Origin of the sequence: Serratia sp. 14-2641 (assembly GCF_001692375.1) — a bacterium.
Classification (GTDB): Bacteria; Pseudomonadota; Gammaproteobacteria; order Enterobacterales; family Enterobacteriaceae; genus Chania; species Chania fonticola_C.
The window spans coordinates 115,344-172,710 of the sequence record NZ_LXKR01000055.1; the positions used below are offsets into that span (position 1 = coordinate 115,344).

56 protein-coding genes and 1 pseudogene (1 of these 57 running past the window's edge) are annotated in these 57,367 nt (G+C 53.5%); 37 read left to right on the forward strand and 20 right to left on the reverse strand.

What is annotated here, in order from left to right; all coding sequences use genetic code 11:
• Window positions 1-321, forward strand: partial view of a molecular chaperone gene (locus A6U95_RS19190; RefSeq protein ID WP_065685626.1) — the 3' portion only. Its footprint begins 258 nt before the window's first position; 321 of the gene's 579 nt are visible here — the last part of the coding sequence; its start codon lies beyond the left edge, outside the window; it ends in the stop codon at window positions 319-321.
• Window positions 322-358: 37 nt separating this feature from the next.
• On the opposite strand, the gene A6U95_RS19195 is transcribed toward A6U95_RS19190, so the two are convergent.
• From A6U95_RS19195 to mdtH, 4 genes are all read right to left on the reverse strand, one after another.
• A complete protein-coding gene (locus tag A6U95_RS19195; RefSeq protein ID WP_024530478.1) occupies window positions 359-922 on the reverse strand; it encodes a lipoprotein in 564 nt (187 codons plus the stop codon).
• Between the two features lie 144 nt (window positions 923-1,066).
• Window positions 1,067-2,707, reverse strand: coding sequence for an AarF/UbiB family protein (locus A6U95_RS19200; protein ID WP_065685627.1), 1,641 nt, complete (start codon window positions 2,705-2,707; stop codon window positions 1,067-1,069).
• Window positions 2,708-2,738: 31 nt separating this feature from the next.
• Window positions 2,739-3,386: a glutaredoxin 2 gene (gene grxB, locus A6U95_RS19205; protein ID WP_065685628.1), complete on the reverse strand. Its 648-nt coding sequence runs from the start codon at window positions 3,384-3,386 to the stop codon at window positions 2,739-2,741.
• Window positions 3,387-3,537: 151 nt separating this feature from the next.
• Window positions 3,538-4,743, reverse strand: a complete 1,206-nt coding sequence (gene mdtH / locus A6U95_RS19210; RefSeq protein ID WP_065685629.1) for a multidrug efflux MFS transporter MdtH — start codon at window positions 4,741-4,743, stop codon at window positions 3,538-3,540.
• 334 nt (window positions 4,744-5,077) lie between these two features.
• On the opposite strand from mdtH, the gene rimJ reads away from it, so the two are divergent.
• The 4 genes from rimJ to murJ all read left to right on the forward strand — a co-directional run bounded on the left by rimJ (window position 5,078) and on the right by murJ (window position 8,882).
• Window positions 5,078-5,662 (forward strand): ribosomal protein S5-alanine N-acetyltransferase, encoded by a 585-nt coding sequence (gene rimJ / locus A6U95_RS19215; RefSeq protein ID WP_021181129.1) that lies wholly within the window; start codon window positions 5,078-5,080, stop codon window positions 5,660-5,662.
• Window positions 5,663-5,672: 10 nt separating this feature from the next.
• Window positions 5,673-6,317, forward strand: a complete 645-nt coding sequence (locus A6U95_RS19220) for a YceH family protein (protein ID WP_065685630.1) — start codon at window positions 5,673-5,675, stop codon at window positions 6,315-6,317.
• Window positions 6,310-7,227 (forward strand): Gfo/Idh/MocA family oxidoreductase, encoded by a 918-nt coding sequence (locus A6U95_RS19225; protein ID WP_065685631.1) that lies wholly within the window; start codon window positions 6,310-6,312, stop codon window positions 7,225-7,227. The genes A6U95_RS19220 and A6U95_RS19225 overlap by 8 nt, the downstream gene beginning before the upstream one ends.
• A gap of 119 nt (window positions 7,228-7,346) precedes the next feature.
• Window positions 7,347-8,882 (forward strand): murein biosynthesis integral membrane protein MurJ, encoded by a 1,536-nt coding sequence (gene murJ / locus A6U95_RS19230; protein WP_065685842.1) that lies wholly within the window; start codon window positions 7,347-7,349, stop codon window positions 8,880-8,882.
• 211 nt (window positions 8,883-9,093) lie between these two features.
• Here the strand turns inward: murJ and A6U95_RS19235 are convergent.
• Window positions 9,094-9,840, reverse strand: a pseudogene (locus A6U95_RS19235) (transposase); the annotation flags it as partial.
• Window positions 9,841-10,421: 581 nt separating this feature from the next.
• On the opposite strand from A6U95_RS19235, the gene A6U95_RS19240 reads away from it, so the two are divergent.
• The 4 genes from A6U95_RS19240 to A6U95_RS30775 all read left to right on the forward strand — a co-directional run bounded on the left by A6U95_RS19240 (window position 10,422) and on the right by A6U95_RS30775 (window position 12,185).
• Window positions 10,422-10,745, forward strand: a complete 324-nt coding sequence (locus A6U95_RS19240) for a glycosyltransferase (protein ID WP_065685632.1) — start codon at window positions 10,422-10,424, stop codon at window positions 10,743-10,745.
• A 404-nt stretch (window positions 10,746-11,149) separates the two neighbouring features.
• Window positions 11,150-11,587 carry a hypothetical protein gene (locus A6U95_RS19245; protein ID WP_139102414.1) on the forward strand — a complete coding sequence of 146 codons (438 nt, stop codon included), beginning with the start codon at window positions 11,150-11,152 and terminating at the stop codon, window positions 11,585-11,587.
• Entirely contained in the window at window positions 11,577-11,885 is a 309-nt protein-coding gene (locus A6U95_RS19250; RefSeq protein WP_241810694.1) for a hypothetical protein, read from the forward strand. The genes A6U95_RS19245 and A6U95_RS19250 overlap by 11 nt, the downstream gene beginning before the upstream one ends.
• A gap of 45 nt (window positions 11,886-11,930) precedes the next feature.
• A complete protein-coding gene (locus tag A6U95_RS30775) occupies window positions 11,931-12,185 on the forward strand; it encodes a hypothetical protein (protein WP_139102415.1) in 255 nt (84 codons plus the stop codon).
• 503 nt (window positions 12,186-12,688) lie between these two features.
• Here the strand turns inward: A6U95_RS30775 and argS are convergent.
• A complete protein-coding gene (argS, locus tag A6U95_RS19255) occupies window positions 12,689-14,419 on the reverse strand; it encodes an arginine--tRNA ligase (RefSeq protein ID WP_065685634.1) in 1,731 nt (576 codons plus the stop codon).
• A gap of 859 nt (window positions 14,420-15,278) precedes the next feature.
• Between argS and A6U95_RS19260 the strand changes: the two genes are divergently transcribed.
• Window positions 15,279-15,848 (forward strand): VOC family protein, encoded by a 570-nt coding sequence (locus A6U95_RS19260; RefSeq protein WP_065685635.1) that lies wholly within the window; start codon window positions 15,279-15,281, stop codon window positions 15,846-15,848.
• Window positions 15,849-16,082: 234 nt separating this feature from the next.
• Window positions 16,083-16,829, forward strand: a complete 747-nt coding sequence (cutC, locus tag A6U95_RS19265; protein ID WP_065685636.1) for a copper homeostasis protein CutC — start codon at window positions 16,083-16,085, stop codon at window positions 16,827-16,829.
• A 252-nt stretch (window positions 16,830-17,081) separates the two neighbouring features.
• On the opposite strand, the gene A6U95_RS31735 is transcribed toward cutC, so the two are convergent.
• Entirely contained in the window at window positions 17,082-17,216 is a 135-nt protein-coding gene (locus A6U95_RS31735) for a hypothetical protein (RefSeq protein WP_256388596.1), read from the reverse strand.
• 382 nt (window positions 17,217-17,598) lie between these two features.
• On the opposite strand from A6U95_RS31735, the gene A6U95_RS19270 reads away from it, so the two are divergent.
• Window positions 17,599-18,096, forward strand: coding sequence for a hypothetical protein (locus tag A6U95_RS19270; RefSeq protein WP_065685637.1), 498 nt, complete (start codon window positions 17,599-17,601; stop codon window positions 18,094-18,096).
• Window positions 18,097-18,154: 58 nt separating this feature from the next.
• Here the strand turns inward: A6U95_RS19270 and cmoB are convergent, their stop codons facing one another.
• The 5 genes from cmoB to A6U95_RS19295 all read right to left on the reverse strand — a co-directional run bounded on the left by cmoB (window position 18,155) and on the right by A6U95_RS19295 (window position 21,924).
• Window positions 18,155-19,126, reverse strand: coding sequence for a tRNA 5-methoxyuridine(34)/uridine 5-oxyacetic acid(34) synthase CmoB (gene cmoB, locus A6U95_RS19275; RefSeq protein ID WP_065685638.1), 972 nt, complete (start codon window positions 19,124-19,126; stop codon window positions 18,155-18,157).
• On the reverse strand, window positions 19,123-19,866 hold the full coding sequence (gene cmoA, locus A6U95_RS19280) for a carboxy-S-adenosyl-L-methionine synthase CmoA (protein ID WP_065685639.1): 744 nt from the start codon (window positions 19,864-19,866) through the stop codon (window positions 19,123-19,125). Before cmoA ends, cmoB begins: the two co-directional genes overlap by 4 nt.
• 95 nt (window positions 19,867-19,961) lie before the next feature.
• Complete coding sequence (locus tag A6U95_RS19285; protein ID WP_024528726.1) at window positions 19,962-20,357, reverse strand: MAPEG family protein; 396 nt, start codon at window positions 20,355-20,357, stop codon at window positions 19,962-19,964.
• 101 nt (window positions 20,358-20,458) lie between these two features.
• Window positions 20,459-21,274 (reverse strand): DUF72 domain-containing protein, encoded by an 816-nt coding sequence (locus A6U95_RS19290; RefSeq protein WP_173410159.1) that lies wholly within the window; start codon window positions 21,272-21,274, stop codon window positions 20,459-20,461.
• Between the two features lie 77 nt (window positions 21,275-21,351).
• Entirely contained in the window at window positions 21,352-21,924 is a 573-nt protein-coding gene (locus A6U95_RS19295; RefSeq protein ID WP_065685641.1) for a hydrolase, read from the reverse strand.
• Between the two features lie 240 nt (window positions 21,925-22,164).
• Here A6U95_RS19295 and A6U95_RS29985 point away from each other — a divergent pair, with 240 nt between their 5' ends.
• The 7 genes from A6U95_RS29985 (at window position 22,165) to ruvB (ending at window position 27,823) form a co-directional block, all read left to right on the forward strand.
• Window positions 22,165-22,356 carry a zinc ribbon domain-containing protein gene (locus A6U95_RS29985; RefSeq protein WP_071683691.1) on the forward strand — a complete coding sequence of 64 codons (192 nt, stop codon included), beginning with the start codon at window positions 22,165-22,167 and terminating at the stop codon, window positions 22,354-22,356.
• A gap of 82 nt (window positions 22,357-22,438) precedes the next feature.
• Entirely contained in the window at window positions 22,439-24,223 is a 1,785-nt protein-coding gene (gene aspS, locus A6U95_RS19300; RefSeq protein ID WP_024528729.1) for an aspartate--tRNA ligase, read from the forward strand.
• Window positions 24,223-24,669 carry a dihydroneopterin triphosphate diphosphatase gene (nudB, locus tag A6U95_RS19305; RefSeq protein ID WP_065685642.1) on the forward strand — a complete coding sequence of 149 codons (447 nt, stop codon included), beginning with the start codon at window positions 24,223-24,225 and terminating at the stop codon, window positions 24,667-24,669. Before aspS ends, nudB begins: the two co-directional genes overlap by 1 nt.
• A gap of 21 nt (window positions 24,670-24,690) precedes the next feature.
• Window positions 24,691-25,434 carry a YebC/PmpR family DNA-binding transcriptional regulator gene (locus A6U95_RS19310; RefSeq protein WP_021181145.1) on the forward strand — a complete coding sequence of 248 codons (744 nt, stop codon included), beginning with the start codon at window positions 24,691-24,693 and terminating at the stop codon, window positions 25,432-25,434.
• Between the two features lie 67 nt (window positions 25,435-25,501).
• Window positions 25,502-26,023, forward strand: coding sequence for a crossover junction endodeoxyribonuclease RuvC (gene ruvC / locus A6U95_RS19315; RefSeq protein WP_021181146.1), 522 nt, complete (start codon window positions 25,502-25,504; stop codon window positions 26,021-26,023).
• Between the two features lie 159 nt (window positions 26,024-26,182).
• Window positions 26,183-26,797 carry a Holliday junction branch migration protein RuvA gene (gene ruvA / locus A6U95_RS19320; RefSeq protein ID WP_021806658.1) on the forward strand — a complete coding sequence of 205 codons (615 nt, stop codon included), beginning with the start codon at window positions 26,183-26,185 and terminating at the stop codon, window positions 26,795-26,797.
• 18 nt (window positions 26,798-26,815) lie between these two features.
• Window positions 26,816-27,823, forward strand: coding sequence for a Holliday junction branch migration DNA helicase RuvB (ruvB, locus tag A6U95_RS19325; protein WP_024486543.1), 1,008 nt, complete (start codon window positions 26,816-26,818; stop codon window positions 27,821-27,823).
• Window positions 27,824-27,865: 42 nt separating this feature from the next.
• On the opposite strand, the gene znuB is transcribed toward ruvB, so the two are convergent.
• Both znuB and znuC read right to left on the reverse strand, forming a co-directional pair.
• Entirely contained in the window at window positions 27,866-28,651 is a 786-nt protein-coding gene (gene znuB, locus A6U95_RS19330; RefSeq protein WP_065685643.1) for a zinc ABC transporter permease subunit ZnuB, read from the reverse strand.
• Complete coding sequence (gene znuC / locus A6U95_RS19335) at window positions 28,648-29,406, reverse strand: zinc ABC transporter ATP-binding protein ZnuC (RefSeq protein WP_024528731.1); 759 nt, start codon at window positions 29,404-29,406, stop codon at window positions 28,648-28,650. Before znuC ends, znuB begins: the two co-directional genes overlap by 4 nt.
• A gap of 78 nt (window positions 29,407-29,484) precedes the next feature.
• Between znuC and znuA the strand changes: the two genes are divergently transcribed.
• The 3 genes from znuA to lpxM all read left to right on the forward strand — a co-directional run bounded on the left by znuA (window position 29,485) and on the right by lpxM (window position 32,929).
• Complete coding sequence (gene znuA / locus A6U95_RS19340) at window positions 29,485-30,426, forward strand: zinc ABC transporter substrate-binding protein ZnuA (RefSeq protein ID WP_065685843.1); 942 nt, start codon at window positions 29,485-29,487, stop codon at window positions 30,424-30,426.
• A 21-nt stretch (window positions 30,427-30,447) separates the two neighbouring features.
• Window positions 30,448-31,770, forward strand: coding sequence for a murein DD-endopeptidase MepM (gene mepM / locus A6U95_RS19345; protein ID WP_024528733.1), 1,323 nt, complete (start codon window positions 30,448-30,450; stop codon window positions 31,768-31,770).
• 190 nt (window positions 31,771-31,960) lie between these two features.
• Window positions 31,961-32,929 carry a lauroyl-Kdo(2)-lipid IV(A) myristoyltransferase gene (lpxM, locus tag A6U95_RS19350; protein WP_039996032.1) on the forward strand — a complete coding sequence of 323 codons (969 nt, stop codon included), beginning with the start codon at window positions 31,961-31,963 and terminating at the stop codon, window positions 32,927-32,929.
• Between the two features lie 328 nt (window positions 32,930-33,257).
• Here lpxM and A6U95_RS19355 read toward each other — a convergent pair whose 3' ends face one another.
• From A6U95_RS19355 to A6U95_RS19375, 5 genes are all read right to left on the reverse strand, one after another.
• Window positions 33,258-34,139, reverse strand: coding sequence for a leucine-rich repeat domain-containing protein (locus tag A6U95_RS19355; protein WP_065685644.1), 882 nt, complete (start codon window positions 34,137-34,139; stop codon window positions 33,258-33,260).
• A gap of 124 nt (window positions 34,140-34,263) precedes the next feature.
• The gene (locus A6U95_RS19360) at window positions 34,264-35,835 is read right to left on the reverse strand and encodes a YadA-like family protein (protein ID WP_065685645.1); all 1,572 of its coding nucleotides are present in this window, start codon (window positions 35,833-35,835) and stop codon (window positions 34,264-34,266) included.
• Between the two features lie 438 nt (window positions 35,836-36,273).
• Window positions 36,274-37,125 (reverse strand): hypothetical protein, encoded by an 852-nt coding sequence (locus A6U95_RS19365; RefSeq protein ID WP_065685646.1) that lies wholly within the window; start codon window positions 37,123-37,125, stop codon window positions 36,274-36,276.
• A 258-nt stretch (window positions 37,126-37,383) separates the two neighbouring features.
• On the reverse strand, window positions 37,384-38,826 hold the full coding sequence (gene pyk / locus A6U95_RS19370; protein ID WP_021181157.1) for a pyruvate kinase: 1,443 nt from the start codon (window positions 38,824-38,826) through the stop codon (window positions 37,384-37,386).
• 190 nt (window positions 38,827-39,016) lie between these two features.
• The gene (locus A6U95_RS19375) at window positions 39,017-39,883 is read right to left on the reverse strand and encodes a MurR/RpiR family transcriptional regulator (RefSeq protein ID WP_037376120.1); all 867 of its coding nucleotides are present in this window, start codon (window positions 39,881-39,883) and stop codon (window positions 39,017-39,019) included.
• Window positions 39,884-40,275: 392 nt separating this feature from the next.
• Between A6U95_RS19375 and zwf the strand changes: the two genes are divergently transcribed.
• The 11 genes from zwf to mdtI all read left to right on the forward strand — a co-directional run bounded on the left by zwf (window position 40,276) and on the right by mdtI (window position 51,465).
• The gene (zwf, locus tag A6U95_RS19380; protein WP_065685647.1) at window positions 40,276-41,751 is read left to right on the forward strand and encodes a glucose-6-phosphate dehydrogenase; all 1,476 of its coding nucleotides are present in this window, start codon (window positions 40,276-40,278) and stop codon (window positions 41,749-41,751) included.
• A 281-nt stretch (window positions 41,752-42,032) separates the two neighbouring features.
• Window positions 42,033-42,674: a bifunctional 4-hydroxy-2-oxoglutarate aldolase/2-dehydro-3-deoxy-phosphogluconate aldolase gene (locus A6U95_RS19385; RefSeq protein ID WP_021181159.1), complete on the forward strand. Its 642-nt coding sequence runs from the start codon at window positions 42,033-42,035 to the stop codon at window positions 42,672-42,674.
• Between the two features lie 192 nt (window positions 42,675-42,866).
• Window positions 42,867-45,677: a sigma-54-dependent transcriptional regulator gene (locus A6U95_RS19390; RefSeq protein WP_065685648.1), complete on the forward strand. Its 2,811-nt coding sequence runs from the start codon at window positions 42,867-42,869 to the stop codon at window positions 45,675-45,677.
• Window positions 45,678-45,810: 133 nt separating this feature from the next.
• Window positions 45,811-46,230 (forward strand): PTS fructose transporter subunit IIA, encoded by a 420-nt coding sequence (locus A6U95_RS19395; RefSeq protein ID WP_037413462.1) that lies wholly within the window; start codon window positions 45,811-45,813, stop codon window positions 46,228-46,230.
• Between the two features lie 5 nt (window positions 46,231-46,235).
• Window positions 46,236-46,721: a PTS system mannose/fructose/N-acetylgalactosamine-transporter subunit IIB gene (locus A6U95_RS19400; protein WP_065685649.1), complete on the forward strand. Its 486-nt coding sequence runs from the start codon at window positions 46,236-46,238 to the stop codon at window positions 46,719-46,721.
• Window positions 46,722-46,753: 32 nt separating this feature from the next.
• Complete coding sequence (locus tag A6U95_RS19405) at window positions 46,754-47,500, forward strand: PTS sugar transporter subunit IIC (protein ID WP_021806649.1); 747 nt, start codon at window positions 46,754-46,756, stop codon at window positions 47,498-47,500.
• Window positions 47,500-48,360, forward strand: coding sequence for a PTS system mannose/fructose/sorbose family transporter subunit IID (locus A6U95_RS19410; protein WP_161629439.1), 861 nt, complete (start codon window positions 47,500-47,502; stop codon window positions 48,358-48,360). The genes A6U95_RS19405 and A6U95_RS19410 overlap by 1 nt, the downstream gene beginning before the upstream one ends.
• Before the next feature lie 10 nt (window positions 48,361-48,370).
• Complete coding sequence (locus A6U95_RS19415) at window positions 48,371-49,495, forward strand: DgaE family pyridoxal phosphate-dependent ammonia lyase (protein WP_065685650.1); 1,125 nt, start codon at window positions 48,371-48,373, stop codon at window positions 49,493-49,495.
• Window positions 49,482-50,228: a KDGP aldolase gene (locus A6U95_RS19420; protein ID WP_065685651.1), complete on the forward strand. Its 747-nt coding sequence runs from the start codon at window positions 49,482-49,484 to the stop codon at window positions 50,226-50,228. The genes A6U95_RS19415 and A6U95_RS19420 overlap by 14 nt, the downstream gene beginning before the upstream one ends.
• 552 nt (window positions 50,229-50,780) lie before the next feature.
• Complete coding sequence (gene mdtJ / locus A6U95_RS19430; protein ID WP_024528744.1) at window positions 50,781-51,149, forward strand: multidrug/spermidine efflux SMR transporter subunit MdtJ; 369 nt, start codon at window positions 50,781-50,783, stop codon at window positions 51,147-51,149.
• On the forward strand, window positions 51,136-51,465 hold the full coding sequence (mdtI, locus tag A6U95_RS19435) for a multidrug/spermidine efflux SMR transporter subunit MdtI (protein WP_021181166.1): 330 nt from the start codon (window positions 51,136-51,138) through the stop codon (window positions 51,463-51,465). The genes mdtJ and mdtI overlap by 14 nt, the downstream gene beginning before the upstream one ends.
• A 63-nt stretch (window positions 51,466-51,528) precedes the next feature.
• Here the strand turns inward: mdtI and A6U95_RS19440 are convergent, their stop codons facing one another.
• Entirely contained in the window at window positions 51,529-51,873 is a 345-nt protein-coding gene (locus A6U95_RS19440) for a RidA family protein (RefSeq protein WP_021181167.1), read from the reverse strand.
• Window positions 51,874-52,006: 133 nt separating this feature from the next.
• Between A6U95_RS19440 and A6U95_RS19445 the strand changes: the two genes are divergently transcribed.
• From A6U95_RS19445 to fadD, 4 genes are all read left to right on the forward strand, one after another.
• The gene (locus tag A6U95_RS19445; protein WP_065685653.1) at window positions 52,007-53,908 is read left to right on the forward strand and encodes an ATP-dependent DNA helicase; all 1,902 of its coding nucleotides are present in this window, start codon (window positions 52,007-52,009) and stop codon (window positions 53,906-53,908) included.
• A 72-nt stretch (window positions 53,909-53,980) separates the two neighbouring features.
• On the forward strand, window positions 53,981-54,682 hold the full coding sequence (tsaB, locus tag A6U95_RS19450) for a tRNA (adenosine(37)-N6)-threonylcarbamoyltransferase complex dimerization subunit type 1 TsaB (protein WP_065685844.1): 702 nt from the start codon (window positions 53,981-53,983) through the stop codon (window positions 54,680-54,682).
• A 105-nt stretch (window positions 54,683-54,787) separates the two neighbouring features.
• Entirely contained in the window at window positions 54,788-55,378 is a 591-nt protein-coding gene (locus A6U95_RS19455; RefSeq protein ID WP_065685845.1) for a Slp family lipoprotein, read from the forward strand.
• A 230-nt stretch (window positions 55,379-55,608) separates the two neighbouring features.
• Window positions 55,609-57,297, forward strand: a complete 1,689-nt coding sequence (gene fadD, locus A6U95_RS19460) for a long-chain-fatty-acid--CoA ligase FadD (protein WP_065685654.1) — start codon at window positions 55,609-55,611, stop codon at window positions 57,295-57,297.
• Window positions 57,298-57,367 lie beyond the last annotated feature (70 nt).

A 57,367-nucleotide genomic window follows, 5' to 3' on the forward strand; every position in this document is an offset into this window, starting at 1 on the left:
AGCGAAGCGGACGTGCGGGTATTTCTCCAGCAGCGTGGGATGCCATTAGGCGAGGCGCCAGCCGATCATTTCGGTTCGCTGCTGCTGGCCGCCTCCTGGCTGGAAGATCAGTCGCAGGAAGATGAAGTCCAGGCGCAAATCACGCTGTTTAACGAGTTCTTGCTGCCTTGGTGTGGCCGCTTCCTGGGTAAGGTTGAAGCACACGCCACCAGCGGTTTTTACCGTACTCTGGCAGAGATCGCTCGCCATGCCATCGCAGCTATGTGTGATGAGCTAGCAGAGTATGAGCAAGGTGAAGAAGCGCAGGACGAAGAAGAGTAAATGTGAGAGGGCGCAGCTTAGACTGCGCCCAAAAGAATTAATCGGTGAACGGGATCACCAACTGACCGGGCTTCACTTCCAACCCTTTAGCCAGCTTGAGTGCCATGGCTTCCGTTTTGCTCTTATCCGCGTCGAGAACATACACTGGCTTCTGATCGAAATACGATTTCAACGACTGATTCAGGTAAGGCGATAGAGCCTTCATCACCGTATCCATCTTCTCCGGCTGCACCTGGTAATCGACCAACTCCATGTCTTTGAGGAAGATCGCTCCTTTCTCGCGGTCGTAGACCGGTTGCGCCTTCAACGTTAGCTGCAAATCGGCGGCCTGTGGGCCGAGGATCGAAGTGATATTGACCTTGGCATTGCCGGAAAGCGTTACCTTATTAGGTTCTGTACGACCAATCTGGCTCTGCAACTGGGTTAACACGATATTGGCATCAACCAACCCTGGAACGCCGATCTGCTTTTGGTAGTCGTTATGTTTTTGCAGGTAATTATTCACTTCCTGCTCGCTGACGCTGTATTGGGTAAGCTGGTTACAACCGATAAGCGTACCGGCAACGACCAGGGCGGCCACGCCCATCAGGATCTTCTTCATTCAAACCTCGTAAAACGAAAATGCGGTAGACTTTGATTGTTGCAAACCAAAGGTGACCGCCAGCAAAGAAAAATTTCAGCTCGCAGGATAACAGATGACGCGGCGCAAAGGGTTTTTTACCTAGTCGGATAAGGCTGAAATTACCTATCGCCGCAGCCGCCATACCAACAGCACCACGCCTCCCAGACAGGTTAGCCCGCCGAGCGCGGGGAATAGAGGAATGCCCCAAAGCTGGCTGGTGGAGCGCATCAGATAAGGAGCCAGGCCCAGTGCGAATGCCGCCGTGACGATCGCAATGGCCAGCGTGACCGCTGCGCGTTCCAGAGCCTTGCTCAGCTGGTTGAGGTTCTTGACGTTGATTTCGGCATCGATCTTGCCTTGCTTTAACCGGCGCATCAGCAAGCGAATGGCCTGCGGCAGTTCCTCTCCGGCATCCAGCGCCTCACCACCCAGCAATATAGCACGACGGCGCAGCGCTTCGGGTGTATAGCGCTGGAGCATCACCTGGCGCAGCATCGGTTTCAGGGTGGCAACGATATCAAAGGCGGGGTCCAGGCGGTGTAAAACGCCATCTGCGGTGATCAGCGCCTTGAACAACAGCACCAGATCGGGTGGTAATGGCAGTTGATGCTCACGGGCCATCACTAACAGGTCGGTGAGTGCCTTGCCTAGCGTCAGAGTACTCGAGGCCTGCTTATCGAGAAAGTTTTGCGCCGCCTGTTCCAGATCGGTCAGATCCAGCTCCTGGCTGTCAGACCAGGCGATCAGCGTATTGACGATGCCGTCGCTCTGGCGCTCCGCGATGGCCTGCAGCAACAGCAGAAGCTGGTTACGTCGCCGTTCCGACAGTTGGCCAACCATGCCAAAATCGATAAACCCTACGTGGTTGTCGCCCAAGGCCATCACGTTACCGGGATGAGGATCGGCGTGATAAAGCCGATGTTCCAGCACCATGGTCATAAAGGCCTGCGCGCCACGCTGTGCGAGCAACGGGCCGTCGAATCCGGCAGCGGCTAATTGCTGCGGATTTTCTGGTGCGATGCCGGGCAGATATTGTTGTACCAGCAGGCGTTTTGACGAGTGCTGCCAATAAATTTTCGGGATCACCACTTCGGGCTGTTTGGCAAAGTGTTCCGCAACCCGATCGCAATTATTACCTTCATGCGTCAGATCCAGCTCGTGATTGAGCGCGGTGGCTAGCGTTTGTACCATCTGGTGCGGGCGATAACGCGCCAGCGCCGGGCTTTGTTGCTCCACGGTTTCGGCCAGATAGGCCAACAGGCGTAGATCGGCATGAATGGTTTTGGCTAATCCAGGGCGTAACACTTTCACTACCACCTGCTCGCCACTGTGCAGGCGGGCGCGGTAGATTTGCGCCATGGAGGCGGCGGCTAGCGGGATCGGATCGAATTGGGCAAATACCTGCTGAGGGTCACCGCCCAGATCGGCGGTGATCTGCGCGGCCAGCTTTTCCCAGGGTAGGGTTGTCGCCTGGCTATGCAGGCGCTCCAACTCGTCGGTCCAGCGCTGCTCCAGCAGGTCGGTGCGGGTGGCCAGGATCTGGCCGAATTTAACGAAGGTTGGCCCCAGGGCTTCCAGGGCCGCGCGCAGGCGTTCTGGCAATGTCTGATTATCGACCTCCACGCCGCCGCTGCTCAGGCCGCCCAGCATCTTGCCTAACCCTAGCAGCCTGATGACATCCTGCAAACCGTAGCGGATCAGTACGGATGAGATTTCTTGCAGCCTGGCGCGGTCACGAGCGGTGACAAAAAACATTTTTAGCATCTGCGCGTGACTCCTTTATCGCCGGTGTGGATCATTGCTCCATATCGAACAGCAACGGAATATCAACGCGCTGCGCCATGCGGTTGCGGTAAGCCTCCACGTTATCCGGCAGGGCGACACCGGCCACGATCGATAGCGAGCGCAACAGCGGGAACAGATGGATATCATCTTCACTGAGAGTGCCGTTGACCGCTTCCGATGACTGGATCAGCGGGGAAAGCGTGGCCAGATCTTCTTCCAACTGGGCGATCAGATCAGCGCTGTCGGCCAGTAGCACGGCAAAATCACCGCTGGCCGCCTGTTTTTTGTCGCTGAAATAGCGGCGTGCGTTGTCAGTGGCGAACTCTTCGAAATCGGCATTGGCAAAGCGCGGTAACAGCAGTTTGTTGACGTAGGTGGCAGTGTGTTGCAACCACGTGGCGATGGCCGGATTGGTTTTCCCCGTCAGTAGCGGTTTTCCGTCCAGGTTATCGACGTAATGCACGATATCCATGCTTTCGGGCAGATAGCTACCGTCGTCTTTTTGCAGGATTGGCGCCATTTTCTTGCCGATCATGCTGATGGGGGTGATTTCGTCATCGCTTAGCAGGGTCACCAAACGCACCGGTAAATCCTTGAGGCCGAATATCATGCGGGCCTTTACGCAGAATGGGCAATGATCGTAAATAAACAGTTTCATGCATGCTCCTGTTGTCGGGTGTAGCAGCCAGTTTTAGTGGGATGATGCGCCATCATAAGCCTTTCTGCGCCAATTTTTGTACTATCAGGATAGCAACTTTGGCAGATTAGGTCGCCAGAGACTGGGCGCAAGGGATGCGCCCGGGCAAAAATCAGCCACCACGGAGGATCGCGGGGGCTGCGGTACGCGGATTAAATTGCCAGTACAAGGCCAACAGCGTGATAAAGCCTACCAGCCCCAGCAGGAACCAGGGCAACTCTGGCATGCCCATCGCATTGCCGGTGTCATACATCCAGCCACCGCCGGTGTAACCCAATGCGCCACCGAGTGCCAACCCCAGGCGGCTAAAGCCCATATAGCTGCCGCGTGCCCGAGAGTCGGCCAGCGAGGCACTCAGGGTTTCACGCGCCGGTTCGGCGATGATCGATCCCAGGTAGAAGCAGCAGATCAGAGTAAACACCGCTTGCAGGCTGGTGGCAAAGCCGACGGGCAGCAGGCTGAGGGTCATCAGCAACAAGCCGGCCATCAGGCGTTGTTCCAACCGGAAGTGTTTTTCGCTCCAGCGTGCCAGCGGGTATAGCAATGAAAGCGATAGTGCAGCTTCTATGGCGTACATCCATTTGACCGCCGACGGCGAACCAGCGATCTCGTTGACCATGATTGGCAGCATCAACATCACCTGCACCGATAGCATGTAATAGCCGGTTAACGTCAACACATAGGTCAGGAAGCGGCGATCGCGCAGCACGCGCATCATGCCTTCTTTCATCGGTGCCCGTATGGTAGAGATCCGGTAATTAGGTAACAGCCAGGCGTTCCAACCGGCGGCCAACACGAAAATACCCGCGCCCACCCAGCAGACGAAATGGAAGTCGTACTGCAGCAGCCAACTGCCGATTAACGCACCGATCACGGCACCGGCGCTGTCTTGCATCATCAGCAGCGAATAAAAACGGCTGCGTTCATGTGGACGGGTCAGTTTGATCACCAGCGCGGTACGGGGCGGATCGAACAGGGTGCCGCCAAGGGCGGACAGCGCGCAGGAAAACCACAGTATCCAGGGTTGATCGGCCATCGCCATGGTGGCAAAGCCCGCCGCACGCAGCAGCATGCCGGTGACGATCATCGGTTTGGCGCCAAAACGGTCGGCAATCGCTCCACCAAAAATCCCCAATCCTTGCTGAATGAGCTGGCGTAATCCCAGTGCCAGGCCCACGACCACGGCCGCCCAGCCAAGTTGATCGACAAAGCGAATAGAAATAAGTGGGAAGACGACGAAAAAGCCTAAAACCACCAACAGGTTATCGAACAATAAAAAATACTTACCCAAGCTCCGAGCTTGCGATACCAGAGACATGCTTCACCACGAGCAGTTAAAAGGAGAGAAAGACTACCCGGTTATTCTCTACCCAATACGTAATGTCTGATAGGGGGGTGATAGATAATATTTTTTAATCGTCAATACGTTACCTGAGTGGCAAAACTACACTTAAAAATGGGCAAAACAGCTAACTGGCTATTTACTGAGCGCTCAGGGGCTTACCTGCCGGGCGGGCTACGGTTATATTACCGGGGGAATACGCGGTTTTACGCCGACAGTCTGCCATGAGTCATGTGAGATAATGCCTGACCCTGTAGATGTTGACCCAATCAATACTTCTTATCGAACCGTTCTGACCGCGGGGGAAATGATGTTTGGCTATCGCTCTGCATCACCGAAAATACGTCTTACCACCGATCGGCTGGTTGTCCGTTTAGTTCACGAACGCGATGCCTACCGCCTGGCCGAATACTATGCCGAAAACAGGGCGTTCCTGAAGCCTTGGGAACCGGTGCGCGATGATAGCCACTGTTACCCCTCTGGCTGGCAAGCCCGCCTGGGTATGATCACGGAAATGCAAAAGCAGGGCAGTGCCTACTATTTTATCCTGCTCGATCCGGAAGAACTCCATGTGTGCGGCGTCGCCAACTTCAGCAATGTGCTGCGCGGCTCGTTCCATGCCTGCTTCCTGGGATATTCCCTGGGTGAAAAGTGGCAAGGGCAGGGGCTGATGTACGAAGCGTTGCAAACGGCCATCCGCTATATGCAGCGTCAACAGCGGATGCATCGCATTATGGCCAACTATATGCCGCATAACCAGCGCAGCGGTGCGTTGCTGACCCGGCTCGGCTTTGAACGCGAAGGCTATGCCAAGGATTACCTGCTGATCGACGGACAGTGGCAGGATCATGTGTTGACCGCATTGACCAATAAAGAGTGGCAACCGCCACGCTGAGGCCGTAACAATGAAATATGAATTAAATGCCAAAGAAGCCCGAGTGATCGGTTGCATGATGGAAAAGCAGGTGACCACGCCTGACCAATATCCCCTTTCCCTCAATGCCATTACGCTGGCCTGTAATCAAAAAACCAACCGTGAGCCGGTGATGGACCTGTCGGAAAGCGAAGTCCAGCAGCAGCTTGATTTGCTGCTGAGAAGGCACTTCCTGCGTACCTTAAGTGGTTTTGGTAATCGGGTCGTGAAGTATGAGCAGCGTTTTTGCAACTCCGAGTTCGGCCAACTGAAACTGTCACCGGCCGAAGTGGCGGTGATTGCGACCCTGCTATTACGTGGCGCACAGACGCCGGGTGAACTGCGTACTCGCACCAACCGGATGCATGAATTCAACGACGTCAGCGAAGTGGAGGAGGTGTTGCAACAGTTGTCGACCCGTGAGGATGGGCCGTTCGTGGTACGTTTGCCGCGTGAGCCAGGCAAGCGTGAGAGCCGCTTTATGCACCTGTTCAGCGGCCAGATTGATGCGGCTCCGGTTGAAGCCGAGGAGGCCAATGCGGGTGAATTGACTGAACGCGTAGTGCGTCTGGAGGCCGAAGTCGCTGAATTGAAACAACAGGTGCAGCAGCTGCTGGCGCGGGGTTCACATGAGTAAACTTCGTATCGGGGTCGTGGGTTTAGGTGGCATCGCGCAAAAGGCTTACCTGCCAATTCTTTCTCAAGCGGTGGACTGGCAGCTTCTAGGCGGCTTTTCACCTAATCAGCAAAAAGCCCAGCCGGTATGCGATAGCTATCGTATGCCTTATTTCTCTCGTCTTGATAGCCTGGCACAACAGTGTGATGCAGTGTTCGTGCACAGCAGCACGGCTAGCCATTTTCAGGTAGTGGGTGAGCTGTTGGCGCAGGGCGTACACGTCTACGTGGATAAACCACTGGCGGAAACGTTGGAACAGGGCGAGCAACTGATCGAACTGGCCGCAAAGCAGGGTGTGGCACTGATGGTGGGCTTCAACCGCCGTTTTGCGCCGCTGTATCGCCAGTTGAAACAGCAAATGCAGCTACCGGCCTCGATCCGTATGGATAAACACCGCGCCGATAGCGTAGGACCAAAGGATCTACGTTTTACCCTGCTGGATGACTATCTGCACGTGGTGGATACCGCGCTGTGGTTGGGAGGCGGGAACGCCAGCTTGCAGAGTGGCAAGTTGCGAGCAAACGAAGCGGGCGAGATGCTTTACGCGGAACACCACTTTGCCTGCGGTGACACCATCGTTACGACCAGCATGCACCGGCGTGCTGGCAGCCAACGGGAGAGCGTGCAGGCAGTTACCAACGGTGCGGTCTATCAACTGAACGATATGCGCCAATGGCTGCGGGAAGACCCGCAAGGCGTGCTCGAGAAACCCGCCCCAGGCTGGCAAACCACGCTGGAACAACGCGGTTTTGCCGGTGCGGTGCACCATTTTATTCAGTCCATCAGCAACCAGACCGCGCCGGAAACTGCCGGAGAACAGGCCATTTACGCCCAGCGATTGATCGAGAAAATGCTGCGCGATGCCAGTTAACCCCATGTAACATATGGCGGTAGCTATTAGCGGCGCGGAGCCGTAGACTAACGCCACTCAACTGACGCCTGCCGATGCAGGCGTTGATATTTACCCGTCGTACTCATCAGAATAACCACATGAATCTACTTAAATCACTGGCAGCCGTTAGCTCGATGACCATGTTTTCACGGGTGCTGGGCTTTGCGCGTGATGCCATTGTGGCACGCGTTTTTGGGGCAGGGATGGCTACGGATGCTTTCTTTGTGGCGTTCAAACTGCCAAACCTTTTACGGCGCATCTTTGCTGAGGGGGCTTTCTCCCAGGCGTTTGTGCCGATCCTGGCGGAATACAAAAGCCAGCAGGGGGAAGAGGCGACGCGCACCTTTGTCGCCTACGTTTCCGGCCTGTTGACGCTGGTACTGTCGGTAGTGACCGTACTTGGCATGCTGGCCGCGCCCTGGGTGATTTTTATTACGGCGCCGGGGTTTACTGATACGCCGGATAAGTTTGCCCTGACCTCGTCACTGTTACGTATCACCTTCCCTTATATCCTGTTGATTTCGCTGGCCTCGCTGGTAGGGGCGATCCTTAACACCTGGAACCGTTTCTCCATTCCGGCCTTTGCGCCAACGCTGTTGAACGTCAGCATGATCGGCTTTGCGCTGTTTGCCGCACCGTACTTCAATCCGCCGGTGCTGGCTTTGGCCTGGGCGGTGGTAGTTGGGGGCGTGCTGCAACTGGGTTATCAATTGCCACATCTCAAGAAAATTGGGATGCTGGTATTGCCGCGCCTGAAGCTGAATGACGCAGGCGTATGGCGGGTGATGCGCCAGATGGGGCCAGCGATACTGGGGGTTTCGGTTAGCCAGATCTCGCTGATCATCAACACCATCTTCGCTTCGTTCCTGGTCTCCGGCTCAGTTTCGTGGATGTATTATGCCGATCGCCTGATGGAGTTCCCGTCTGGGGTGTTGGGCGTGGCATTGGGAACCATCCTGCTACCGTCCTTGGCGAAGAGCTTTTCCAGCGGTAACCATGACCAATATAACCGCCTGATGGACTGGGGCCTGCGTCTGTGCTTTGTGCTGGCTTTGCCGAGTGCCATTGCGTTAGGCATCCTGGCCAAGCCGCTAACCGTCTCGCTGTTCCAGTACGGCAAGTTTTCCGCCTTTGATGCGGCGATGACCCAGCGTGCGCTGGTAGCCTATTCGGTTGGTTTGATGGGCCTGATCGTGGTGAAAGTGTTGGCACCGGGTTTCTACTCGCGTCAAGACATCAAAACGCCGGTCAAGATTGCCATCATTACGCTGATCCTGACTCAGGTGATGAACCTGATATTTATTGGCCCACTGAAGCATGCCGGGCTTTCGTTATCGATTGGTCTGGGAGCCTGCCTGAATGCTTCGCTGCTCTATTGGCAACTGCGCAAGCAGGATATTTTCCAACCGCAACCCGGCTGGGCGATGTTCCTGTTCAAGCTGGTAGTCGCCGTACTGGTGATGGCTGCGGTGCTGCTTGGCGTGATGTGGCTGATGCCGGAATGGGATCAGGGCAATATGCTGGCTCGCTTACTGCGTCTGTCGGTCGTGGTGGCTGCGGGGATTGTTGCTTACTTCGCGGTGTTGGGGATCCTTGGTTTCCGCCCTAGAGATTTCGCTCGGCGGGTAGATTGACTTCCAACTGCTACTCACCCGATAACAAAAAGGTCGCTAATGCGACCTCAGACTGCTGACTAACCCCACTTTTTCAGGTGGGGTTCTTCTTTTTTAGCGACCGCAGGTCGCGATCGCAATATTTTTCCATAATCACATCAGTTGACCTGACTTGCCGTCGATAGAAGCCTTCTGCTCCTCCTGAACCTCGTTAAGCCACATATAAAGACGATAAAGAAGCTCCAACAGCGCCATCTTCCGTCAGATGGCACACCGCCGAGGTAAAATAACCCGCATCCACACCCACGGTGACCGTATCACGACTGAACCGCTCCACCTGCCGCGCCAGCCTGCCGATGAACGGCTGGCTGCCATGCACGTTGTCCAAAGTGACATGGGTATCCAAGATGATGCCGTGCTTGTCGTCCACCGTGCGATGGTCCAGATTGAAGAAGCCCTTCGGCTTGTTGTCCCGGTGCATAAAAGCTGCTTTTCGGGGCGGTGGTGCTGATTTTGGTGTTTTTAACCGTGTCATTTTTGGGGACTTTTCTTGCGGCGGGCAGCGATTTTTTTCGCGTTGCTTCCTGTCGGCCTCCACGGCATCATTCAGCTGTGTGAAGTATTCACTGACACCTTCAGGGCGCAGTTCATTCACGGCCTTGCGCGGGTTGGCATCGGCTTTCAGATGAGTACTGTCGGTGTAAAGCACACATCCGTTTGCCATGCTGCCATTGAGAGCCTGCCCTATGGTCTGGATGGTCTGGATTTCCTTGACCAAACGGCGTGCGGAAGGAACACCGAAGAGGTAGCCCAACAGCATCACTTTAATCAGACGAATGGGGTCGATAGCGGGCCTGCCATTATAGGGGCAATAGAGGTGAGCAACGGCATCGCGGATAAATTCAAAATCGATGGCGGCATCATTTTTGCGCACCAGATGGTCTTCGGGAACCAGTTGATCAAGGGGGATGGTTTTAATCTGGTATTGCTGGGGAGAGGGTTCTTAAAGCATGGCAGTCAGTCCGTTTTTTCACTGACTTTGTCAGCAATCTGAGGTCGCTAACGCGACCTGAGGCTTATGTAAATTGTTACTAATGTCACTTGCCATTGCTGAAAAAATGTTGGCGGCAACCCTATTTATACCTAGTTAATACGCACGGATTATCCTTTCACATACACTATGTTGATCATGTATAAACCAGACTTTTGAAGACCATTAAATTTTTAATGGAGAACAGGGGGTTAAATAAGCTAATAACTGCGAATATTACTCATGCCGGGATCTAAATCGCTTTGCTTAAAATAGCGTATTTTGACCAATATTCAATTGGGTATGTGTTTATGAAGGATGGCGAGCTCGACGTTAGGAGGATAGTAGTTTTATAAGTCAGAATAGCTGTTAATGATGTGTTCATTGTTAGAAAAAAAACGTAATAACATGAAGCGCATCACATTTTTGACCTTAAAATGCGCTTTTATGTGTATTTCACACGGCGTTATTGATAATGGTAATAAATATCATCTACGGAAGGCGATAGGAATCAATAAAGGGAGGCTTGAATGAATGACTTTGAAAGCAACGTGACAGTAGCAGCGGCGATTATTGTCAAGAATGAAGAGCGCTGTATTGCTCGCTGCATCGACAGCTTACTTCCACTTTTTCAAGAAATAATCGTTGTTGATACAGGATCAACAGATAATACGCTTAAAATATTAAATGGCTATTTAGCTGATGGAGTTAAAATATTTCATACGGAATGGGAAGATAGCTTTTCAAAACCAAGAAATCTTGCCATAAGCAAGTCAATATCTAATTATATTTTTTTGTTGATGCAGATGAATATGTTGTTTCTTCAAAGCATGAAGTTTCAAAGATATTTGTAAAAATAAATATAAATAACAATAGAGACCTTGTTGCAATTTGTCCGAAAATTAAAAATCATGATGGTGATATATCAAAGAATATACGAAGAGGATTTGCTAATAATGGAGGTTTTTTCTATTTTGGATATGTCCATGAAGAGTTAAGGCGAAAAGACAAAAATAGGATAATTGACATCGGTGTTGATATTATTATCAATCACGATGGTTATACTCATGATGTTTTAAAAGCCAAAGGAAAATATAATAGAAATAAACGGCTGAATTTAAAAAACTTATCTAAAGAGCCTTTGTATCTTCGCTGGAAATTCTTTTACTACCGAGACTGCTTCGAGGGGACTCCACCCGATGAAATTTATAAAGGCTTAGCGAAAGCAATAAAATGCGAAGAGTTAGAACCGTTAAGCATGACAAATATAAAGATGGAAGCCTATACCTTTTCCATCCTTGATCTGATGGCGAAAGCAAAACTAAGTATGATGGATAATGATAACGAATTTTATGAGGTGATTGAGCTCATGGATGCTATCATTCCTTATAATAGCAATGGTTTTTACTATAAACTTATTTATGAATTATTCAAATGGAAATGCAAGTGTAGAGTATCAATCAAAGAAATTATAGAGTATAAAAGAAAAAATAAAAAAGTCCATGAGGGAATGGTTCATTCAGAGGGGTTACATATTGATGCTGCGCTTTCATTTTATCTTAATGAGATTGGTATGGTGAAACAGGCAAGAAAGCTATTGCTAAGTGTTAGGGATAATGGATTTACCACGGGGATTGTTAATCAATACTTGAACAGTACAAACACACTAAATTATGAGGGTGATAATGGTAAGTAAAAGAATTTACTTTATTTACAGGCCCAGCCCGACATTTGGTCGGTCTCCTATCCAAGGTGCAGGTGGCGGTTTGTTCGGTTTTTACAAAGAAGATAAATACATTACAGCTTTGCAGGATTATCTAAATAAAAAAAATCTCAACTGGCTCGTTGAGCGGGATGATACTGAATCAGATATAGAGAAACTTATAGAGCAAAATGCTCAATTACTGGTTTGCGCACCCGGATTACGCTTCCAGTTCTATCGTAATGGTTTTGATAAAAAAATATTATTTATCTTAGCACAATGGAATACGTGAGCAATAATATTAACCCTGTTGTTAAACGAATAAGGGAAATAATTAATGAATAAATATCATGATTTAGTTTTAAGAGAAATAACAGATGAAATTGAATTGATGTCCGTTGGTGGCAGTGGTGGTGGCAGTGGGCAATGGGAAACTGGAGCTGCAGGGGTTTGGGCCGGAGTTATGGATGGGTTAGGCTATAGTTGTTCATTACCAGGTGGATTTTATGGTCCAGGTACTTCTGTAGCAACAGGTTCCGGAACTTGTGTAGGAGGTAACATGGGATCGTCTGACCCCATATGGGGAAATTGAGAGGAGCCTAATCAAACAAACGTAAACTGATAGGATTATATTAAATAATGGTTCGTGGACTAACAGAATGCCATTTTAAAAAAATACTAATTCTACTTTTTGCAATATTAGCCCGGCGTTTCGCCGGGCTAACCACCAACCTGACTATTGAGGAAGATAAACACACTAAGCTATCCTGCGAAATTGAGCAATTAGGCTAAAACCGACTGGGCTTATTGAAATACACGCCAACAGCGCGGAGGAGCAAGGCTGATGATAGTATCAATGGTACATATCAGAAGTCCTTGGGGATGTCATTAACATCAAGGATCATGAGTTCATATTGGTACTGATGAGTGAGAGTTTTTTATATGGAAGCCAGTCCTTTATTGGCACTGGCCTTAGTAGAGTCAAGCTTTGATCGTCAGACAAGAACCTTGTCAGCAACCTGAGAAGTCGGTAACGCGACCTTCTTCAGATTGATGACAAAGGCTAGATGGGAGCGCATGCAGCGTCCCTACATGTTACATGCGTTCGACGGTTTCGATCCCGAGCGTATCCAGACCGGCTTTCAACGTTTTGGCGGTCAGCAGAGCCAACTTCAGGCGGCTCTGACGGGCCTCTTCGCTTTCGGCGTTGAGGATCTGGCAATGCTCGTAGAAGCCAGAGAACAGCCCCGCCAGGTCATACAGATAGGTACACATCACGTGCGGCGTACCTTCACGGGCGACCACGGTGAGGGTTTCTTCGAACTGTAGCAGGCGAGTTGCCAGCGCGACTTCACGCTCTTCGGTCATCACCAAAGGCAGCGTCAGGTTGCTTTCGTCCACACCAGCACGCTTGAACACCGAGGCGACGCGGGTATAGGCATATTGCATATACGGCGCAGTGTTGCCCTCGAAGGTCAGCATGTTATCCCAATCGAAGATGTAGTCCGTGGTACGGCTTTTCGACAGATCGGCATATTTCACTGCACCGATGCCGACCGCGTTAGCCACGTTCTGCATTTCGTCGGCAGGCATATCCGGGTTCTTCTCGGCAATCAGTTTGCTGGCGCGTTCAACGGCTTCATCCAGCAGATCGGAGAGTTTGATGGTGCCGCCTGAACGGGTCTTGAACGGCTTGCCGTCTTTCCCCAGCATCATGCCGAACATGTGGTGTTCCAGCGAGACGGAGTCTGGCACGTAACCTGCTTTGCGCACGATAGTCCAGGCTTGCATCAGATGCTGATGCTGGCGCGAGTCGATGTAATAGAGAACACGATCGGCACCCAGGGTCTCGAAACGGTATTTGGCGCAGGCGATATCGGTAGTGGTATACAGGTAACCGCCATCTTTCTTCTGGATGATGACACCCATCGGATCGCCGTCTTTATTCTTGTACTCGTCCAGAAACACCACGGTGGCGCCTTCGCTTTCTACCGCCAGGCCTTTCGCCTTGAGATCGGCAACGATGCCCGGCAGCATGGCGTTGTACAGGCTTTCGCCCATGACGTCATCTTCGGTCAGGGTGACATTCAGACGGTTATAGGTCAGTTGGTTCTGCGCCATGGTGATGTCCACCAGCTTGCGCCACATCTTCAGGCAGTATTCGTCGCCGCCTTGCAGTTTGACCACGTAACCACGGGCGCGCAGAGCGAAATCTTCGTCTTCGTCGTAGTTTTTCTTGGCTTCGCGGTAAAATTGCTCCAGATCCGACAGCCCCATATCGCTGGCGTGCTCGTTTTGCATCTTTTCCAGGTAGGCGATCAGCATGCCGAACTGGGTACCCCAGTCGCCCACATGGTTGGCGCGCACCACTTTATGGCCCAGGAATTCCTGAGTACGGGCAGCAGCATCGCCAATAATGGTGGAGCGCAGGTGGCCCACGTGCATTTCTTTCGCTACGTTGGGCGCAGAATAGTCGATCACGATGGTTTGCGGCTTAACGGGGGCAATGCCCAGCTTAGCTGCGGCCAGGGTGGCATCGGCCTGGCGGGCAACCCATTCGCTGTTCAGGAAGATATTGATAAAGCCCGGGCCGGCAATTTCCACTTTGCTGCTGATGTCACCCAGGTCAAGCAGTTGCACGACTTTCTCTGCCAGTTGTCGTGGCGGCATACCAAGATTTTTGGCAACGGACATCACGCCGTTGGCCTGATAGTCACCAAACTGTGCTTTCGCGGACTGACGAACCTGAGCTTCGCAATCGGCAGGTGCGCCTGCGGCAATCAGCGCCTGGCTGACCTTATCTGATAGAAGAGCCTGAATATTCACCGGGTTACCTTAAATGACAAACGAGGGCCGTGCAGTACGCCCTCCGGATCAAAAGGTGGTTTTACTCTGTTGGCCTGCAAAACGCCTTGGCGCACAACTTGCAGTCCAGCAGGGACGACGCCGCACATTGCAGGCGACGCTCAACCACAAAACAGCCTGCAATTGTAACCGATTGACAGCACCGCGTCAGTAGTTGACGCGGGCTGGCATGGTGAAAGATAGGGAAAAGTGAAGACCAAAAAGGTAAGTAGGTGAATCAAACCGTTCGCTGTCATGGGTTTGATGGGAACGGATTAATGGAGGCTTTAACGCTTTTTATTGCCTCGGCCAGAGCGTAACACACTATTCTGGCGAGTTTTGAAATGGCGATAAATCGCGTAGCCAGCAATGGCTATTAAAACAAGGGATATACCTAACAGGGTCATGTTTATTTATCCAAAATCAAATGCTCTCCTAACCTAACTTATTAACGTCACCTAATCAATTATAAGAATGCTGTTTAGGACTGTTCGCATGATTATCTTTTTTTGATAATAAAAACATTATGTTACATCGATGTTTGAGTGGGGTGTAAATTTAATTTCAAGCGATTTTTATACATTGGCCTTGAGAAAGAGTAAAACGACAAATCGTTAGGGAAACTTAAGGGTTTTAATGGTGGCTTAATTAAACATGATATAAGATGATTCTTGATTATTTCTTGCTCCATGAAGGATAGTTCGGTCTAAAATAGGCACCAGCGCAAAAGTGGCAACATTATGTTCATCCAATAGGTTTTTATTCTCTGAACCATAGCCTCCAGGCGATTCGACGTGTAGATTATTGGCCTGCCAAAGATCCTGGAGAGCCTGAGAAACTTATGACTAGCTTGTCATCGATCGCTGAACTTAACGACCTGACGCTGGATTTGCCTCGCTTTGAACTGGCGCTGGAACAATTTGCACAACGGCTCCATCTTGAGCTGGTAAAATTCAGCGCAGACCATATCTCGCTGCGTTGCCATCAGAACAGCACCGCCGATCGTTGGCGGCAGGGGTTGCTGCAATGCGGATCGCTGCTTTCGGAAACGATGATTAACGGCAGGCCGATTTGCCTGTTTGATCTCCATGAACCACTGAAGGTTGGCCCTTGGCAGATTGATTGTATCGAGCTGCCATACCCAGGTGAGAAGCGCTATCCGCATGAAGGATGGGAACATGTAGAGCTGGTGCTAAGCGGCGATCCCGCTACCCTGTATGCCCGCGCCCTGGAACATCTGGCGGACGAAGCCTTGCTGCTACCTGGCATCAAACTCAAGCAGAGCTCACCTAAAGGTGAGGGCGAGCGCCTGGCCAATCCGACCTTGGCGATCACCGATGGCAATGTCACCATCAAATTCCATCCGCATCATATTCGTGACATCGTGGCCAGTGAACGGGTGAAACAGTAGCCTGTCTTTCGTTGCCTGTTCCGAATGGAGGGTTAGGGGAAAAAATGATGCGTTCGCGTTATTTATCAGACTTAACGCCGCCACTGTGACTGCGATCGATCCATTCATCAAAATTGAGTGCCATAGTTAGCACCTTGTGCCGTTAAGACTTTTATCAGATTGTCATCCTATGGCCTATAGGGCGGCGGATAAAACGTTTGCTGTAGCATTTTTGACCGTTATCTGGGGGTAACAATAATGAAGCTGGAAGTTTGTTGCTATAGCGTCGACTGTGCCATGACAGCAGAACATGCGGGCGCTGACCGCATAGAATTGTGTGCCAGCCAGAGTGAGGGCGGGTTGACGCCGAGCTTTGGATCGTTGCGACTGGCTCGGGAGCGGGTAACGATACCCGTTCATCCAATAGTGCGACCGCGCGGGGGCGATTTCTGTTACAGCTCCGTCGATTTCGAGATTATGAAGAACGACGTGGCGCAAATCCGCGAGATGGGTTTTGCCGGTGTGGTTATCGGCATGTTGGACGACGAAGGGCATATCGATCTTGCCCGGATGCGCGAGGTGATGAAATTAAGCGGTGATATGGCGGTGACCTTCCATCGCGCGTTCGATATGTGTCATAACCCGATGGTGGCGCTGGAACAACTGACGCAGCTCGGCGTGGCACGCATTTTGACCTCTGGGCAGCAGCAGAATGCCGAGTTGGGCTTGCCGCTCTTGCGCGACTTGGTGCATGCCAGCAAGGGGCCGGTGATCATGGCCGGTGCAGGTGTCCGTTTGAGCAATATGCACAAGTTTGTGGATATCGGTATTCAGGAATTGCACAGCTCGGCCGGGCATACTGTGCCTTCCACCATGCGTTACCGCAAGGCGGGTGTCACCATGTGTGCAGATAATGAGTTTGACGAATTCAGCCACTACTGCGTGGATGGTGAAACGGTCGAGGCGATGAAGAACGCGTTGGCCATGCTGACTCCTGCCTAGTGAGATCGTAGGGGGCAGCATGCTGAGACCGTTTAGCACTGGCCCAACGTTGTGAGCCCTGTTTGAAGCCCCGAATATTCGGGGCTTTTTGCTTCTGTGCGCAAAAAAAGCCCTGAACAGGGTAGAGGTGCTCAGGGCAAACAGGTTCAATACTTCTCTGGTGTTGGCGCGATACCAACACTTTAACTCTAGTTAACGATGAGCCACTGCCTTAAGTTTAAATATTGATAAAATGTAACTGGCAGCGGTGGCTTATCGCAGGCTCTCCAGCCAGTGAAAAATGGCCGAGAGCATTTGCACGGTGCCCCCGATATTGAATATGACGGCGATCCATATGCCGGTCATGATGGTAAGCAATGCCATCAACAGTCTGTCAACGCCTCGCATTAACCATCCTTATGAATATGTTGAATTTTGTCCAGACTACCACACCAGAGAAAGCGTTCAATCCTGAACGCTGGGCCCCGATTGGATTTCCCCGCGATTGTATTGCCAACGCTGACACACATGGCAGCCAGCGACACTTAGCCGTCGAGACGATACCGTTTGTTGGTGCTGGTGCTCAAGCCGCACGAAACAAGATCAACCGCTTTTGGTCAGGAGGATACATGAGAGTTTATGTTGTGTGGTTAATGCTGGTTTGTTGTTCATTATCGGGCTGTGTTGCGGCCTATTATCGTTAACGGAGGAGGGGGAGATGCGTTATTTACTGATCGTTGGGCTTGTCATGTCGTTAACGGCTTGCGCCACGCTGTATTACAGGTGAACGATGAGATATTTTATTTTTTTGCTGGCGTTGGCATTGAGTGGCTGTGTTTCGGTGTATGGCCCAACTAAAACCGGTAACCAGCCCGGCAGTGCGGCTGAAACTGCCGCTGGCGAGCCGACTGCTGGTGCGAAGCCCACCTTGATAGGCAACCGTAAGCCGGATGAGTTGTTAACCCGTGCCGAGGCAATTTTTGCGCAGAAAGGGTTAAAGGCCACCGTTGTCGACCCGCATTTGGGGATCGTTGGCACGACGGGCAATGATGCCGAGCTGGCCAGCCTGTATCTGATTTGTTCAGACCAGCCGGGGCCGTCTAATCTGAATGTTACCTACCGGATCCTGGTGCAGATTTTTAGCGCTGGAGAAGGGACTAACGTGATGGTGCAAGTCAATGGCGTTGCGGGGCTAGTGGCGGGAGATGGCAACGACAAGGTCAAGCCTTTCGAGTGTTCATCCAGCGGAGTGTTTGAAAAGGATCTGCTACAGGCTTTGAGAAAATAGCAAGGCAACTAAAAGGGCGTAGCATTGCTACGCCCCTACATAGTGAGTTGATTAAGGCTTACGGTTTTTTGGCGATCAGCACGGCGCGGATCGGTGCCGGGTAACCTTCAACCGTTTTGGTTGGATCTTTGGGATCGAGAAACTCGGCCAGTGACTCGCTGGTCATCCAGTCGGTGCGGCGCTGCTCTTCGGTGCTGGTTGGGCAGATATCGGCAATCCTGACGTCCACAAATCCGCATTTCTCCAGCCAGCACTTCAGCGCTTCGGCAGACGGAATAAAGTAGACGTTACGCATCTGTGCGTAGCGGTCGCCCGGCACCAATACCTGATGACGATCGCCTGGTACAACCAGCGTTTCCAACACCAGTTCGCCCTCGGAGACCAGCTGGTTTTTCAACTGATACAGGTGATCCAACGGGGAGCGGCGGTGATAAAGCACGCCCATCGAGAAAACGGTGTCGAACGCGGCCAGCTCGGGCAGTTGTTCAATACCCAACGGCAACACATGGGCGCGTTGATCGCCTCCCAGCAGTTTACGTACCGCTTCAAACTGGCACAGGAACAGCTGCATCGGATCGATACCGACCGCCAGATGCGCTCCGGCACCGACCATGCGCCACAGATGGTAACCGCTGCCGCAACCCACATCCAGAATGGTACGGCCAGCCAGCGGAGAAATATGCGGTAGCACCCGATCCCACTTCCAGTCGGAGTGCCATTCGGTATCGATATCGATGCCGTAAAGTGAGAAAGGCCCTTTGCGCCACGGCATCAACGTACGCAGCATTTTCTCGATGCCTTCGAGCTGGCCAGGTGACAGCGGTTGCTCCATCCCGGCACGCACGCCATGCAATAAATCCAACTGCGTCGGCGTGAGGGAAGGTAGATGTTCTACCGAATTGAACCACTGCTTGAACTTGCCATGCAGCGATTCACGCTGCCAGGCGGTGATTTGTGCCGGCAGCGTATTCAGCCAGTGGCTCAGTGGGCTTTTGGCGATGCGCTGGTAGAAGTCTCCAAACTCGATCATGCGGTTTCTCCTGATTTCAGGGCGATCAACGAGCCGAAGTTGAAACATTGGAACCAGACTTCTGCATGTTCAAAACCGGCTTGCCGGAGGCGCGCTTTATGCGCTTCGACCGAATCGGTCAGCATCACGTTTTCCAACATGCTGCGTTTTTGGCTGATTTCCAATTCGCTGTAGCCGTTGGCTCGTTTGAAGTCGTGGTGCATGTTGAACAACAGTTCACCGACGTCCGTATCCTCAAAGCTGAATTTCTCTGACAGCACCAAGGCGCCGCCCGGACGTAGCCCGCGATAAACCTGTTCGAGCAGGCGTAGCCGATCGGCCGGTTCAAGAAACTGTAGGGTGAAGTTCAGCACCACCATTGAGGCGTTTTCGATGGTAATGTCTAAAATGTCCGCCTCAATGACGTCGACCGGCGTATCAGCGCGAAACGCATCAAGATGGCGGCGGCAGCGCTCTACCATCGCGGGGGAATTATCGACCGCAATAATCTGACAACCTTCGACGCTGATGTTCCTGCGCATCGATAGCGTGGCCGCGCCGAGCGAGCACCCCAGGTCATACACCCGGCTGTGTGGCTGGACAAAACGTTCGGCCAGCATGCCAATCATCGAAATGATATTGGAGTAGCCCGGAACGGAACGCTGGATCATGTCTGGGAAGACTTCAGCAACGCGCTCGTCGAAGGTCCAGTCGCCCAGTTTGGCGATCGGGGCGGAAAAAAGAGTATCGCGGTTTGGCATAGCGGCAAATCAGGTCAGAATTCGAAGGGGCGTATACTAACAGAAAAGCGGCGCAGGCAGAAGCAGGCGGCGTGGCCGCCTGAGCAGAGGGGATATCAGTGCAAACTGAAGATAATGTCCCACGGCAGATAAACGATGTTGGCTATCACCATCAGTATCAGAGAAATATAAGTAGCCGCCATACCCGAACGGCGCCAGCGGACTTCACGGTTACGTAAACCGTAGTAGTGAACCAGCCTGCCTGCCATCAGCAGCAAACCACACAGATGCACCATCCAGACTTCAGCACCGTTCATCTCCATGATCACCAACAGGATGGCGGCGATCGGGATGTACTCCACGGCGTTACCGTGCACGCGGATCGCGGTTTGCAGCTCATAGAACCCGCCGTCACCATAGGCGACCCGGTACTGCATTCTCAACCTGACCACGTCATAAGAGAGTTTGATCAACAACAATGCGCCAAGCACCACATAGAGCGCGCTTACCATTCTTAACTCCATTCGTAACCAAATCTGGCAACGAGCATCATAACTGCCATCATCGCGACTGTCGCGAGGAAATATCCTATGGGACCCATCAGATTAATAGGTTAAAACAAGGCTTCTTGCTCTGGCCAGCCCGGAGGCATCGATAAATTCGGAATTATGCCGTATAGCCCTTGCCAGATTTTCTGTGCCTGCTGCGGTGAATCGCTGTTATCTGGCGTGTGAATAAACAGGTAAGGCTGATGTTGTTGCGCCCAGTCAGGCAGCCTCTGTTGCCAGGACTCAAACCAGCGCTGATTGTCCGCCAGCACGTCACCGCCGATAAAGCGGATCAACGGGTTGTTGGCCGTTACCACTGCATGTACCGGCAGCTTGGGCTTTTTCTGTTGTGCATCGCGGATCGCCGGGCTGTGTGGTTTTGCATGGTGCAGCGGGCGGCTATCGAGGATGGTGCGGTTAATGCCGCGTTGGTGCAAGCCCTGGTTCAGTTGGCGTTCTGCGTCACCCTTGGCGAAAAATTCCAGATGGCGGACCTCGACTCCGTAGGTAAACTCCGGCGGTAAGGCATCAAGAAAAGCCCATAGAATGCCCAGATGCTCGGGTGCAAAGGCGGCGGGCAACTGCAACCACAGCTGTCCGATACGCCCTTCAAGGGGGCGCAGGCAATCATAAAACGCCTTGATATCGGCTTCACAGCCGCGCAGTGCTGCTTTATGGCTGATCGCTGACGGGAATTTAAAGCAAAAACGGAAATCATCGCCGGTCATATCGCGCCAGCGATGGACAATTTCCGCCTTGGGCAACGCGTAGAAGGTGGTGTTACCTTCCACGCAGTTGAAGTAGCGGCTGTAGTCCGCCAGATCGCGCAGGCCGATGCGGTTCCAGGCCGGATGTTGCCATTGCGGTAGTCCAATATAAATCAACGGTCATCTTCCCTGCTTTACATTTTGGCAACAACGTTAACGTTATCTGCGCCGCCTTTCAAGTTACGCCGGGCTTATAGCGCCGCAAGGATTTCACTGGTGCTACGCACACGGGCAATACGCGGGAAGATATTATCGAAGGCGAATTGGTGCATCTCGGCGCTGTAGGTGCTGCACATGTCTTCGGCGATCACCAACTCGTAGCCATGTTCCCAGGCTGCGCGAGCGGTAGACTCCACGCCAATATTGGTGGCGATACCGCCCAATACCACCGACTTGATACCCCGACGGCGCAGTTGCAGGTCCAGATCGGTGCCATAGAATGCGCCCCATTGACGTTTGGTGATCAACACATCGCTGTCTTGTACCGCCAGCGCTTCGGGGAATTCCCACCAGGACGCTGGCAGCCCGCCGACCGGAGACGGGGAAGGTTTATCTACCGGTTGCTTGAGCGCTTCGGCAAAGGAATCAGACCAGCCGACGCGCACCAGAAACACGGGGGCATTCAGCGCGCGAAAGCGTCCTGCCAGATGGGCCGCATGGGTGACGACTTGGCTGGCACTGTGCGGGCCAGCGGCGTAAGGTAAAATACCGTGTTGCAGATCGATCAGGACCAGGGCGGTGGTTTGTGCATCAAGTTTCAGCATTGGGAGCGTCTCAGGGTTAAAGTGGATTTAAGGTTGTGCTACTGGCATTTGAAAGACGACGGGTATACAGGCTACGTGATAAAACTGCTGCTGGTTAATGGGAAATTTGTTAACCGATGTGTTGTTTGCTACTGATAGATGCGATTTAGCGTTGCAACAATGCCGTGTTCGCTCTTATCTGGCGCATGAATTTCCTTTATAATGGCCGCCTTTTTTCACCAATCTTTAATCCAGCGATCTATGCCGATTTATGAATATGCATGTGGCTCATGCCAACATCGATTAGAGAAACTACAAAAATTTTCCGACGCGCCGTTGACTCAATGCCCGGCGTGTGGGCAGCCCGCACTGACCAAGTTGATCTCTGCCAGCGGTTTCCAGTTAAAGGGCACCGGCTGGTATGCAACAGACTTCAAACCGGGTGATAAATAACAATTCGTCAGATAACAGCCGTGCGGAAACAGCAACTGCTGCCAACCTCCGGCGGAATCGGCTTAAGTCAAAAGGATAGCGTATGCGTACTGAATATTGCGGGCAGTTGAATCTGGCCCACGTCGGCCAGGAAGTCACTTTGTGTGGTTGGGTCAACCGCCGCCGCGATCTGGGTGGCCTGATCTTTATTGATATGCGTGACCGCGAAGGCATCGTGCAGGTGTTCTTCGATCCGGATCAGAAAGCGGCCTTCGACAAAGCCTTCGAACTGCGTAACGAGTTCTGCATCCAGATCGTCGGTACCGTGCGTGCGCGCCCGGAAAGTCAGGCCAACAAGGATATGGCGACTGGCGAAGTTGAGGTGTTTGCTCACGCGCTGGAGATCATCAACCGCTCCGAACCGCTGCCGTTGGACTCGAACCAGACCAACAGCGAAGAAGCGCGTCTGAAATATCGCTACCTGGATCTGCGTCGCCCGGAAATGGCCGACCGCCTGAAAACCCGTGCCAAGATCACCAGCTTTGTGCGCCGCTTTATGGACAGCCACGGTTTCCTGGATATCGAAACCCCCATGCTGACCAAAGCCACGCCGGAAGGTGCCCGTGACTATCTGGTACCAAGCCGCGTACATAAAGGTAAGTTCTACGCGTTGCCGCAGTCCCCACAGTTGTTCAAACAGCTGCTGATGATGTCTGGCTTCGACCGTTACTACCAGATCGTCAAGTGCTTCCGTGACGAAGACTTGCGCGCCGATCGCCAGCCGGAATTCACCCAGATCGACGTGGAAACCTCTTTCATGAGCGCCGAGCAGGTGCGTGAAGTGATGGAGCAACTGGTGCATGAGCTGTGGCTGGACGTGAAGGGCGTCGATCTGGGTAAATTCCCGATCATGACCTTTGCCGAAGCGATGCGCCGTTACGGTTCCGATAAGCCAGACCTGCGTAACCCGCTGGAGCTGGTGGACGTTGCCGACTTGGTCAAAGACGTTGAGTTCAAAGTATTCTCTGGCCCGGCGAACGATGCCAAAGGCCGCGTGGCCGCGATTTGTGTTCCGGGTGGCGCACAGCTGACCCGTAAGCAGATCGACGAATACGGCGCTTTCGTTAATATCTACGGTGCCAAAGGTTTGGCATGGCTGAAGGTTAACGATCGTGCTGCGGGTATGGAAGGCGTGCAAAGCCCGATTGCCAAATTCCTCAGTGCCGAAGTGCTGGAAGCGATCCTGGCGCGCACCAATGCGCAAACCGGCGACATTCTGTTCTTCGGTGCCGACAGCTTTAAAATCGTTACCGACGCCATGGGCGCGCTGCGCTTGAAAATCGGCCGCGATCTTGGCCTGACCAAGCTCGACAGCTGGGCACCGCTGTGGGTGGTCGATTTCCCAATGTTCGAAGAGGACGGCGAGGGTGGCCTGGCGGCGATGCACCATCCGTTTACCGCACCGCGCGATATGAGCCCGGAAGAGCTGCAAAAAGATCCTACCTCAGCTATCGCCAATGCCTACGATATGGTGCTGAACGGCTATGAAGTGGGTGGCGGTTCCGTGCGTATTCACCGCAGTGAAATGCAGCAAACCGTCTTCGGCATCCTTGGCATCAATGAGCAAGAACAACGCGAGAAGTTCGGCTTCCTGCTGGATGCGCTGAAGTACGGTACGCCTCCGCACGCCGGTTTGGCCTTCGGTCTGGATCGTCTGGTGATGTTGGTGACCGGTACCGAGAACATCCGTGACGTTATCGCCTTCCCGAAAACCACCGCGGCGGCCTGTCTGATGACCGATGCACCAAGCTTCGCGAATCCGGCTTCGTTGCAGGAGCTGGCGATCAGCGTAGTGAAGAAAGCCTCAGCCGAACAAGAGAGCGAGTGATGAATTACAAGCGGCCCGAGTCTATTCTGGTGGTGATTTATGCAAAATCCAGTGGCCGGGTGCTGATGTTACAGCGGCGTGATGATACGGAGTTCTGGCAGTCGGTGACCGGCAGCCTTGAGGACGCCGAATCGCCGCCGCATGCCGCACAGCGCGAAGTCATGGAAGAGATTGGCATCGATATCGCAGCAGAGGGGCTGCCGTTGGTCGATTGCCAGCGCTGTGTGGAATTTGAACTCTTTGTCCATTTGCGACACCGCTATGCGCCGGGAACCACGCGTAATAAAGAGCACTGGTTCTGTCTGGCGTTACCTGATGAGCGCGATCCGGTCTTGACCGAACATCATGCTTACCAATGGCTTGAGGCGTCCGAGGCGGTCAAACTGACCAAGTCCTGGAGTAATCAGCAGGCGATTGAAGAGTTTGTGATCCATTCTGTCCAGTAGTTCTTTTTGGAGATATTTTTTATGGCAGGTCATAGTAAATGGGCCAACACCAAACACCGCAAAGCTGCACAAGATTCCAAACGCGGTAAGATTTTCACCAAAATTATCCGTGAGTTGGTGACTGCCGCCAAATTGGGCGGCGGCGATCCGGGTTCGAACCCGCGTCTGCGTGCGGCTATCGATAAAGCGCTGTCAAACAACATGACGCGCGATACCCTGAACCGTGCTATCGCCCGTGGCGTAGGCGGCGATGATGATACCAATATGGAAACCATCATCTATGAAGGTTACGGCCCTGGCGGCACCGCGGTAATGATCGAGTGCCTGAGCGACAACCGTAACCGTACCGTGGCAGAAGTGCGCCATGCCTTCACCAAGTGTGGTGGCAACCTGGGTACCGACGGTTCCGTGGCCTATCTGTTCACCAAAAAAGGCGTGATCACCTATGCACCGGGTCTGGATGAAGACACAGTGATGGAAGCCGCGCTGGAAGCGGGTGCCGAAGATATCCAGACCTATGACGATGGTGCCATTGACGTCTTCACCGCCTGGGAAAATCTGGGTGAAGTGAAAGACGCGTTGACCGCCGCAGGTTTTGAAGCAGACTCGGCCGAGGTTTCCATGATCCCGTCCACCAAAGCGGATATGGATGCGGAAACTGCGCCTAAGTTACTGCGCTTGATCGACATGCTGGAAGACTGTGACGACGTGCAGGAGGTTTACCATAACGGTGAGATCTCCGACGAGATCGCTGCAACGTTGTAATGCAGGTGAATGATGGCGTTGCCAACCGGCAACGCCAGGCAACAATCAATGCAGGGTGGTGGTAGCAATGGCGATCATACTGGGTATCGATCCCGGCTCGCGCGTCACCGGCTATGGCCTGATCCGCCAGCAGGGCCGCCAACTGACCTATGTTGCCAGCGGTTGTATTCGTACCGTGGTGGATGATATGCCAACGCGCCTGAAGCTGATTTATGCCGGCGTGAGCGAAATCATCACCCAGTTTCAACCGGACTTCTTTGCCATCGAACAGGTGTTTATGGCCAAGAACCCGGACTCGGCGCTTAAGCTGGGGCAGGCGCGGGGCGTGGCGATCGTTGCCGCCGTCAATCAAAACCTGGAAGTGTTCGAGTACGCGGCGCGCCAGGTGAAACAGACGGTGGTCGGTACCGGTGCGGCAGAAAAGTCTCAGGTGCAGCATATGGTTCGCTCATTGCTGAAGCTGTCTGCTAATCCACAGGCGGATGCTGCGGATGCGTTGGCTATCGCCATTACCCACTGCCATCTCAGCCAGAACGTGCTGCGCATGAGTGAAGGGCGGTTGAATCTGGCGCGCGGGCGTTTGCGTTAGGGATCTGTAACGTAAGGGCGCCGCATGCTGCGCCTGACGAGGCATGGCCGTTTTGTTATCAATCGGAGGCTGGATATTCATCCAGCCTTTTTTATGGTATAAGCTGTATCAATACTGCGTGGCAGTGCGCCACGTACAGGGATCCATTCAGGAGGGGTAATGATAGGTCGTCTCAGAGGAATTATTCTGGAAAAGCAGCCACCGCTGGTGTTACTTGAAACCAATGGCGTCGGGTATGAAGTGCATATGCCGATGACCTGCTTTTACGAGCTGCCGGAGCTGGGGCAAGAGGCTATCGTGTTTACCCAATTCGTGGTGCGTGAAGATGCACAGCTGCTGTATGGGTTCAATGATAAGCAAGAGCGAGCGCTGTTCCGTGAGCTGATTAAAGTGAATGGCGTAGGGCCAAAACTGGCGCTAGCGATCCTTTCAGGCATGTCCGCCCAGCAGTTTGTCAGCGCGGTAGAACGTGAAGAGATCACTACATTGATCAAATTGCCAGGCGTGGGTAAGAAAACTGCCGAGCGTCTGGTCGTCGAAATGAAAGACCGCTTCAAAGGTCTGAACGGCGATCTGTTCAACAACAGCAGCGAAATTCCCCTGCCGGCCAGTGCGGCCAAAGCGGCGGAGATGGATATTGAAGCCGAAGCGGCCTCTGCGCTGGTGGCCTTGGGCTATAAGCCACAGGAAGCCAGCCGGATGGTCAGCAAGGTTGCCAAGCCGGGTGCGGATTGCGAGGCATTAATCCGCGAAGCATTACGTGCCGCACTGTAGGCCGGAAAGGGGTAGACCATGATTGAAGCCGACCGCCTGATCTCTGCCGAGCCGTTCAATGAAGAAGAGGTGCTGGATCGCGCGATCCGTCCTAAGCTGCTGACGGAGTACGTTGGCCAGCCGCACGTGCGTGAGCAGATGGAAATCTTTATTCAGGCTGCCAAGCAGCGCGGCGATGCATTGGACCATCTATTGATCTTCGGGCCACCAGGGTTGGGTAAAACCACCTTGGCCAACATCGTGGCCAATGAGATGGGCGTTAACTTGCGTACCACTTCTGGTCCGGTGCTGGAGAAGGCTGGGGATCTGGCGGCAATGCTGACCAACCTGGAGCCCCATGACGTCCTGTTTATCGACGAAATCCACCGTCTTTCGCCGGTAGTGGAAGAGATCCTGTATCCAGCGATGGAAGACTATCAGTTGGATATCATGATCGGTGAAGGCCCGGCGGCGCGCTCGATCAAGCTCGACCTGCCACCGTTCACCCTGGTTGGAGCCACCACGCGGGCCGGTTCCTTGACCTCGCCATTACGCGATCGCTTCGGCATCGTGCAGCGTTTAGAGTTCTATCAGGTGGCCGATCTGGAGCATATCGTTTCCCGCAGTGCCAACTGCCTGGGGCTGGATCTGTCTACCGATGGGGCGCATGAAGTGGCACGTCGCGCCCGCGGTACACCGCGTATTGCCAACCGTTTGCTGCGCCGTGTGCGCGACTTTGCCGAAGTTCGTGCCAACGGGGTGATCAATGGTGAAGTGGCCATGCAGGCGTTAGATATGCTGAACGTCGATGCAGAAGGTTTCGACTACATGGACCGCAAGCTGTTGCTGGCGATCATTGACAAGTTTACCGGTGGCCCGGTGGGGTTGGATAACCTGGCGGCGGCAATTGGTGAAGAGCGTGAAACGATAGAAGACGTGATCGAACCTTTCCTGATCCAACAGGGGTTTATTCAGCGTACTCCGCGTGGTCGAATGGCGACCAATCATGCCTATAAGCACTTTGGTATCGAGCGGGAAGAGAAGTAGAAATCCAGGATTTACGCCAGGGGAGCCCCTGGCGTAATGAGATTAAGCCTGCTGCTTTTTCGACAGGCTCAGAACAAACAGCACCGCAGCGCTTAACACTACCGAAGGCCCCGCTGGCGTATCGTAAAACGCCGAGAAGGTCAGCCCACCTGTGACCGCAATTATCCCTACCAATACCGCATAACCGGCCATTTGTTCCGGAGTACGTGCAAAACGCCGTGCGGTTGCCGCCGGGATAATCAGTAGCGACGTAATAATCAGCGCGCCGACAAATTTCATGGCCAGCCCGATGGTCAATGCGGTAACCAGCATCAAGATGGTGCGTGCGCGGGGCAGGTTAACGCCATCGACATGTGCCATCTCCGGGCTGATGGTCATCGACAGCAGATCGCGCCATTGCCACCAGAGCACCAGCAGCACAATCACCACGCCGGTGCCGATCATCCAGATATCGCTGATCGTCACCGACAGCAAATCCCCAAACAGATATGCCATCAGATCTACGCGCACGTTGGACATCAGCGCGACCACCACCAGACCCAGCGATAGTGCGCTATGCGCCATAATGCCGAGCAGCGTATCGATCGATAGCTGCGGGCGGCGCTCCAGCCAAACCAGCACCATGGCCAACACCAGCGTGACGGCAATCACGGCGTAAAACGGATTGACGTCCAGCAATAAGCCGAAGGCAACGCCAAGCAGCGATGCATGTGCCAGCGTATCGCCAAAGTAAGACATCCGACGCCAGACCACAAAGGAACCCAACGGGCCCGCCGCCGCAGCCAGCAGCACACCGGCCAGCCAGCCGGGCAATAACAGTTCAATCATGCCTCACGGCCCCCGGTTTTTTTCAGCACAATTCTGCCTTGCAGGTCGTGACGGTGATTATGGTGATGGCGATAGATCGCCAACTGCTCAGCGCCCCGGTTACCGAACATGGCGATAAACTCCGGGTGCATTGACACCACTTCTGGCGTGCCGGAGCAGCAGATATGTTGGTTCAGGCACAGGACGTCGTCGGTTTTGGCCATCACCAGATGCAGGTCATGGGAAACCATCAGCACCGCGCAGCCCAGCTCTTTGCGCAATTGGTCGATCAGGTCGTATAACGCCAACTGGCCGTTAACGTCCACCCCTTGCGTGGGCTCATCCAGCACCAACAACTGCGGTTGATTCAACAGCGCTCGTGCCAGTAACACCCGTTGGTTTTCGCCGCCGGACAGTTTTTGCATAGGCTGTTCAAGCAGGTGCGCAGCCTGTACGCGTTTGAGCGCGGGCAAGATATCAGCCTTTTTTACCCCGGGTTTGAGCCGCATAAAGCGGTTGACGGTCAAGGGCAGGGTGGCATCGAGATGCAGCTTTTGCGGCACATAGCCAATGCGCAGCCCAGGCAGACGTTCCAGCGTGCCTTCCGTTGGGGCAATTAAGCCCAGCACTACGCGAACCAGCGTTGATTTGCCGGCCCCGTTAGGCCCGAGGAGCGTCAGAATCCGACCCGGTTGCAGGTTGAGAGAGATATTCGTCAGTACCCGCCGGGTACCAAAAGAAACAGAGATATTTTTTAGCGTTGCCAGTGTAGACATATCGTGATTACATTTTGCAGAACTAACCGAATGTTATAATATCACGCTTCTTTGCTGAAAACGACGGGATTACTGATGATGGTACAGAAAAATAAATGGCTGCAACGCACTCTGCTGGCGGCGGCTTTGGTAATGGCGGGCAATGCAACGGCCGCCGTAGTGACCTCTATCCGCCCACTGGGCTTTATCGCATCCGCTATCGCAGATGGGGTCACACCTACCGAGGTTTTATTACCGGACGGCGCCTCGCCCCACGACTTCGCCTTGCGCCCGTCGGACATTCAGCGGCTGCGTAGCGCCGACCTGGTGCTTTGGGTCGGGCCAGATATGGAGGCTTTTCTGACCAAATCCCTGACGCAGCTGCCCGCCAATAGGCAATTGGCGATCGGTGAACTGCCTGCGGTACAGCCGTTGTTGATGAAAGGCGATGACGATCATGACCATGATCATGCAGCCGAAGCGCATAGTCATGCGGATGGCGACGATGGACATGACCATCATCACGGTGACTATAATATGCACGTTTGGCTGTCGCCAGAGGTGGCAAAAGTGACCGCGATCGCGATTCACGACAGATTATTGGAACTTATGCCGCAAAAGAAGGACAAATTAGACGCAAACCTGCGCCAGTTCGAGGATCAGCTAGCGCAAACTGATAAAAATCTTGTTAAGATGCTAACGCCTGTGCAAGGTAAGGGATATTTTGTTTTTCATGACGCTTATGGCTACTTTGAAAAACACTTCGGCTTGAGCCCACTGGGCCATTTTACCGTTAATCCCGAAATTCAACCTGGCGCACAGCGTTTACACCAAATTCGAACACAGTTGGTTGAGCAGAAAGCAGTCTGCGTTTTTGCTGAGCCACAATTCAGACCGGCCGTAATTAATGCCGTTGCCAAGGGTACCACTGTGCGTTCTGGAACGCTGGACCCGTTGGGCACCGGCATCGAACTGGGGAAAGACAGCTACGGGAACTTCCTGACAGCGCTGTCCAACCAGTACGTGAGCTGCCTGAAGTAAAGATTATGAGGATATTATTGAGTGCAGAAGATAGTCCGAACTATCACTCTGGCGTATAACAACCTGCCACGGCCCCATCGCGTAATGCTAGGGTCGTTGACAGTCGTTACGTTGGCCGTCGCTGTTTGGCGGCCTTCCGTTTATCACCCAGAACATAACCCTATCGTTAAAAGCGTCGAGTTGGAAGCCAACCAGTTAAGGGCATTGCAGCCCGAAGCCAGTGAACCTATTGATGCCGACCAACCTACACCCGATGATGACATCCCTGAGGATGAGCTGGACCAGAAGGTCGCCGGAGAGGAAGGTGTGCATGAATATGTGGTTTCTACCGGTGATACGCTCGGCAGTATTCTGACTCAGTACGGCATCGAAATGTCGGATGTTTCGCTGCTGGCTTCGCAGAACCGAGATTTGCGTAACCTGAAAATCGGCCAGCAACTCTCCTGGACGCTTACCGAAGATGGCGATCTTAAGCGCCTGACCTGGGAGGTTTCACGCCGTGAAACCCGTACCTACGATCGCGTAGGCAATTCCTTTAAAGAAACCAAGGAAACCCAGAAGGGTGAATGGCGCAACAGCGTGCTGAGCGGCAAGCTGAACGGCAGCTTTGTCAGCAGTGCCTCGGCGGCTGGCTTGACCCGTGCCGAGATCAATGCGGTGATCAAAGCCCTGCAATGGCAGCTTGATTTTCGCAAGCTGCGCAAAGGCGATCAGTTCGCGGTGTTGATGTCGCGCGAAGAGTTTGACGGCAAGAGCGAGCAAAGCCAACTGTTGGGCGTACGCATGCGCAGCAGCGGCAAAGATTACTTCGCTATCCGCGCCGATGATGGCAAGTTCTACGATCGTCAGGGTTCCGGTCTTGCACGTGGCTTTATGCGTTTCCCGACCATGAAGCAGTTCCGTATTTCTTCCAACTTTAATCCACGCCGAGTAAATCCGGTGACCGGGCGCATTGCACCGCATAAAGGCGTCGACTTCGCCATGCCGGTCGGCACGCCAGTGTTGGCGGTGGGTGACGGTGAAGTGGTGATCGCCAAGCGCAGTGGCGCGGCAGGTAACTATGTGGCGATCCGTCATGGCCGCCAATACACCACGCGCTATATGCACTTGAAAAAGCTGTTGGTCAAGCCAGGGCAGAAGGTTAAACGTGGCGATCGCATTGCACTTTCCGGTAACACTGGCCGCTCTACCGGCCCACATTTGCACTATGAAATGTGGACTAACCAGCAAGCGGTTAACCCATTGACGGCTAAATTGCCTCGCTCTGAAGGGCTGATGGGTAAAGATCGCAGCGATTACCTGGCACAAGTGAAGGAAGTGGTGCCACAGCTGCAGCTGGATTAACCATCGCTACCCCTTATGTTTTCCCATCGGCCTGATTTCGGGCCGATGTTTTTATTAGTGCCTGCACGAGAAAACGATAGCTGCATTTTGTCAGTGAACGGTGATGGTTTTAACCTGGCTCACCCACCTGACTGCAACTAGGTATATAGTTTATGTCTTCCGAGCAGGTGCGTTGAATAAAGAGCCGGTCATGCAAAACGAGAAGAAATCGAACGTAGAGTTCATCCCACAATTTGATAAAGCCTTCTATCATCCGCGCTACTGGGGCGTTTGGTTGGGAACCGGGCTGATGGCCGGTATTTCTCTGGTCCCTGCTCGAATGCGAGATCCATTACTGGGTGCGATTGGTAAACTGGCTGGCAAGGTTGCGAAAGGGGCTCGACGCCGCGCCCGTATCAATCTGCTTTATTGCATGCCGGAACTGCCAGAACAGCAACGCGAACAAATTATCGATGAGATGTTTGCCACCGCGCCACAATCGATGATCCTGATGGCGGAACTGGCCTGTACCAAACCGGAAAAGGTGCTCAAGCGCGTGCGTTGGCACGGTGAAGACGTGCTGGATAAAATTCGTGAGGAAGGTCGCAACGTGATTTTCCTGGTGCCACACGGCTGGGCCGTCGATGTGCCAGCGATGCTGATGGCTGCGCGTGGGCAACCCATGGCAGCGATGTTCCATAACCAGAGCAACCCACTGGTCGACTATCTGTGGAATAGTGTGCGCCGCAAGTTTGGCGGCCGTATGCACGCCCGCAACGATGGCATCAAGCCTTTTATCAGTTCGGTGCGCCATGGTTATTGGGGCTATTATCTGCCTGACCAGGATCACGGTGCTGAACACAGTGAATTTGTGGATTTCTTTGCGACCTATAAAGCCACATTGCCTGCGGTTGGCCGCTTGATGAAAGTCTGCAAAGCGGCGATCGTGCCGCTATTCCCGGTTTACGACGGTAAAACCAGCATGCTGGACATTTATATCCGTGAGCCGATGGATGATCTGGCCGAAGCCGACGATGTTCGCATTGCGCGCCGCATGAACGAAGAAGTGGAAAACCTGGTGGGTCCTAATCCGGAACAATATACCTGGATTTTGAAGCTGCTGAAAACGCGCAAGGAAGGTGAGATTGAACCTTACTCGCGGGACGATTTATATCGTTAAGGCAGTTTTTCCACTTCAACCGACTCGTACTCCAGGGGCGTTACACGTGCTGCTAAATGGACGCAGCACGTGTAACGCCCGTACAGTCTAGCCTTTTCGTTTCTCACAATTTCAGCAACTTTTGACAATCTGCAACGACGGACCAGCTCCTTGCCTCTCGGCAGGTGATAAGCTAACCACAGTTATCTAGGCGTTAGAATTGGCCCCGGGTTGATGTTATCGACTCGGGGCCTTTCTCTTTGTATCCATCACTTTGGCTTCAGATACCAAGATCCAGATCACACATGCGTAGTATATTCATCAACCGCAGTGGATTTTGGGCAGACTCTTAACAATGCACCATACAGCCCTGTTGGATCAGCGGTTCAAGCACCGCTGGATAATGGTCGAAATCATTCCAACGCAGATCCAGTCGCCGCAGATTTTTCATTTGCGCCATGCTTGTCGGTAATTCGCTTAATCGGTTTGCACGTAAGTCTAATGAAACCAGTGAACTCAATGCACCAAAGTCTTCAGGCAACCGGGATAACTGGTTGAAACGCAGATTGAGGGTGGTCAGCTTGGGCAACTGGCAGAATTGATCGGGTAAGTACGCAATGGCGTTGTTTTCCAAATCCATCACCTGTAACTCCGACAGTTGAGCGATCTCGCTGGGCAGGGTAGTGAGACGGTTTTTCATCAGGTGTAATTCACGCAATTGGCCTAACAAACCGATCTCGGAGGGCAACGCGGTGATGGCGTTATTGTAGAGGCGCAACTCTTGTAGCGAGGCCAGAGCACATAGCGCCGATGGGATCTCTGTCAGTTGATTATCCGTCAGATTCAGGTAGCACAATGCTTGTAGTTGGCGCAGCGAATCGGGCAACTGGCTAAAGCCGTTATCACTTAAATACAGATACTTTAATTCACGCAACTCTCCGATTTCGTCTGGAATTATTGCTGCCTGATTGTGGCCAAAATCCAGCATCTGCAACTGGTTTAACATGCCGATCTCAACGGGGAACAGGGCAATCTGGTTGCAGGAAATATTTAGCACCTTCAGGTTGCGATGGTGAAAAATCTGCTCGGGGAAGCGGGTCAGGCAATTATTGTACAGGCTGATTTTTTGCAAAGAGGAGCCACTGAGGCTTTCCTCGCTTAGGCTTTCCAACTGCTGGTTATCGAGATCCAGCGAACCCTGAGTGTGTTGCCGGTGATGCTGGTGCAGCATGAATGACGCTCCAAAATTGCGGATATCGACTGATGGTACGCAAGCGGGGAAGGTGGGGGAACAAAAATTTGGCGGTGTTAGTCTCGGATGCCAAAGCACCCGAGGGTTTGGTGAGGTTTACGGCTTAAAAGTTTGAATGGAAACCGACGCCGGCACCTGTGGCGTTGCCGTCCCAGCTAACTTGCATGGTGACGGCACTGTCTTGTGAGGTACTAAACTGCATACCACCCGCGATGGAGGCTTCACCATCATATTCCCCGGCGGCAACGGCGTAGCCTGACTCATTGCGGTTATAATGCAGCGAACTGACTGCCTGCGCCATCGCACCGACTCTTTTGATATCTTTGGTGTTTTCATCGATATCCTTGCGGTTGGCGGCAATATCATGCGAGTTCTGATTGATCGCGGCACTGTTGCTGGCAATACGGGAACGGTTAAGAGCAACGTCGGCGCTATTTTGTTGAATATAAGCACCCTGTGCGGCCTGTTCGTTACGTACACCGCGCAGAGCAACGACATTGGCGTTAACCAGTGTCATATCCGCATCTTTGCCTTTAGCCCCTTTCTTACCAGTGATGGATTGTCCGTCTTTACCATCGGCACCGTTCTTACCATCAATACCGTCGCGGGGGATATTAGCCGAGGCATATTTTCCGGCGGTTAATGTGCTCTGTTCGTTTTGCAGATCGTCCTGATGTGAAGCTGGGGCATTCTGATGTGTCGGATTACCTTCGGGATTGTTGTGGTGATAGGCAGCGAGTTCCTCTGCGGTAGCTTTGGCGATATCGCGCTGTTCCTGCGTCACGTTGCTGTCCAGGTGCGAAGAGCGATCAAGCACTGGCGCATCGAGATGGGGAGTAATCAGTGCCTGATGAGTGCCATCCAGATGCGTGGCCGGAGCGGCCTGATGTATTGGGATGCCTTCGGGATTGTTGTGGTGATAGGCGGCGAGTTCCTCTGCGGCAGCTTTGGCGATATCGCGCTGTTCCTGCGTCACACTGCTGTCCAGGTGCGTAGCGCGATCAATCACTGGCGCATCGAGATGGGGGGTAATCAGCGCCTGATGGATGCCATCCAGATGCGTGGCTGGAGCGGTCTGATGTGTCGGGATGCCTTCGGGATTGTTGTGGTGATAGGCGGCGAGTTCCTCTGCGGCAGCTTTGGCGATATCGCGCTGTTCCTGCGTCACGTTGCTGTCCAGGTGCGAAGAGCGATCAATCACTGGCGCATCGAGATGGGGAGTAATCAGCGCCTGATGGGTGCCATCCAGATGCGTGGCCGGAGCGGTCTGATGTGTCGGGTTGCCTTCGGGATTGTTGTGGCGATAGGCGACGAGTTCCTCTGCGGCAGCTTTGGCGGTATCGCGCTGTTCCTGCGTCGCGTTGCTGTCCAGGTGTGAAGAGCGATCAATCACTGGCGCATCGAGATGGGGAGTAATTAGCGCCTGATGGGGGAGAGTATTTACCGTCGGGCTGGTGTAGGTTAAGCCGAGGTCTTCTAACACTCCTTTAATATTTGTGCCTTCAGGAGCACGCTCGATGAAGCGTTGAATTTTCTGATTTATTTCTTCCTGACTCATGCCTGAGTGGATGCTTTGCAGCTCTGTCAACGCACCTGCGAAGCTATCCGCATGGGCGATACCGCTAATTGCGGCCAGCGTGATTAAAGAAGCAAGCAGGGTTTTCTGGATGGTCATTTCTACTACCTATCATTAAGTCATTAAGGTTGGGGAGCTTGATATGACCATCCATAGTCTTTCTTGCTTCTATAGACTTTGTATAAACAATCACAGTCTTTGTGTTGTGTTTATAGTCTTTGTTTTGGCTATTCTATGTATTGATAAAGTCTTTTTATTGACTGTTATCAATTTTAAATGACTTACCTAGAGGTGTTGTCTTGATGACTTTCGATCGAAGACTTAAGGTGTTTCAAGTGAGGTGTATTACGCTGGGATGGTGATTGCTAACAGGTGTGGATTATATCCATGGGCAATGAATTTTGTGGAGGTCTGGCAGATTAGGTGTACTAGGGACGGAAACCGTGTGAGATGAGAGCGGTAGTCTTGAGACTAGTCGGTCACGTTGCGCCGGACCGTTTCCAAAACCTCGGGCAGCGCAACTGACTATGTCATGACTTACTGATAGTGAAAATCAAAGTCTGCTATGGTGCAGTCACCTGCCAGGCCAATGGCTGCTGATAACGTGGCATAGTAGCTATCAAGGCCAACCGCCTCAACCGCTTCAATCGCGGGTTTGATCCGCATGCAGTAGAGCTCAGGGTAACCCTTTTCAACCACCTTGTTGTTGGGGATCTGCTCGCCGCACACCGCTTTATAGTAGGTTCTAACGGCTTGCTTGACGCTGGTTGGGGCCTGATTAACCGAAACTTGCTCGCCAAGATCCATCAGCTTTTGCAGGATGGGGAAGGTGTCGGTCGTAACGCATTCGCGCAGTCTGGCGAAGAAGTTAAGGAAATACTCCACCGAACCCAAGTCCGAAATCTTGGGTTTGGTTGATTTACCATTGCGATTGCCTGCGGAAGATCTTGCACCAACCGAGGGGATCAGTTTGTCGAGGTCAAGATTAAACAGATTGTCGGCAATCTCGCGCCGCTCTTTTAGCGGTATTTCCAGCATTTTGGCTATCAGTGCCTTAGCGGGGGCATCGAGCAGACCATGATTGGTGAGCCATTGTGTGCGTGAATATTCTCTTTTGGTCCGCGCCCAATCTGGTGGGTTATCCGAGTGGAACAGCGTGGATTTGCCTTTGCTGTCAAAGGCGATATAGGTGCCATCCGCAAACTGAAAACGGGTGTTTTTAAAGCTGCCGATGGTGGTGTTAATGACCAGTGCGTCTTTGACAAATTTGGCGACTTCAGGAGCCATGACAAAACTTGTCGAGCTATCGCTGTTAATGACTTCCTTCAGTTTGCTGACGTCGGTCACCTTGGCTGGCAGTAAGGGGAATTCAAAAAATGCGTGTATCATTTATCTGATTGTCCTTTGATTAACCTTTGTCTAATCCAATACTTATTAAAGTTTATCATCTCTTCAAGCTGTCTGTTGCTACTAATTATGATAGCTAGCGCACAGATGGCTTGATGAACTGCTTTTTAGTCTATGGAAAGGAATGGAAGAAAAGCTGAAAGGTCAGTACATGGGAGACGGAAAACGTTGTCCAGGTATTAAAAAAGCCAGCCGGTAGAGTAACCGGCTGGCTTGTAACAGCGTGTCGAAATAACTAAATCAGTCTACGCGCAGGATACGGCTGGTATTGGTGGTGCCCACGGTGCTCATGACGTCACCTTGGGTAACCAGCACCAGATCGCCAGACACCAGGTAACCTTTATCACGCAGACGGGCGATAGCGTCATTAGCGGCGGCAACGCCATCGCTGTGGCTGCCGAAGTAGACCGGGGTAACACCGCGGTATAGCGCCGTCAGGTTCAGTGTGTGCTCATGGCGTGACATGGCGAAGATCGGCAAGCCGGAGCTGATACGCGACATCATTAGCGCGGTGCGGCCAGATTCGGTCATGGCGATGATGGCGGTAACCCCTTTAAGGTGGTTAGCGGCATACATGGTCGACATGGCGATAGCTTCTTCGATATTGTCGAACTGCACGTCCAGACGGTGCTTGGATACGTTGATGCTTGGGATTTTCTCTGCGCCCAGGCAAACACGCGCCATGGCGGCTACCGTTTCGGCTGGATACTGGCCCGCAGCGGTTTCGGCAGACAGCATGACCGCATCGGTACCATCCAACACGGCGTTCGCCACGTCCATCACTTCGGCACGGGTCGGCATCGGGTTGGTGATCATCGATTCCATCATCTGCGTGGCGGTGATCACCGCACGGTTCAGCGTACGGGCGCGACGGATCAGTTTCTTCTGGATACCCACCAGCTCCGGGTCGCCAATTTCGACGCCCAGATCGCCACGGGCAACCATGACCACGTCGGAAGCCAGGATGATGTCATCCATCGCTTCGTCGCTGCATACGGCTTCAGCACGTTCTACTTTTGACACGATTTTGGCGTTGCAGCCTGCGTCACGTGCCAAGCGGCGAGCATAGTTCAGGTCTTCACCGGTACGTGGGAAGGAGACTGCCAGGTAGTCGACGCCAATTTTGGCGGCGATCAGGATATCGGCTTTGTCTTTTTCGGTCAGAGCTTCGGCAGAAAGGCCGCCGCCCAGTTTGTTGATGCCTTTATTGTTCGACAGCGGGCCACCTACGGTGACTTCGGTGAATACTTTCATGCCCTGAACTTCCAGCACTTTCAGCTGTACGCGGCCATCGTCCAGCAGCAGCACATCGCCAGGAACCACGTCCGCAGGCAGGCCTTTATAGTCGATACCGACTTTTTCTTTATCGCCTTCACCCTTGGTCAGGTTGGCATCCAACAGGAATTTATCGCCGATGTTAAGGAAAATCTTGCCTTCCTTAAAGGTGGACACGCGGATTTTTGGCCCTTGAAGATCGCCCAGGATAGCGACATGACGCCCCAGCTTGGCCGCAATCTCACGCACTTTATCTGCCCGTGCCTGATGGTCTTCTGCATTGCCGTGGGAAAAGTTAAGCCGAACTACGTTCGCACCAGCAGCAATAATCTTTTCCAGATTATTGTCGCGGTCGGTAGCCGGACCCAGTGTGGTAACGATTTTGGTTCTTCTGAGCCGTCTGGTCATGTATTACTCCGTTGACTTGTGACGCAAGTATTGGTGTTGCTGAACGTCAGATAACGAAACCGGATGAGGGGGCCGACGCTTTTCGCCTACCCAATGTTCATCTGGGTTATCTGTATGAACGAGCTATCAGGGTACAACTATAATCCCGCGGGTCAACTTGTGATCTGACCGGCGGTTTTTAAAACCGTTTTCAGTCGAAACTGTTGGGGACGATCCCTTTATCAAAGCGCGATTCTTTCAACGCTTCCTTGACCCGCTTCAAGTTATCTCTGAATTTAGCCCCTCGACGCAAGGTAAATCCGGTGGCCAGCACGTCAATCAGGGTTAGCTGCGCAATTCGGGACACCATTGGCATATAAACATCGGTATCTTCCGGCACGTCCAGCAGCAGGGGGAGGGTCGCAGCCTGGGCCAACGGTGTATCTTTCGAGGTGATGGCGATGACCGTGGCGTCATTCTCTCGTGCCAGATGCGCCATCTCGACCAGATTCTTGGTGCGCCCGGTATGGGAGATTAGTACAACGACATCTCCCTCGACGGAGTTCATGCAGCTCATGCGCTGCATGACGATATCGTCAAAATAGACCACCGGAATATTGAAGCGGAAAAATTTGTTCATGGCGTCGTGTGCCACGGCAGCAGAGGCCCCCAGGCCGAAGAACGAGATTTTTTTTGCCTGGGTAAGCAGATCAACCGCACGATTGATTGCGGTAATGTCGAGATTTGCCTTTACTGTATCCAGGCTGGCCATCACCGACTCAAAGATCTTACTGGTATAAGCGGCAACGGTGTCGTTTTCTTCGACATTGCGGTTTACATAGGGTGTACCGTTGGCCAGGCTTTGTGCCAGATGCAGTTTGAAATCGGGGAACCCTTTGGTTTCAAGGCGGCGGCAAAAGCGGTTAACGGTCGGCTCACTGACATCGGCCAGTTTGGCCAGCCGGGCAATGCTGGAGTGAATAGCAGTTTGTGGGGAGGCCAGGATCACCTCGGCGACTTTCCTTTCCGATTTGCTCAGGAGCTCCAGATGGCTCTGGATTTTTTCCAGCGTATTCATATAACGAGAGTCACTCATGGTTTATACCTGCCGGACACCGGCTGTCGCTGGCGATCCATAGGGTATGTCGATTTCAATCAAAGGAGAAATCAATCCGGTTTAATGAAAATATACTACGTGCTGGTAAGCGTTGGCAGTGTCGACAAGGGATAAGCTGGCTTTTTTCACCAGAACATGACCTGTGTCTAACTTTCATAATGGTAAAAGAGTGTCAAAAAAGACAGAAAATTACAGTTTTCCCTGTTGCCAGCAGCGTTAGCGCCGCGACGGGGATAACGCCGTAGTTTCTGGGGCTTTTTTTCTGCTTTTGATCCGGGTTTACTGGCCGTAGCGAAAGAGAGTACATTAGTAATGTAAGAAAATTACAAATATCCTGCATCGAGGAGATGAACATGGCGGTAACCTCTACAGCCCAGGCCTGTGACCTGGTTATTTTCGGCGCAAAAGGCGATCTGGCGCGTCGTAAACTGCTGCCTTCCCTGTACCAGTTAGAGAAAGCCGGTCACATCCACCCGGATACCCGTATCATCGGGGTAGGCCGTGCCGAGTGGGATAAAGAAGCTTATACCAAGGTGGTCAAGGAAGCCTTGGGCACCTTTATGAAAGAAAAGCTGGACGATGAGCTTTGGGCCACGCTGAGCGCACGCCTGGACTTCTGCAATCTGGACGTCAACGACAGCAAGCACTTCGCCGAGTTGGGCAAGATGCTGGACCAGAAACATCGTACCACCATCAACTATTTCGCCATGCCGCCAAGCACCTTTGGCGCCATCTGCAAGGGTCTGGGCGAGGCCAAGCTGAATAAAGAGCCGGCGCGCGTGGTGATGGAAAAGCCACTTGGTACTGACCTGGCATCCTCACGAGTGATCAACGATCAGGTTGCTGAGTACTTTAACGAATCCCAGGTTTACCGCATCGACCACTATCTGGGCAAAGAGACGGTACTGAACCTGCTGGCGCTGCGCTTTGCCAACTCCCTGTTTGCTTCCAACTGGGACAACCGCACCATCGATCACGTGCAGATCACCGTGGCGGAAGAGGTGGGTATTGAAGGGCGCTGGGGTTACTTCGATCAGGCCGGGCAGATGCGCGACATGATCCAGAACCACCTGTTGCAGATCCTGACCATGATCGCCATGTCACCACCGGCGGATCTGACCACTGACCGTATCCGTGATGAGAAAGTGAAAGTGCTGCGCTCGCTGCGCCGTATCAATCAGACCAATGTCCGGGAAACCACCGTGCGCGGCCAGTACACCGCAGGCTTCGTGCAGGGTAAAAAAGTGCCGGGCTACCTGGAAGAGGAAGGGGCAAACAAGAGCAGCAACACCGAGACTTTTGTGTCCATCCGCGTCGATATCGACAACTGGCAATGGGCCGGTGTGCCGTTCTATCTGCGCACCGGTAAGCGTTTGCCGACCAAATGTTCAGAAGTGGTGGTGTACTTTAAAAACCCACCGTTGAACCTGTTCCGTGACTCCTATCAACAACTGCCGCAGAACAAGCTGACCATTCGCCTGCAGCCGGACGAAGGGATCGAAATCCAGGTACTGAACAAGGTGCCGGGGCTGGATCACAAACATCGTTTGCAAACCACCAAGCTGGATCTGAGTTTCTCGGAAACCTTCAATCAGGAACACGTGGCCGATGCCTATGAGCGTCTGCTGCTGGAAACCATGCGCGGCATTCAGGCGCTGTTTGTGCGTCGTGACGAAGTGGAGGAAGCCTGGAAGTGGGTTGACTCAATCATGGATGCCTGGAAAGCGGACAACGAAGCACCTAAGCCATACCAGTCTGGGACTTGGGGGCCGGTGGCTTCCGTCGCGATGATCACTCGCGATGGCCGTTCGTGGAACGAATTCGAATAAGTAGTAGTTAACCTGTTCCCTCTCCCTCTCCCAAAAGGAGAGGGAACCGACCGAGCTCCCCGCTACCCTGGTGTTCTTTCTGAGGCCAGAGGTAGATTGAGAGCGATTTATTATCGGAGAGGCTTGTGGGGAGGGGCTGGTAACACGTCAACAGAATTAGCCTAGGTGACCGGCGTCAGCCTGTCTGCTGGCTTTTAGCGGTGCGATCGGAATCTGCAGCGATGCGGAGCCCTGTGGCAGGGGCGTGCCAACACCAACCGAAAGTAATGGAGAGAATGACGATGAAAAACTGGAAAACCAGTGCAGAACAGATCCTGACGGCAGGCCCCGTAGTCCCGGTGATTGTGATTAACAAACTGGAACACGCTGTGCCGTTGGCCAAAGCACTGGTTGCGGGTGGCGTGCGCGTGTTGGAAGTGACGCTGCGTACCGCCTGTGCGATGGACGCGATTCGTGCGATCGCCAAAGAAGTTCCTGATGCCATCATTGGTGCGGGCACGGTGATCAATCCACAGCAGTTGCAAGAAGTGACCGAGGCCGGTGCACAGTTTGCCATCAGCCCTGGTCTGACCGCCGATCTGCTGAAAGCCGCCACCGCAGGCAGCATTCCGTTGATCCCGGGTATCAGCACCGTTTCCGAGCTGATGTTGGGGATGGATTATGGCCTGCGCGAGTTTAAATTCTTCCCAGCGGAAGCCAATGGCGGCGTCAAGGCGCTGCAAGCCATTGCCGGGCCGTTCTCGCAGGTACGCTTCTGCCCAACCGGTGGCATCACGCCAAACAACTACCGTGACTATCTGGCACTGAAAAGCGTGCTGTGCATCGGTGGTTCCTGGTTAGTGCCTGCGGATGCGCTGGAAAGCGGCGACTATGCTCGCATCACCGAATTGGCGCGTGAAGCCGTCAAGGGTGCTACCGCCTAAACCCGCGTTCGCTCCTGCTGATGCCAATCCTCTGTGATTGGCATTTTTTTTGCCTGTAAATACCACAACTTCACATTTTGCGGTGGTTGTTTTCCCTAACCCTGTATTAGGATGACTTTCGGTTAGATTGGCTGCCCGCTTGCCAATTACCGTCTTTTTCTTCTTTATAATTAATAATAACAACAGGTTAAAATGAAACGTAAAGATGCAGTTCGCCAGGAGCTGGAACGTCTTACCCTTACGCTTAGCCGGGAAACGCTGGAACAAAGTGCTGGCGGTTTCGCCGCGGAAACCATCGCTTTCAACCTGGGATTGGCGCGTAACTCTGTCAGTAAAGATCTCAACGAGCTGCACGGTGATCGGTTGGTCATCAAGATTAAATCTCGTCCCGTGCTGTTTTTGCACCGGGCAGTCTGCGAGCAGTTGATTGAGCAGTCGCTGCCAGATGACAGGCTGGAAGCCAAAGACTTGCTGGATCTATTACCCGCCAAATCCTTGCCGCAGCCAGCCAGTGATGACCCTTTTCATACGGTAATTGGTTATGACCGCAGTCTGCGGCTGTCAGTAGAGAAGGGCAAGGCGGCGGTGCTTTATCCCGGTGGATTGCATGTGTTGCTTACCGGGCCTTCCGGGGTGGGGAAAACCTTCTTTGCCGAGGTGATGCACCAATTCGCCACGGTGCAACAGCCACAGCGCCAAATCCCGTTGGTGTATTTCAACTGTGCCGAGTATGCCCATAACCCGGAGCTGCTTTCGTCCCATCTGTTTGGCCATAAACAGGGCGCGTTTACCGGCGCGATCGAAAGCAAACGTGGCCTGATCGAACAGGCGGACGGTGGCTTTCTGTTGCTCGATGAAGTCCATCGCTTGCCCTACGAAGGGCAGGAGAAACTGTTTTCGATCCTCGATAAAGGTGAATATCGTCCACTGGGTTCAAGCGATAAAGCCCGCCCCATCAGCGTACGGCTGATTTGTGCAACCACCGAAAGCCCAGACTCAACGCTGCTACGCACTTTCCTGCGGCGTATTCAGGTGTCGATTGCCATACCGGCGCTGCGGGAACGCTCGCTGGAGGAACAGGTAGAAATCATTACCGGTTTCTTACAGCTTGAGAGCCGCAAGATTGGTCGCATTATCCGCCTGGATAAGGGGTTGCTGCTCTATCTGCTGGAAAAACCGTTGAGCGGCAACATTGGCCAACTCAAAAGCGATATCCAGTTTCTCTGTGCCCAGGCCTGGGCCAGCGGGATGGGGCACAGTAGCCCAAGGCTGTTGCTGGATAAGCGGTTGATGGATGTCCCACACTCTGCCAGCGCAAGCAGCCGCCTGCTGGTGGACGCGATATTTGGTCAGCAGGAGTATCTGGATATCAGCTCACAGCCGCTGGAGCAGCTCAAGCAGCATCTGAGCGCCTTGAGCAGCGAGCAGGACAGCGATCTGTTTTACACCTATCTGACGCGCGAATATGTCAACCTGCGCAACAGCAACGTGCCGCCGCAGGAAACCCTGTCGATCCTGAAGAACAAGCTACGTACCATTTTTGAATATGGGCTGTACAGCCGCAACGGTGGGGAAAGTGAGGAACGCTATTATGGCGGCCAGGTCGAGCAACGCATTACGTTGTTGATTGGCTGCATTGAACAGGTGTTGGGTTTCCCGCTGCCACAGAATATGGCCGGCCATCTGCGTAAACACCTGCTGGCGCTGCTTTCCTATGTGCAGAAAGGGTTGATCCCTAACCTGTACTCCTCCAGCCTGATCCTGGATTACTGCAAGGATGAGTACGACAACGCCAACCAGCTATGCCGTAAAATTAATGAAATCTTCCACATCCAGTGCCCGTCGACGGAAATCGTCTACCTGTGCCTGTTTTTGAAGGAGTGCCGCAGTTTCCGCCAGCGCAAGGAGGTTAGCCCTGACTGCGGTGCCATGTTGATCGGCCACGGCACCACCACGGCCAGCAGCATGGCGCACTATGTCAATCGGGTGTTGGAATGTGAGCTGTTTACCGCCATCGATATGCCGTTCGAGCAGTCGGTGCATGACACATTGGAATTACTGATCGCGACACTGCGGGAAAAGCGCTATCAGCGCTTGATCCTGATTGTGGATATCGGCTCGTTGGTGCACTTTGCCAGCACCGTCAGCAAACTGTTCCATATCGATGTGTTGCTGATCCAGAACATCACCATGGGGGCGTTGCTGGAGATTGGGTTGGATCTGACCTATGAAACCAGTGATTTCGCCCCCTTGATGGAACTGATGGCCAGCAAAGGGATTGCCCACCAGCTTTACGACCAGCGTGAAGATGAGATCGGCAAGGTGTTGGCAATCTCCTGTATCACCGGGATGGGCACGGCGGTGAAGATCAAAAAAGTGCTGGAGGAAAGCTTCGGTGAGCTGATGGCGGAAGATACCCGCATGGTCTTGGTGGATTACAACGAAGTGCGCAGCCTGGAGCGGTTGCGTCAGGCTATAGGCGGTAACGAGCGGCTGGTGGGGATCGTGGGCACCTTCCAGCCCGGCTTGCCAGATATCCCGTTTATCGCGTTGGAAGAGCTGTTCTCCGAACAGGGGCCGGAACTGGTGCTCAGCCTGTTAAACCCGGACCTTGGCAGCGCCGAACGCCAGCTGCAAGTGGAGCGCTGTTCAATGCGCTTCATCAGCGCGCTGACGCTGGAGAGCATCATCAACCATATTTCCGTGCTCAATCCCCAACGTATTCTGCAAGAGATCGAAGCGGTGTTGCATCAGATTTGCCGCACGCTGGATCTACAGCCCTCAAGGCAAGTGACACTTCGCTTCCTGATCCACTGCTGTTGCATGGTGGAGCGTATCGTTTTAAGCCACAAACCGTTACAGATTGCCCTGGATGCCCAGCAGGATATCGACCAGCAGGCGTTTTCTGTCATCAAAGACGCGTTTTCGCCGATTGAACGTGCCTATTCTATCCGCCTGTCCGATGCGGAATATTTTTATATCTACGAACTACTCTACCGCTAAACCCCACCCTAGCGGGCCTTGATGCCCGCTCAACACTGAACTCCTCCCGGTGTGCCACAAAGTTGGCATAGGCATTGCTATATCCCTAGGGAGCGGAAATTTTCAATGACTTTCAATAGATTGCCAGGAGGCCATTTTGGCTGCATTACCACAAATTTTACTACTGACCCACGGTGGCTGGGGCCAACAACTGCGCGAAAGCGTCCGCATGGTGATTGGCGAAACCAGCGGGGTATTCGATATCGCGCTGATGCCGGTCGACACGCTGGCGGAGTTCCATGAGCGCGTTGAACAACAGGTGAAAACCATGCCGGAGGGGTCATTGATCCTCACCGACTTTATCGGCGGCACTACCTCCAACGTGGCGGCACGCTTGAGCCGTGACTACGCCATCGGTGTGATTTCCGGCCTGAACGCCACCTTGCTGCTGGCCGCCATCGATTTACGCGAACAGGGCAATCTTCTCAACCATCTCGATGAGTTGGTTGAACTGGGGCGCAACAGCTGCCTCGACGTAGTTAAACAAATTAAATCAATAACATCAGGGGAATAATCATTATGGCCAATATCGTTTTATGCCGCATAGACAGCCGTTTGATCCACGGCCAGGTCGTCACCAAGTGGGTTGGGCAGTCGCAAGCCAACCGTATCGCGGTAGTGAGTGATGAGCTGGAAGCCGATCCGTTTATGAAAAGCATCTATCTGATGGCCGCTCCGCCGAATGTCAAAGTGGATTGCTATGGCAACCAGAGCTTTGCGGCTGCTTGGCGGGAGAACCAACTGGGAGAGGGCAACGTATTGGTGCTGTTCCCTAACCTGGCTTCGGTGCAACAGGCGGTGGTCGACGGGTTTGACGTCAAAAATATCCAGGTGGGTGGCCTGGGCGGCGGGCCGAACCGTAAAGCGGTATTCCAGAACATTACGCTGGATGAGGCTGATGTGGCGATCCTGCGTGACCTACAGCAACGCGGTGTGACGGTGTTCTTCCAGACCATCCCGGAAGACAAGCCGCAGGCACTGGCAGATATTTTGAAGAAGTTCTGATATTCGGCATCTGATCGATTAGGAGCAATAACATGGATAACTTGACCGTTGCCATCTGTATGGGGCTGTATTACTGGTTTGCCCGCCTGCGTTTGGGCTACACCCTCTCGGGGATGTTGGTTCAACCCATCGCCATCGCGGTCTTCGTTGGCTTCCTGCTTGGAGATATGAAAACGGCGATGATTATCGGTGCCGGGATGCAGTTGGTGTATCTGGGCGTCACCTCTACGCCGGGCGGGAACGTCCCTTCAGATCCGGCGCTGGCGGCTTGCATCGCGCTGCCCATTGCCGTGAAAGCGGGGATGGATCCCAATCTGGCGATCGCGTTGGCAATCCCGTTTGGGGTGATCGGCGTGTTCGTTGACCAGTTACGCCGTACCGTGAACGCTGTCTGGGTGCATATGGCCGATAAGCACGCAGAAGAGGCCAATATCAGCGGGATCATGCGCTGTGCCTTCCTGTATCCGGCACTGCTTGGCCTGGTGATCCGCTTCCCGGTGGTGTTTGCCGCCAACTATTTCGGCCAGGGCGTGGTCGAGAAATTCCTGGCGCTGATGCCGCATTGGCTGACCCACTCGTTCGAAATCATGGGCGGCATCCTGCCAGCGCTGGGCTTTGCGATCACCATCATGGTGATCGGCAAGAAAAGCCTGCTGCCTTACTTCATTGCCGGGTTCTTCGCGGTGTTGTATCTAAAGGTCGACATCATGGCGATGGCCATCTTCGGTACCTGTGCGGCATTCCTGGTTAAAAACATGGCCAAAGGTGAGGGAGCCTGATTATGAGCAGCGATATCATGCAACACGAACTGGTGGAAAGAGCACGGCAAACCAACGTGCTGACCAAGCGAGACATCACCAAGGCCTGGTTTATTTACTGGCTGGGAGCGGAAGTCTCCAACTCTTACGAGCGTTTACAGAGCCTGATTTTTTGCGCCTCAATGACACCGATTATCAAAAAGCTCTATCCGCAGAAAGAAGAGCAGGTTGAGGCGCTGAAACGCCACCTGAACTTCTTCAACAGCGAACAGACTTTCGGGGCGGTGATCCAGGGCGTAGCCATTGCCATGGAGGAGCAGAAGACCCGTGGCGAGCCGATTTCCGATTCGTCCATCACCGGGATTAAAACCGGCCTGATGGGGCCGCTGGCCGGGATCGGTGACTCGGTGGTTTGGGCGGCGATCATGCCGCTGTTGATCGCCATCTTCATACCCTTTGCGGCTAACGGCAGCGCCATGGGCGGCATCATGCCGGTGGTATTGTATACCGTGATCACCATGGCGATCAGCTACGGCTTGGCCCACAAAGGTTACACGCTGGGAAGGGAGTCAATCATCGGTCTGCTGCAAGGGGGCAAGATAAAAGAGCTGATCTACGGGGCCAACGTGCTCGGGTTGATCATGATGGGGGCGCTGTCTGCCAGCTACGTCAAGATCACCTCGCCGCTGAAAATCAGCGCGTTGGAAGGCTCCGAAGTGGTGGTGCAACAGATCCTGGATTCCATCGCCCCCGGCCTGTTGCCGCTGGCTGCGGTGTTCTCTATCTACTTCTATCTGGTCAAAAAAGGGCCGCGCTATACCACCATTCTGCTTTCGGTGGTGGTACTGAGCGTGGTGTGTTCCCTGCTAGGCATTTTGTAATGGAGCAACGATGAATATTTATCAACGGCTCGGGCTGAAGCGGGTGATCAATGCCAGCGGCAAGATGACCCTCCTTGGTGTTTCTTCGGTGCCGAAAGACGTGATGGCGGCCACGGCCGAGGCGGCGTCAGCCTTTGTGGAAATTGATGCGCTGGTGGATCGCGTTGGCGAACTCATCTCTCAGCATACCGGTGCGCAAGACAGCTATGTGACCTCCTGCGCTTCCGCCGGGGTGGCTATTGCGGTCGCGGCAGCCATTACCCGAGGGGAGCCGGAGCGGGTGGCAATGATGCCATGCAGTGACGGTTTGGCGAATGAAATCGTCATGCTGCGTGGCCACAATATTGACTACGGTGCGCCGATCACCACCGCTATCCGGTTGGGGGGCGGTAAGGTGGTTGAGGTGGGGCAAAGCAATCTGGCGGCCCGCTGGCAACTGGCAAAAGCCGTCACAGCGCAGACGGCGGCACTGTTTTACGTCAAGTCGCATCACTGTGTGCAAAAGGGCATGGTTGCGCTGAGCGATTTTGTCGCCGTGGCCCGTGATGCCGGGTTGCCGCTGATTGTTGATGCGGCCGCAGAAGAAGATTTGCGGGCTTATGTGGCAGCCGGGGCCAACATGGTGGTTTACAGCGGAGCTAAAGCGTTGGATGCACCGACCTCCGGTTTTGTTACCGGCGACCGGCAATGGATCGCCTGCTGCAAAGCTCAGCATAACGGTATTGCGCGAGCGATGAAAATCGGTAAAGAGAACATGGTGGGGCTGGTGATGGCACTGGATCATTATCAGCAGCATCAGCCGGACTGGAGCCGCCAATTACCCGCGCTGCGCGAATTGGCACAGCAGATATCCGCGTTGCCTGGCCTACAGGCTGAAATCGAACAGGATGAAGCCGGGCGAGCGATTTATCGGGTGCGGGTAAACGTGGACGCCTCCAGGCTAGGATTAACCGCCTATCAGGTGGAAGAGCAACTGCGCACTGGCGAGGTGGCGATTTACACCCGCCATTACTGGCTGAATCAGGGCGTCTTCAGCTTCGATCCACGGGCGCTGCGCGACGACGATTTTGCGTTGATTGTGGCGCGGCTGACGGAAATTGTGCAACAGGCCAGGGGGCAACATGCAACAGCTTGATTTTTACCAGGAGCGAGTGGCCATCAACGTGCTGGCCAAAGATATCCCTAACGCATTGCAGGTACACCATGCCGCCGAAGGACATGCCGCTATCGGTGTGATCTCGGCGCAGTTTACCAACGTGGAACAGGGTGTGGCCGAGGTGAAGCGCTGGATGGAGCACATCCCGGCGATTTCCGTTGGTTTGGGGGCGGGGTCAGCGGCACAGTTTTATAAGGCGGCAATGATTGCGGCGGCCACCGCGCCCGCACACGTCAACCAAACCTTCACCGGCTGTGGTTTTGCAGCAGGTGCATTGGCAGCCCGAGGTATCAGCAATACCTGCATTAATGCCTTGATCTCGCCTACCGGCACGCCAGGGAAGGTGATCATTTCCACCGGGGTTCACAGCAGCCAAGGCGAGCCTGCCGTGGTGAGTTGTGACAGCGCGGTGCGTATGATCCTCGATCTGGGGGGGCACGCGGCCAAATTTTTCCCGATGGGCGGCTTATCGTCGTTGGCAGAACTGCGCGCATTGGCGGAAAGTTGCGTACGCAATGGCATGACCATGATCGAACCCACCGGCGGGATCGATACGCGAAACATCCTGCCAATACTGGAAACCTGCCTTGACGCCGGAGTCGCAAAGGTGATGCCACACGTTTACAGTTCCATCATCGATCCGCACAGCGGAGAGACCCGTGCCGAAGAGGTCGCATCGCTGCTGGAAGGCATCAAACAGATCCTGCGCTAAGGTGCGTGGCGCCTGAATCTGCCGCACTTGCAGGCTGCCGAAAATCTTGTAAGGCTCAGGTGAAAACCCGAGCCTTTTTTAATTTTTAAAAACATTAAGGTTCTTATTTATAAACCATTTTTTTTCGCTAAATGTGAAAACGGCGGTTTGCTTTCTGATTTTTGCTATGGTAAAACTAATGCAGTTGAAAATTTTACATTCATGAGGATATTGGGCAAATCGCACGGTGTGCGGCTGAAGATAGAGAATAATTATGATGAAACTTAATAGAACGCCTCTCAGAACATCTTGTTGCCAACTTTTCCTTTCTGCCATTCTTGCCAGTGAGCATCACTGGTGTAGCGAGCTATAGCGTCTTTCTCCCTTAACCGGTGCTGATGACTGGGTTCGCATCCCGTCGTTTGGCATTGCCGGGCAAACTTCTTTAATACGTTTGGGTAGGTTTATCCCCAGAGATTTCTATATCTCAAGCGCCGCCGTGCGCCTGTTTGATGAGATAGATTGGGATAAATACGCCTTTGCGTGCGTGATTCGCCGTTTGGGAGAAAAATTATGATTTATTGGATCTTTTTAGGCTTTGCCATTACCGCCGAAATTATCGGCACCCTGTCCATGAAATACGCTAGCGTCAGCGGCGGTATGACCGGACACATCGTCATGTACGTGATGATCACCTTGTCTTACATCATGCTGTCATTAGCGGTAAAACGTGTGGCCCTGGGCGTTGCTTACGCCTTATGGGAAGGGATCGGTATCCTGTTTATTACCCTGTTTAGCGTGATGCTGTTTGATGAGCCAATCTCTGCGCTGAAAGTGCTGGGTCTGGTGGCGTTGATTGCCGGGATCCTGCTGGTGAAATCTGGCACCCGCAAGCCACGAAAACAGGTCAGCCCACGAGGTGACAACCATGCAACAGCTTGAGTTGTACCACATTGGGTTTCTGGCTTTGGCCATCGTACTGGAGATTGTGGCCAACATCTTTCTGAAGATGTCTAACGGTTTTAGCCGAGTTTGGCTGGGGCTGTTGTCTCTGGTGTCGGTATTAGGGGCGTTCAGTGCGCTGGCGCAGGCGGTGAAGGGCATCGATCTTTCGGTGGCTTATGCGCTGTGGGGCGGTTTCGGTATTGCTGCCACCATCGCTGCCGGTTGGATCCTGTTCGGTCAACGGCTCAATGCCAAAGGCTGGATGGGGCTGGCCCTGTTATTGACGGGGATGGTCATCATCAAACTGGCTTAACAGCCAAACAAAAACCGCAGGTATCAACTCTTGGATTAAGGGTATGACCTGCGGTTTTTTATTTTACAGCGCTGCGATGATCTTGATTTCAACTTTGTATTTAGGATTCATCAGACGCGCTTCTACGGTACAACGTACCGGCGCGCTGCCTGCAACAACCCAGGCATCCCAGGCGGCATTCATGGCGGCAAAATCATCGCCGTTGGCCAGGAAAATGGTGGCGTCTAAAATCCGGCTCTTGTCCGAACCCACTCGCTCCAACAGCACATCGATAGCGGCCAAGGTGTTGGCGGTTTGCGCCGTAGCGTCATCGTCCAGATTTTCCGGGACGCTGGTGTAATAAACGGTGTCATTGTGGATCACCGCTTCTGACCAGCGCTGTGCCGGATCAATTCGTTCGATATTCATGCAATTATCTCCTTATCATCAACGTCATAAGCGTATCACAGCCGGGAACGGATGTGTGTGTGGATAAAGTCGGTGGTAGCGGCGTGGCAGGCTTGGCATAATCACCGCTGAATGATACCGGCAGAGAGATAGCGTGGCAGACGATTTCGCACCAGAAGGCGCACTAGCGCAGGCAATTAAAGGGTTCAAACCCCGTGAACCGCAAAGATTGATGGCAGAGGCGGTAACGGAAGCCATCAATTTCAAACAGGAACTGGTCGTCGAGGCAGGAACCGGCACCGGTAAAACCTACGCCTATCTGGCACCGGCGCTGCGTTCAAAGCGCAAGGTGATTATTTCCACCGGCTCCAAGGCCTTGCAGGATCAGCTTTACGCTCGCGATCTGCCCACCGTGGCCAAGGCATTAAAATATAAAGGCAAGCTGGCGCTGCTGAAGGGGCGTTCCAACTATCTGTGCCTGGAACGTCTGGAGCAGCAATCCATGGCCGGTGGCGAACTGGCTGGCCAGACGCTGATCGATCTGGTGCGGCTGCGCAGTTGGTCAACCCTGACGGAAGAAGGGGATATCAGCTCGTGCAGCGATGTGGCGGAAGACAGCTTTGTCTGGCCATTGGTGACCAGCACCAACGATAACTGTCTGGGAAGCGATTGCCCACTATATAAAGAGTGCTTCGTGGTCAAGGCCCGACGCCGGGCAATGGATGCCGACGTGGTGGTGGTCAACCATCATCTGTTTCTGGCGGATATGGTGGTCAAGGAGGGCGGTTTTGCCGAACTGATCCCGGAAGCGGACGTGATGATCTTCGACGAAGCGCATCAGATCCCGGATATCGCCAGCCAATACTTCGGCAAGCAGCTGACCAGCCGCCAACTGTTGGATCTGGCCAAAGACATTACCATTGCCTACCGCACCGAGGTACGCGATAGCGCACAGTTGCAAAAGAGCGCAGATCGCCTTAGCCAGAGTACGCAGGATTTCCGTTTAGCGCTGGGGGAACCGGGTTTTCGCGGCAACCTTCGTGAGGTGCTTTCTCAACCTAACGTCCAGCGCGCCTTGCTGCTGCTCGATGATGCGTTGGAACTGTGTTACGACGTGGTCAAGCTTTCCCTTGGCCGTTCGGCGTTGCTGGATGCCGCCTTCGAGCGTGCTACGCAGTTCCGCACCCGTCTTAAGCGGCTCAAAGAGGTTAACGAACCCGGCTTCAGCTATTGGTATGAATGTAACTCACGCAGTTTTGTGTTGGCGCTGACGCCATTGACGGTATCAGACCGCTTCCGCGAGATGCTGGATGAAAAGCCGGGCAGCTGGATTTTCACCTCGGCAACGCTGTCGGTGAATGAGCAAATGGGCCACTTTACCGATCGCTTGGGGCTGAATAAGGCCAAAACACTATTGTTACCCAGCCCGTTTGACTATGCCAATCAGGCGCTGCTATGCGTGCCACGTTTCCTGCCTTCGCCGAATCAACCTGGTGGCGCACGTCAGCTGGCCCGAATGCTGCGGCCAATGATTGAGGCCAACCGGGGCCGCTGTTTCTTCCTCTGCACTTCGCATCAGATGATGCGTGAGCTGGCCGAAGAGTTCCGCGCCACCTTGACGCTGCCGGTGCTGTTGCAAGGGGAAACCAGCAAGGGTCAACTATTGGCGCAGTTTGTCGAAGCGGGCAACGCGTTACTGGTGGCAACCAGCAGCTTCTGGGAAGGGGTGGACGTGCGCGGTGATGCGCTCTCCTGCGTGATTATCGATAAGCTGCCGTTTACCTCGCCGGACGATCCTTTGCTGAAGGCGCGCATTGAAGATTGCCGTTTACGCGGTGGTGACCCGTTCAACGACGTGCAACTGCCGGATGCGGTGATTACGCTCAAGCAGGGGGTTGGCCGTCTGATCCGCGATACTGACGATCGGGGCGTGCTGGTGATTTGTGATAACCGCCTGGTGATGCGTCCTTATGGTGAGGTGTTCCTCAACAGCCTGCCGCCAACGCCGCGTACCCGCGATCTGGCGCAGGCTATTGCCTTCCTCAAGGGTGAATAGGCGTGACTTCCGGGGTGTGCTACAATGCGCGCCCTGTATGAAACCACTGATATTTCCCGCCTGAGGTTTGGCATGTCCACGCGAATTTTAGCGATCGATACGGCGACGGAAGCATGTTCTGTCGCTATCTGGAATCAAGGCGAAGTTCACGCCCTGTTTGAACTGTGCCCACGCGAGCACACCCAGCGCATTTTGCCGCTGGTGCAGCAGGTGCTGGCCGAATCTGGATTATCCCTTTCACAACTCGATGCCTTGGCCTTTGGCCGTGGCCCTGGGAGCTTTACCGGCGTGCGTATCGGTATTGGTATTGCCCAAGGGTTGGCGCTCGGCGCCGAACTGCCGATGCTCGGGATTTCCACGTTGCAAACCATGGCGCAAGGTGCTTGGCGCATAACGGGTGCACAACGAGTGTTGGCAGCGATCGATGCCCGTATGGGCGAGGTCTACTGGGGCCAGTTTGAACGCCAGCTTGACGGCCAGTGGCTCGAAAGCGCAGGGGAGGCGGTGCTGTCTCCACAGCAGGCTCTGGAGCGTGCGCAGCACTTGCAAGGCGATTGGGCCCATGTGGGTACCGGGTGGCAAACCTATCCAGATTTGGTTGCTGGTTCCTCACTGAACGTTACCGACGGGAAAATGCTGTTGCCGCAGGCCGAAGATATGCTGCCTCTGGCGCTACAAGCCTGGCAACAAGGTCTGGCGGTCAACGTGGAAAATGCTGAGCCGACCTATTTGCGTAACGAAGTCACCTGGAAGAAGCTACCGGGACGCGAATAGTTTCCTATAGTTAATCTAAAGTTGCCGCCGATAGAAAACAGGTCCGCCTGCAACTTGCACTGATGAACGTTGTCGAAGTTACAGCTAATTCAGGAGATTGCGATGATCTTAACCCGTACTGTGAGTAAAAAGCTGTTAACGCTGGCAATCGCAAGCAGCGTGTTGGCGCTCTCTGGTTGTGTGACCATTCCGGATGCTATCCAAGGCACCAGCCCAACGCCGGTCGATCGACTGTCAATGGTGCAAAACGCGCCGAAACAGTTTACCGGTGCGGAGGCACGCTTCGGCGGTACCGTGGTTGCGGTGGCTAATGAGCGTGGGCGTACCATACTGGAGATTGCGGCGGTGCCGCTGGATTCTGGCGCTCGCCCGATATTGGGAGAACCTTCGCAAGGCCGTTTGCTGGCCTCGGTTAACGGCTTCCTCGATCCGGTCGACTTCAGAGGGCAACTGGTCACCGTGGTTGGGCCGATCACCGGCCTACGGGACGGTAAGATTGGCATGACGCCTTACCGCTTTGTCACCATGGATGCGACCGGTTTCAAGCGTTGGCGCATCGCTCAGCAGATTGTGATGCCACCACAGCCGATGGGGCCTTGGGGCTGGCATAATGGCCCATGGGGCCCAGGTTGGGGCGGGGGTTATGGCTGGTATAATCCAGGTCCGGCACAGGTGCAGACTTTCGTTACGGAGTAAGGACGCAGATCTGAGGCTTCGGCAAGTAGGATGGTTTTTATACTTTAGGGCGGCTTAATGGCCGCCTTAACTTTTTTTGTTGTGCGGTTGCGTCGGCAATTAGTGACGTACATCGCAACCTGAATATTGTTTAAAACCCAAACTGGTACGCTGAGTTAAAATATTGTTAAAGTTTGGCTGCAATTTTGGGGGCTACGATGATAATTAGTAATGATTTCAGGAGTAATAGCTTGGAAAAGGTCTGGTTAAAACGTTACCCGGCGGATGTTCCGGCAGAAATCGATGCCGATCAATACTCATCCCTGATCGAAATGTTTGAGAATGCGGTTGCCCGTTACGCGGATCAACCCGCCTTTATCAACATGGGTGAGGTGATGACCTTCCGCAAGCTGGAAGAGCGCAGCCGAGCGTTTGCCGCCTACCTGCAAAACGAGTTGGGGCTGAAGAAGGGCGACCGCGTGGCGTTGATGATGCCCAACCTGTTGCAATACCCGATCGCTCTGTTCGGTATTTTGCGGGCGGGGATGGTGGTGGTTAACGTCAACCCGCTGTATACCCCCCGTGAGTTGGAACATCAACTGAACGACAGCGGTGCCAGCGCGATTGTCATCGTTTCCAATTTTGCCCATACCTTGGAAAAGGTGGTGTTCAAAACCCAGGTTAAACACGTCATTCTGACCCGTATGGGCGATCAGCTTTCCGCAGCCAAAGGCACGTTGGTCAACTTTGTGGTGAAGTACATCAAGCGGCTGGTGCCCAAGTACGATCTGCCGGATGCCATCTCGTTTCGCAGTGCGTTGCAGCGTGGCCGCCGCCTGCAATACGTGAAGCCAGATATTATCAATACCGATCTGGCGTTCCTGCAGTATACCGGCGGTACTACCGGCGTGGCGAAAGGCGCGATGCTGACCCACCGCAACATGCAGGCCAACCTGGTACAGGCCAAGGCGGCTTATGTGCCGTTACTGCGTGAAGGGCAGGAGTTGGTGGTTACCGCCTTGCCGCTGTATCACATCTTTGCGTTGACGGTGAACTGCCTACTGTTTATCGAGTTAGGCGGCCGTAGCCTGCTGATCACCAATCCACGTGATATTCCGGGCTTGGTGAAGGAGCTGGCAAAATATCCGTTCAGCGCCATGACCGGGGTAAATACCCTGTTTAATGCGCTCTTGAACAATGAAGATTTCCAGAAGCTCGACTTCTCCACGCTGCGGCTTTCCGTTGGCGGAGGGATGTCGGTGCAGAGGTCGGTGGCGGAAAAGTGGGAAAAGTTGACCGGCCATCATTTGCTGGAAGGCTATGGGCTGACGGAGTGCTCTCCACTGGTCTCTGGCAACCCGCATGATTTGAAACACTACAGCGGCAGCATCGGCCTGCCGGTGCCATCTACCGATATCCGGTTGGTGGATGATGACGGTAAAGATGTGCCGGTCGGTCAACCCGGTGAACTTTGGGTTAAAGGGCCGCAAGTTATGTTAGGCTATTGGCAACGCCCTGAGGCGACGGACGAAGTGTTGCGCGATGGCTGGCTGGCGACCGGGGATGTCGTTACCGTGGATGATGAGGGCTTTATCCGCATCGTTGACCGTAAGAAAGATATGATCCTGGTTTCTGGTTTTAACGTCTATCCGAACGAGATCGAAGAGGTCGTTAGTCAGCATCCGAAAGTGCTGGAATGTGCGGCCATCGGGGTACCCAGCGATGCTTCGGGTGAAGCGGTGAAGATTTGTGTGGTGAAGAAAGATCAGACACTCACCAAAGAAGAGCTGCTAACCCATTGCCGTCGGCACCTGACAGGGTATAAAGTGCCAAAAATTGTTGAGTTCCGTGACGAGTTGCCGAAGTCGAACGTCGGCAAGATCTTACGACGGGAACTGCGTGACGAACAGAAAAAGCCCAAGGCTGCGGATGCCGCCTAGGCTAATCGTTACTGCTCCTTTTCAACAGCGCCGGTGAATAGCCGGCGTTGTTGTGTTTGAATCATGAAAA

Bases quoted from the DNA above. Each gene is read 5' to 3' on its own strand.
- A6U95_RS19195 (WP_024530478.1), bottom strand. From the start codon at position 922: ATGAAGAAGATCCTGATGGGCGTGGCCGCCCTGGTCGTTGCCGGTACG.
- A6U95_RS19200 (WP_065685627.1), bottom strand. From the start codon at position 2,707: ATGCTAAAAATGTTTTTTGTCACCGCTCGTGACCGCGCCAGGCTGCAA.
- grxB (WP_065685628.1), bottom strand. From the start codon at position 3,386: ATGAAACTGTTTATTTACGATCATTGCCCATTCTGCGTAAAGGCCCGC.
- mdtH (WP_065685629.1), bottom strand. From the start codon at position 4,743: ATGTCTCTGGTATCGCAAGCTCGGAGCTTGGGTAAGTATTTTTTATTG.
- rimJ (WP_021181129.1), top strand. From the start codon at position 5,078: ATGTTTGGCTATCGCTCTGCATCACCGAAAATACGTCTTACCACCGAT.
- A6U95_RS19220 (WP_065685630.1), top strand. From the start codon at position 5,673: ATGAAATATGAATTAAATGCCAAAGAAGCCCGAGTGATCGGTTGCATG.
- A6U95_RS19225 (WP_065685631.1), top strand. From the start codon at position 6,310: ATGAGTAAACTTCGTATCGGGGTCGTGGGTTTAGGTGGCATCGCGCAA.
- murJ (WP_065685842.1), top strand. From the start codon at position 7,347: ATGAATCTACTTAAATCACTGGCAGCCGTTAGCTCGATGACCATGTTT.
- A6U95_RS19240 (WP_065685632.1), top strand. From the start codon at position 10,422: ATGAATGACTTTGAAAGCAACGTGACAGTAGCAGCGGCGATTATTGTC.
- A6U95_RS19245 (WP_139102414.1), top strand. From the start codon at position 11,150: ATGACAAATATAAAGATGGAAGCCTATACCTTTTCCATCCTTGATCTG.
- A6U95_RS19250 (WP_241810694.1), top strand. From the start codon at position 11,577: ATGGTAAGTAAAAGAATTTACTTTATTTACAGGCCCAGCCCGACATTT.
- A6U95_RS30775 (WP_139102415.1), top strand. From the start codon at position 11,931: ATGAATAAATATCATGATTTAGTTTTAAGAGAAATAACAGATGAAATT.
- A6U95_RS19260 (WP_065685635.1), top strand. From the start codon at position 15,279: ATGACTAGCTTGTCATCGATCGCTGAACTTAACGACCTGACGCTGGAT.
- A6U95_RS31735 (WP_256388596.1), bottom strand. From the start codon at position 17,216: ATGCGAGGCGTTGACAGACTGTTGATGGCATTGCTTACCATCATGACC.
- A6U95_RS19270 (WP_065685637.1), top strand. From the start codon at position 17,599: ATGAGATATTTTATTTTTTTGCTGGCGTTGGCATTGAGTGGCTGTGTT.
- cmoB (WP_065685638.1), bottom strand. From the start codon at position 19,126: ATGATCGAGTTTGGAGACTTCTACCAGCGCATCGCCAAAAGCCCACTG.
- cmoA (WP_065685639.1), bottom strand. From the start codon at position 19,866: ATGCCAAACCGCGATACTCTTTTTTCCGCCCCGATCGCCAAACTGGGC.
- A6U95_RS19285 (WP_024528726.1), bottom strand. From the start codon at position 20,357: ATGGTAAGCGCGCTCTATGTGGTGCTTGGCGCATTGTTGTTGATCAAA.
- A6U95_RS19295 (WP_065685641.1), bottom strand. From the start codon at position 21,924: ATGCTGAAACTTGATGCACAAACCACCGCCCTGGTCCTGATCGATCTG.
- A6U95_RS29985 (WP_071683691.1), top strand. From the start codon at position 22,165: ATGCCGATTTATGAATATGCATGTGGCTCATGCCAACATCGATTAGAG.
- aspS (WP_024528729.1), top strand. From the start codon at position 22,439: ATGCGTACTGAATATTGCGGGCAGTTGAATCTGGCCCACGTCGGCCAG.
- nudB (WP_065685642.1), top strand. From the start codon at position 24,223: ATGAATTACAAGCGGCCCGAGTCTATTCTGGTGGTGATTTATGCAAAA.
- A6U95_RS19310 (WP_021181145.1), top strand. From the start codon at position 24,691: ATGGCAGGTCATAGTAAATGGGCCAACACCAAACACCGCAAAGCTGCA.
- ruvC (WP_021181146.1), top strand. From the start codon at position 25,502: ATGGCGATCATACTGGGTATCGATCCCGGCTCGCGCGTCACCGGCTAT.
- ruvA (WP_021806658.1), top strand. From the start codon at position 26,183: ATGATAGGTCGTCTCAGAGGAATTATTCTGGAAAAGCAGCCACCGCTG.
- ruvB (WP_024486543.1), top strand. From the start codon at position 26,816: ATGATTGAAGCCGACCGCCTGATCTCTGCCGAGCCGTTCAATGAAGAA.
- znuB (WP_065685643.1), bottom strand. From the start codon at position 28,651: ATGATTGAACTGTTATTGCCCGGCTGGCTGGCCGGTGTGCTGCTGGCT.
- znuC (WP_024528731.1), bottom strand. From the start codon at position 29,406: ATGTCTACACTGGCAACGCTAAAAAATATCTCTGTTTCTTTTGGTACC.
- znuA (WP_065685843.1), top strand. From the start codon at position 29,485: ATGGTACAGAAAAATAAATGGCTGCAACGCACTCTGCTGGCGGCGGCT.
- lpxM (WP_039996032.1), top strand. From the start codon at position 31,961: ATGCAAAACGAGAAGAAATCGAACGTAGAGTTCATCCCACAATTTGAT.
- A6U95_RS19355 (WP_065685644.1), bottom strand. From the start codon at position 34,139: ATGCTGCACCAGCATCACCGGCAACACACTCAGGGTTCGCTGGATCTC.
- A6U95_RS19360 (WP_065685645.1), bottom strand. From the start codon at position 35,835: ATGACCATCCAGAAAACCCTGCTTGCTTCTTTAATCACGCTGGCCGCA.
- A6U95_RS19365 (WP_065685646.1), bottom strand. From the start codon at position 37,125: ATGATACACGCATTTTTTGAATTCCCCTTACTGCCAGCCAAGGTGACC.
- pyk (WP_021181157.1), bottom strand. From the start codon at position 38,826: ATGACCAGACGGCTCAGAAGAACCAAAATCGTTACCACACTGGGTCCG.
- A6U95_RS19375 (WP_037376120.1), bottom strand. From the start codon at position 39,883: ATGAATACGCTGGAAAAAATCCAGAGCCATCTGGAGCTCCTGAGCAAA.
- zwf (WP_065685647.1), top strand. From the start codon at position 40,276: ATGGCGGTAACCTCTACAGCCCAGGCCTGTGACCTGGTTATTTTCGGC.
- A6U95_RS19385 (WP_021181159.1), top strand. From the start codon at position 42,033: ATGAAAAACTGGAAAACCAGTGCAGAACAGATCCTGACGGCAGGCCCC.
- A6U95_RS19390 (WP_065685648.1), top strand. From the start codon at position 42,867: ATGAAACGTAAAGATGCAGTTCGCCAGGAGCTGGAACGTCTTACCCTT.
- A6U95_RS19400 (WP_065685649.1), top strand. From the start codon at position 46,236: ATGGCCAATATCGTTTTATGCCGCATAGACAGCCGTTTGATCCACGGC.
- A6U95_RS19405 (WP_021806649.1), top strand. From the start codon at position 46,754: ATGGATAACTTGACCGTTGCCATCTGTATGGGGCTGTATTACTGGTTT.
- A6U95_RS19415 (WP_065685650.1), top strand. From the start codon at position 48,371: ATGAATATTTATCAACGGCTCGGGCTGAAGCGGGTGATCAATGCCAGC.
- A6U95_RS19420 (WP_065685651.1), top strand. From the start codon at position 49,482: ATGCAACAGCTTGATTTTTACCAGGAGCGAGTGGCCATCAACGTGCTG.
- mdtJ (WP_024528744.1), top strand. From the start codon at position 50,781: ATGATTTATTGGATCTTTTTAGGCTTTGCCATTACCGCCGAAATTATC.
- mdtI (WP_021181166.1), top strand. From the start codon at position 51,136: ATGCAACAGCTTGAGTTGTACCACATTGGGTTTCTGGCTTTGGCCATC.
- A6U95_RS19440 (WP_021181167.1), bottom strand. From the start codon at position 51,873: ATGAATATCGAACGAATTGATCCGGCACAGCGCTGGTCAGAAGCGGTG.
- tsaB (WP_065685844.1), top strand. From the start codon at position 53,981: ATGTCCACGCGAATTTTAGCGATCGATACGGCGACGGAAGCATGTTCT.